The organism is Actinoplanes cyaneus, assembly GCF_016862095.1.
Classification (GTDB): Bacteria; Actinomycetota; Actinomycetes; order Mycobacteriales; family Micromonosporaceae; genus Actinoplanes; species Actinoplanes cyaneus.
The window spans coordinates 113819-171096 of sequence record NZ_BOMH01000051.1; the positions used below are offsets into that span (position 1 = coordinate 113819).

Below are 57278 nucleotides of genomic sequence, written 5' to 3' on the forward strand. Positions count from 1 at the left end.
GCTGCGAGGCCGGAACGACGGTGACCCGTGCTTCCCATGACGTGCCTTTCGCGTGTGGCGTTCGCCCATTGTGTGGCGCCGACGCCCAGACGTTAGGAGCACCTCTCACAGAAATCAATTCCGGAACCACATTTAAGGTTTCCGCGATCAAAACTTAAAGAAAAAATATGCGAGGGGACGTGACCCCCTGACATCAGCCGAACGGCTGATGTCCCCGGTTCAACGAACTTGGTCGAAATTTCGCTGACCTGCCTTAACTCAACCACAGCCCACGCGCAGAGTAAACGTCCCGCAACACCTCGACACGATCGGTCATGATCCCGTCCACCCCCAGGTCGAGCAGCCTGCGCATTTCCTCGGGATCGTCGATCGTCCACACGTGCACTTCCCGGCCGATTCTGTGGACGTATTCCAGAAAGCGCGGGGTGAGCACCGGAATGACTCCCTGGCGGACCGGGATCTGCACGGCGGCCACCGATTCCGGCAGGCGTACCGGCAGCCCGGTCAGCGACGCGAGCCGCAGCCGGGCCACGCCGCGCATCCCGAGCGAGGTCGCGACCCGCGGGCCGGCCAGCGCGCGGGCCCGGGCCAGCCGGGCGTCGCTGAACGAGGCGAGCAGCACCCGGTCACCGGCACCGGCCCGCTGGATCGCCGTGACGGCCGGTTCGACGACCGCGCCGGACTTCACGTCGATGTTGAACCGCAGGTGTGGCCAGGCGTCGAGCACCTCGTCGAGGCGTGGCACCGCGGACTCGCCGCCGACCCGGATCGTGGAGAGATCAGCCCAGGTCAGGTCGGCGATCGTGTCGGGGCGGCCGGCCAGCCGGTCCAGCCGGGCGTCGTGGATGACGACCGGGATGCCGTCCGCCGTGGCGTGCACGTCCGTCTCGACGTACCGGTAGCCCATCGCGACCGCCCGGGCGAAGGCGGCGGCCGTGTTCTCGTCGCCCTTGGCTGCCCCGCCGCGATGGGCGAAGGCGCGGGGCCGGGGGCCGTCCAGAAACGCAAGATCCACGCGGGAAGTATGCCGGGGCCGGCGCGGTACGAGACGGGCACGATCGGAGGTGGCACGGTTTGACGCGGGCACTCAGGTGCGGATCGGATACTTCGATGGGCGGCCGGCCGCCGGCCGACCCGCAGAGCAACCGTCCGAGGAGCTGACATGCCCGCCTACGATGTGATCGTCGCCGGACTCGGTGGCATGGGCAGCGCCGCCGCCCATCACCTGGCCGAGCGTGGCCTGCGGGTGCTGGGCCTGGAGAGATACGGGCCGGGTCACGACCGCGGCGCCAGTCACGGCGGCTCGCGGATCACCCGGCAGTCGTACTTCGAGGGCTCGCAGTACGTGCCGCTGCTGTTGCGCGCCTACGAGTTGTACGACCGTCTCGCCGCCGACTCCGGACGCGACGTGATCACCCTGACCGGCGGGATCATGGCCGGCCCGCCGGACAGCCGCACGGTCGCCGGGGCTCGCGCCAGCGCCGAGCGGTGGGGCCTGGAGCACGAGCTGCTGGACGCCGCGGAGCTGCGCAAGCGCTTCCCGACCACGGCGCCCCGGCCGGACGAGGTGGCGCTCTACGAGGCCAAGGCCGGTTTCGTGCGCCCCGAGCGCACCGTCCTCGCGCAGCTCGAGCTGGCCGACCGGCACGGCGCCGACCTGCGGTTCCACGAGCCGATGCTGGCCTGGGAGCCGGTCGGTGACGGCGTCCGGGTGATCACCGCGAGCACTGTCTACTCCGCCGGGCAGTTGATCGTCACGCCCGGTCCGTGGGCGCCGGAGCTGCTCGCCGACCTGGGTGTGCCGTTCTCGATCGAACGGCAGGTGCAGCACTGGTTCCAGCCGCGCGGCGGGGTGGACGCCTGGCTGCCGGAGCGGCACCCGATCTACATCTGGGAGGACGAGTCCGGCACGCAGGTCTACGGCTTCCCGGCGATCGACGGGCCGGCCGGCGGCGCCAAGATCGCGTTCTTCCGGAAGGGCAGCGCGACCACGCCGGACACTCTGGACACCGGCGTGCATGCGAGCGAGATCGCGGAGATGGCGGCGGCCGCTGCCCGGGTGCTGCCCGGCCTGCCCGGCGAGCACCTGCGCGGGGAGCCGTGCATGTACACCACCACCCCGGACGAGCATTTCGTGATCAGCCGGCACCCGGCGCACGACGCCGTGACGGTGGGCTGCGGGTTCTCCGGGCACGGGTTCAAGTTCGTACCGGTGGTGGGGGAGATCCTCGCCGATCTGGCGACGACCGGCACGACCGGGCACGACATCGGCCTCTTCGACCCGCGGCGGTTCTCCTGAGTCGGTGCTGCCGGTGCTGCCGGACGGCCCGGACCGGTGTGCTGATCGCGGCGCGCCGTGCGGATCCGCGGGCCGGGCACTCCCATCGGGTGAACGGTCCCGATTCTGCCGCACGTGAACAGCGCCTGCCTGGAATGTCGTCACGGGCTTACGCGGGCGGTGGCTTGCTCGTTCCGGGCGGCACCCTATCGCGGACTTCCACCAGTGAGGTCCGAGATCGGCTCAAACGGAAGAAATAACCACAACTCGGTCACACGGCTCCGAAGACTGTCCTAGCTTTGGCCAGGTCCAAGTCGGGCAAAACGACAGAAATGGAGCATGTCGTGCGTCTCTCTCGTTCGTCGAGACTGGCGCGGGGTGGCCTGGTGGCCTCCGCCGTGCTGTCCATACTCGCCTCGGCGTATTCCACCGGTGCGGCCGCCGCGCCCCGCGCCCCGCACGAGACCCATCCGATCACCGACGGTCGCGGGGACGATCTGGAGCTCAACGGCACCGCCTCGATGATCACCCGGAAGAGCACCGGGAAGCGGGTCATCCAGGTGACCACCGGCGGCTACAAGCAGATCGGGTCGGCGTGGTCCACCGAGCGGGTCGACCTGAACCGCTCGTTCTCGACGTCGTTCAAGGCGTTCCTGCACCACAACCGGCCCAGCGGGGACGGCATCGCGTTCCTGGCCCAGGGGCACGGCCCGCGCGCCCTGGGCGGCTGGGGCGGCGGCCTCGGGTACCGCGGCATCCGCAAGAGCGTCGCGATCGAGTTCGACACGTTCCAGAACTCGGCCGATCCGAACAGCAACCACCTGGCCGTGGTCCTGGGCGGCAACCCGGACCGGCACCACAAGGCGGTTGCCGCCCCGATGCCGCTCTACGGCAAGCCGTTCCGGGCGCGGATCACGTACGACGCGGGCACCAACCGCCTGCGCGTCCACGTGCAGGGGCTGTACCGCACCGCCAAGGAGCGGCTGATGCTCGACGAGAAGGTCGACGTCGCGCACTGGGCCGGTGCCCGCGGCTGGCTCGGCTTCACCGGCGCGACCGGTGACCGGATCTCCCACCAGGACGTCTACGACTGGACCGTCGACGCGCCGAAGGCGTGACGGCACTGCCGGCGCCGGATCCCTCGGCGCCGGCCGCCCCCTCCCGGGTGACCGCCCGGACCCCCGCGACCCGCACCCATGCGCCCGGCCCGCCTAGGCCGCCTCCACCCTGCTCGATCGGAGAACCCATGCCCACGGTCGACCGTGTGCTCCCTGCCGGCACCGAACAGACCATCGTCGAGCCGCCGGTTCGACCCGAGCCCGAATCCGGACCCGAGCCGATCGTGAGCGTCGTCGTTCCGGCGCTCAACGAGGCCCGCAACCTGCCGCACGTGCTGGACCGGCTGCCCCAGGTGGACGAGGTCATCCTGGTCGACGGAGGCTCCACCGACGACACCGTGGCGGTGGCGCGGCGGCTGCGCCCGGACATCCGGGTCGTCACCCAGAACCGCAAGGGCAAAGGCAACGCCCTGGCCTGCGGTTTCGCCGCGTGCACCGGCGACATCATCGTGATGATCGACGCCGACGGGTCGACCGACCCGGCCGAGATCCCCGGCTTCCTCGCGGCGCTGCGCGGCGGCGCCGACTTCGCCAAGGGATCGCGGTTCCGTCCCGGTGGCGGCAGCGCCGACATCACCCGGCTGCGCCGGGCCGGCAATCACCTGCTCAGCGTCCTGGTCAACATCCTGTTCGGTACGCGGTACAGCGACCTCTGCTACGGCTACAACGCGTTCTGGGCGTGCCACCTGGACGTCTTCGACCTGGACAGCACCACGCCCGCGCCCGCGAGCGGCGACGGGCGCCTCTGGGGTGACGGGTTCGAGATCGAGACGCTGCTCAACCTGCGTGCCGCCCGGGCCCGGCTGACCATCCAGGAGGTGTCCAGTTTCGAGCACAACCGGATCCACGGGGTGAGCAACCTGAACGCGTTCACCGACGGCATCCGGGTGCTGCGGACCATCGCCCGGGAGTGGCCGCGTGGACTGCGGCGCGGTGCGCGACAGGTCGCCGGGCGGTCCGCACGATGAGGATCGGCGTCGTCTGCAACGCCTACCATCCCGACGTCGGCGGGGTGGAGACGCACGTCCGGCGCCTCTGCGACGGACTGGTCGCGGCCGGCGACGACGTCGAGGTGCTCACCCAGCACGCCACCCGATCCACGTCGATCGAGGACGGCGTGCTGGTCCGGCGCTTCCCGCTGACCGTGCCGGCCGGCAACTACCGGGTCTCGCTGCCGCTGTGGCGGTGGGCACGCGACCACGCCGTCGAGTACGACGTCCTGCACACCCACAGCTACCACGCACTGGTGTCGCTGGGCGCCGCTCTGGTCCGGCACCCGACCCCGCTGGTCTTCACGCCGCACTACCACGGGACCGGGCACACCCGGTTCCGTGCCGCGCTGCACCCGGTCTACCGGCCGCTCGGCCGGCGGATCATCGGCCGGGCCGGCCGGATCGTCTGCGTCACCGGCGCCGAACGGGACCTGCTGCTGCGCGACTTCCCGGAGGCGCACGGGCGGGTCGTGGTGATCCCGAACGGGACCGACCCGCGCCCGGTCGTCCCCGGCACGCGACCCGGGGTGCGCGGCATCCTCTGCGTCGGCCGGCTCGAGCACTACAAGCGGGTCGACCGGGTGATCCGGGCGATGGCGCCGCTCGGGCCGGCGTACCGCCTGGACGTGGTCGGCGACGGACCGGCCGCCTCCTCGCTCCGGCAGCTCGCCGGCCGCCTCGGGGTGGCCGGCCGGGTCGTCTTCCACGGCCGGCTCGACGACGCCGCGTTCGCCGGCTGCCTGGCCCGGGCGTCCGCGGTGGTCTCCGCCTCGGCACACGAGGCGTTCGGGATGACCGTCGCCGACGCGCTCGCCGCCGGCATCCCGACGGTCGCCTCACCGATCCCCGCCCACCAGGAGCTGGCCGCGATGGCCGGCACCTCGGCGTGGGTGCGGCTGACCGACCCGGAGGACGAGACGGTGCTGGCCGGCGCGCTGCGGGACGCCGCCGCGGCCGGCCGGTCGGCCACCCCGGCGCCGCTTCCCACCTGGGACGACGTGGTCACCGCGACCCGGGAGGTGTACTCGGCGATGACCGGGATGCCGACGATCCCCGCGGAAGCGGGAGGCTTGTGAGCACGGTCATCACCCGGCTGGCGCCGGGACTCGCCGGCTCACGGCCACGCGAGCGTCGCGGACGCGTGGCCGAGGCCGCCCGGTGCGCGATCACCCTGACCGTCGCGGGGGCGGCCGGCGCCGCGGCGATCGTGGTCGCGTACCGGCGGGCCGAGTTCGGCGACAGCGGGCAGTTCGGCTGGTTCTGGGCCGGGATGCTGCTGTTCACACTGTCGGCCGGGTACTGGGCGCTGCGTCGCGGCACCTCGGCGCGACTGCGGCTGGCCGTGCTGATCGGTTACGGCGCCTTCACCTACCTGCCGAAACTGCTGCGGCACCCGAGCGGCCCGCTCTACCACGACGAGTATGCGCACTGGGGTCAGAGCCACGACATCCTCGTCGACGGCCGGCTCTTCGAGCTGAACCCGATCGTCCGGGTCATCGGCGATTACCCCGGCCTGCACGCCTGCGTGGCGTCGCTGGCCGCGCTCACCGGGCTGAGCATCTGGCAGTCCGCGCTGTTCGTGCTGACCACCGCGCACGTGCTGCTGACGCTCGGCGTCGCGGTGCTGGCCGGGCAGCTGCGGCCGGACCCGCGGATCGCCGCGGCGGCCGCCATCGGGTACAGCCTGAACAGCTCGTTCCTCTTCTTCGACACCCAGTTCGGCTACGAGTCGCTGTCCCTGCCGATCATGGTGTGGGCGCTCGTCGCGACCCTGCGCGCGCTGCGGGCGACCACCGTGCCGGCCCGGCTCGGCTGGTCCGCGCTCACCCTGCTGCTGGCCGCGGCGACCACCGCCACGCACCACCTCACCGCGCTCTGGCTGACCGGCATCGTCGGCCTGCTGGCGCTGGTCTGCACGATCCACTCGATCCCCGCGCGGGAGCTGATCACCCCGGCCCGGGCCGCGTGGGCGCTCACCTCGGGCACCGCGCTGATCGTGGCCGCCTGGCTCGCCGTCGTCGCCCCCCGCACCGGCGACTACCTCGACCCGTACCTGGGCCGGGCGTTGAACCAGTTCAGCGGGCTGGCCGGCGGCGAGGAGGGCGGCCGGGAGCTGTTCAGCAAGTCGGTGCTGCCCTGGTGGGAGCAGTCCGCGGCGTACGTCGCCCCGGTCGTCGCGCTGATCGCCATGGTCGCCGCTGTCGGCCTGTGGTGGCGCCTGCGCTACACCGACGAGCCGGTCGCCCGTGCCGGGACCACCGCGATGCTGCTGGTCGGCGCGCTCTACTTCCCGGCGACGGCGTTGATCCTCACCCCGGCCGGGGCCGAGGGGGCGCGCCGCTCGTGGGCGTTCAGCTACCTGGGCCTGGCGATCGCGGCGGCGCCGGTGGTCGTGGCGTTGCTGGACCGGGTGCGACGGCTGCAACCGCGGTTGTCGACGGCCGGGCGGACCGCTGCCGGGGCCGGGCTGGCCGGGATCTGCGCGCTGCTGCTGGTCGGCAACAACGCGGCCGGCATGAACCCGTCCTACCGGTTCCCCGGGCCGCCGGTCTACGGCTCGGACACCCGGGCCGCCACGCCGGAGGTGCTGGCCGCCGCGCACTGGCTGCTCGACACCCAGGGACACGGGATCCGCCTGGTGGCCGACCGTTACTCGGGGCTGATCCTGGGTTCCTACGGTGAGCAGCGGCCGACGACAGGATCGGAGAGCTTTCCCGCGTACGACCTCTACCGCGCCGCGCCCGGGCAGCCGATCGCGCCCGCGCTGCTCGCCCAGCTGCGCGACTGGCGCTTCGAGTTCCTCGTCGTGGACCGCCGGATGGCCGAGCAGGTGCCGGACATCAACATCTACTTCGAGACGAACGAGCCGCTGCGCCACGACGGCGTGCCCGCTTTCGACCGGGCGCAACTGACCAAGTTCGACACGATGCCGTGGCTGATCAAGCTCTATGACGGCCCGCACCTGGCGATCTACCGGTTCGACTTCGGCAGCCTGGGCCAGCCGGTCCACGAGGGAACCCGATGATGACGACGATTCTCCGGCCGCTCGTGATCGCGTACGCGAGCCTCGCCGTTCTGCTCCCCGCGGCGAGCCTGCCCTGGCCGTTGCTGCTGGCGGCCTGCCTGCTGGCGCTGCTTGCGATCGGTGAGCTCTGGGTCCGCGCGGTCATCGGACGCCCCGCGGAATCCGGCGTCCCGGCCGTCAGAGCCGGCCTGACCGTGCTCGCCGGCCTGCTCACCCTCCCCGCGGTGGCGCTGCTGCTGCATCCGCTCGGCGCCGCTGTCGCGCCGGTCCCGCTGATCGCCGGGTGCGCGCTGCTGGCCACCGTGCTGGCGGCGGCCGGTCTGCTCCGGCTCCACCTCGGCCGCCCGGTGGCCGGCGAGCCCTGCGACGAGCCGGGCGTCCCGGCCCAGCGCGCCGCCGGGCGGACGGCGGACCTCTCCGGGGCCCGCCGCCGGGCCACCGCCCGCACCGCCGCGGCGATCCTGCTCCCGATCGGGCTGTCCGCGCTGGTGGGAGTGGCAGCGATCCGCACGGTGGAGACCAGCTCGCACCCGGTTCTGCCCGGGTACCTGACGGTCGCGCTGAACGGCTGGGCGGCCGGCATCACCCACCCGGTCACCGTCCCGGCCCGCGGCCTGGCCGTCCCGGTCCGGATCACCAACTCCGGCCTGCCGACCCGCACCGATTGGCTGCGCCTGCGGGTCGGCGGCGCTGTCGTCGCCACCCGGCGGGTGACGATGATGACCGGGAAGGTCTACGCGCTCAGCGTCCGGGTCCCGGCCCTGCCGCCGGACGGCTGCCTGCGTCCGATCGGGATCAGCGTGGGCGAGGCGAGCACCGTCTTCTACGCCAAGGCGCAGGGCGGCGCTTCCGGGCGGGCGCGGAACGACCGGGGGCGTACCGCGTGCTGATCACCGCGTCGCGCCGGGTCATGAACGACTCGCTGGCCCGCAACAGCCTGCTGATCATGGCGACCACCGTCGTCAACGGCGGCCTCGGCTACGTCTACTGGATGCTCGCCGCCCGGGCCATCCCGCAGCCGCTCGTCGGCAACGCCACCGCGCTGATCTCGGCGGCCACCGCGCTCAGCATGATCGCCAACCTCGGCGCCGGCCACATGTTCATCCAGCGGCTGCCCGGCAGTGCCCCGGACCTCTGGGCCCGGATCGTCAGCGGTGGCCTGCTCGCCGGCTGCGCCGCGACCGCCGCCGCGGCCGCCGCGGGGACGGTGCTGGTCCCGATGGCCGCCGCCAACTTCGGCTTCCTGCAGCGCCCGGCCGGGGCGGCCGCGCTGGTCTGCGCGGCGACCGCGATCACGGCCACCACGCTGCTCGACAACGTGTACGTGGCCCACCGCGCGGGGCATGGCATGTTCGTACGCAATCTGGCCCTCGCCCTGGGGAAGATCGGCGCTCTCGCCGCGATCCTGGCCGCGGGGGCGCACTCGGCCGGCGTCGTGGTCGTCTCGTGGACCCTGCCGACGCTGCTGGTCAGCGTCGTGACGGTGGCCGCCGGGCTGGGCCGGTTGCGGCCCGGCGCGCGACTGCGCCTGACCGGGCTCGGCTCGGAGCTGCCGCACCTGCGAACGGCCCTGACCGGTCACCACCTGATCAACCTGACCCAGGCCGGGCCGGCCGCGCTGCTGCCGGTGCTGGTCACGGCGCGGCTCGGGCCGGGCGCCAACGCCCACTTCTACCTGGCCTGGATGACCGCGTCGATGCTGTTCATGGTCTCGCCGGCGGTCGCCTCGGCGCTCTACGCCGAGCGCACCAACGCGGCCCGGGTCGGCCTGCGCCGCGCCGCGATCGTCGTGCTGGCCATGGTGGGGGCGCCGGCCGCGCTGCTGCTGACCGAAGGTGATCAGATCCTGGCCCTGTTCAGCGCGGCCTACGCGGCCGAGGGCGGGATGCTCCTGAAGATCCTGGTGCTGGCCGCCGTCCCGGACGCGATCACCAACCTGGCCGTCGCGCACTGGCGGTCGCACGGCGAGTTCCGCCTGTGCCGCCGGCTCAACGTGGCGCGCGCCGTCACCTGTCTCACGCTCTCCTGGCTGCTGCTGCCCGGCGCCGGGGTGACCGGCGCGGGGATCGCCTGGATGGCCGGGCAGGCGGTCTCGGCGCTGCTCGTCGGCGCGGTCGCGCTCAGTCTGAGGAGGGCCGTCGGCTCATGAGGATCCTGCACCTGTCCAACCTCTACACCCCGGTGATCGGCGGGCTGGAGCGCAGCATCGCGACCAGCAGCGAGGAGCTGGTCCGCCGCGGCCACGACGTCACGGTGCTCACCCTCGCGACGCCGGGCACGGCACGATCGGAAACCATCAACGGGGTACGTGTCCAGCGTGTCCGCAGCGTCGCGAACACGCTCGTGCCGGGCCTGAACGAGGACCCGCGCAAGCCGTTCCATCCGACCGTGCCCGACCCGCTGACCACCGCCGGCATCGCGCGGCTGCTGCGCGCCGAGCACTTCGACGTGGTGCACAGCCACGACTGGCTGATGTACAGCTACCTGCCGCTGCGACGGACGTCGTTCGGCCGGCCGCACGTGCACACCGCGCACGACTTCGGGCTCGCCTGTGTCCGCAAGACGCTGGCGCGCAACGGCCGCCCGTGCTCCGGCCCGGGGCTGACCCGCTGCGTGAGCTGCGCCTCCGCCCAGTACGGCGGCCCCCGCTCGCTGGTCCTCACCACCGGCCTGCACGCGCACCGGCATCGCGGCATCGACACGCTCACCGCGATCTCCACCTCGGTGGCGCGGTCGCTGGCCCAGGCGAACCTGCCCGCCGGCCTGCCCGTCACGGTCATCTCCAGCCTGGTGCCGGACGGGCTCGACACGCTGGCCCGGGAGACGCCCCGGCCGGAGTGGCTGCCGGGCGGCGACTACCTGCTCTTCGTCGGCGCGCTCGGGCCGCACAAGGGGATCGGGGTGCTCTTCGACGCGTACCGCAGGCTGACCGATGGCTGGGCCGGCCCCGGCCCCGCCCCGGCCCTGGTCTGCCTCGGCACCCGCCGCGACGACACCCCGCCGCCACCGCCCGGCACCCTGATCCGCCACGACGTCCCGCACGCGCAGGTCATGGCCGCCTTCCACGGCGCCGCGGCCGGCGTGGTCCCGTCCCTGAACGAGGGCATGGGCCAGGTCGCGGTCGAGGCGATGCTGGCCGGCGCGCCGCTGGTCGCGTCGGCCGCCGGCGGGCTCACCGACGTGGTCCGCGACGGCGAGAGCGGCCTGCTGGTGCCGCCCGGCGACGTGGACGCGCTGCACGCCGCGCTGCTGCGGGTGCTCACCGACCACGACCTCGCCGCCCGGCTGCGCGCCGCCGGCCGGCACCGCGGGCTCGACTTCACCGCGGCCCGCGTCGTCCCCCGGATCGAGGAGGTCTACCGTGCCTGCATCGCGACGTCCTAGGGTGGTGGTCGCCGGCTCCGGGTGGCACTTCCTCTCCGGGATCAGCTACTACACCTGCCGGCTCAGCAACGCGCTCCAGGAGCGTTTCGACGTCAGCGCCATCCTCATGCGGCGGCTGCTGCCGGCCCGGCTCTACCCCGGGCGCGAGCGCGTCGGGCAGCGGCTCAGCGATCTGCGGTACGACGCGGGCGTCCCGGTCTTCGACGGCGTCGACTGGTGGGCAGTGCCGAGCCTGGCCCGGGCCGTCGCGTTCCTGCGCGCGCAGCGGCCGGACGTGCTGGTGCTGCAGTGGTGGACCGGGGCGGTGCTGCACTCGTACCTGGTGCTCGCCCTGGCGGCGCGGCGGCTCGGGATCCCGGTGGTGATCGAGTTCCACGAGGTGCAGGACACCGGGGAACTGCGGCACCGGTGGGCCGCCCGGTACGTGCGAGCGGCGATCCGGCCCCTGCTCGCGCGGACCTCCGGGGTGGTGGTGCACTCGGCGTTCGACCGGGAGGCGCTGTCCACCGCGTACGACCTGGGGCGGGTGCCGGCCGAGATCGCCCTGCACGGGCCGTTCGACCACCACGCCGTCCAGGCGCCACGGACCCGCACGGACGGTGTCCGGCGGCTGCTCTACTTCGGGACGATCCGCCCGTACAAGGGGCTCGAAGATCTGATCGAGGCCTTCGGGACGCTCGGCCCGGAACACCACCTGACCGTGGTGGGGGAGACGTGGGAGGGCTGGACGTTGCCGGCCGAGCTGATCGAGCGGTCGCCGGCCCGGGACCGGATCACCTTCGTCAACCGGTACGTGCCGGACGCCGAGGTCGACGAGTACTTCGCGGGAGCCGACCTGGTGGTGCTGCCGTACCGGCGCAGCTCGGCGAGCGGCCCTCTGCACATCGCGATGAGCCACGGCCTGCCCGTCGTCGTGACGTCCGTCGGCGGCCTCGTCGAGGCGGCCGGTCCGTACGCGGGAACGGTCTTCGTCCCTCCCGCGGACCCGGCCGCGCTCGCCGCCGGAATCGGCAGTGCCGTCGGCCTGATCGGCCGGCGGCACGCGGACCCGTCATCCTGGGAACGCACGACGGACGCCTACGCCCGCCTGTTCCACCGGATCGGCATCGGTCAGGACATCGCCACGTCGTCGAACCAGACGGTGCCCTTGTTGTCGCCCGACTTGAGGTGAAGCTGCACCGCGGCGGCACCCGCCGGGGCGGTCGTGTCCACCGTCAGCCGCGTCCAGCCGGTGGTGCCGGTCGGCAGCGGCTTCGACTGCGTCTGCCCCAGCCACTTGTCGTTGGCGTCGAACCAGCTCAGCGCGATCTCGGTGCTGCCGGTCAGGTTCTGGCCCCGGGCCCACGCCTCGGCGTGCCACTTCAGGCCGGCCTGCACCGGGGTGACCGGGGCGAGCCGGAGCGACGGCAGGCCCGCGCCGGTCCGGCTGGTGCCGGTGAAGCGCACCGACCCGGCTCCGCCGTGCGCCACCCCGGTGACGCGCTCCGCGGTGCCGTGCTCGGCCAGGTACGGCCCCCACGGCGAGTTGCCGGCGGTCGCCTCGAAACCCAGGTCGAGCACGCTGTTGGTGAGAGGCTGACCGGCCCAGTACGTCCGCACCACGGCGGCCGCCGCCTTCGCCGAGCCGTCCGCCCGGTACAGGCCGAACTTGTACTGCGCGGGGATCTTGGAGACCGCCGAGTTGCTCGGGATAGCGCCGGTGCTGAAATCGGAGAGCGTCCACGGGGCGACCGAGCCGACCCCGGCGACCTTCGCCGCCGCGAACACCCGCGCCAGGTACGCGGCCTGCGCGCCCTCGCTGCCGGTCGCCGTGCTCAGCCCGGTCTCGCCGATCACGATCGGGAACGAGCCGGCCGCGGCCTGCGCCTTGCGGATCTCGGCGAGGGCCCGCTCCGAGTCGCCGTAGAAGTGGAAGTCCAGGTAGTCGAGCGGGGTCGCGGCGAGCACCGTGCGGATCTGCGCCAGCCCGGCCGCGCCGGTCGTGCCGGACACCGACGCGGTCAGCGGCATCGTCGGCACCGCCGCCCGGATCGCCGGGACGATCTTCCGGATCCAGGTCACGCCGCCGGCGTTGGTCGGGTCGAACTCGTTCTGCACCTCGACCGAGAGGACCCGGGGATCGTTCGCGTACGGCGTGAGCACCGCCTTCGCCCACGCCGAGCTGCCGGCGGTGTCGGTGTAGCCCGCCCACCAGTCGAACAGGGTCAGCTTCACGGTCAGGCCCTCGCCGTCCGCGATGCTGATGAACTTGCTCAGCTTGGCCGCGTAGTCGGCCTTCGGAGCCGGGTAGCCGAACGCGGTCGGGAAGACGATCACCCGCACGTTGTCGGCGCCCAGCTCCTTCGCCCGGGTCAGGTCCGCCTCGATCTTGACCGGGTCGAAGTTGGTCCACATGGCCGACCAGCCGGCGTTCGACGGGTAGTAGTTGATCGTCTTGGCGGCCCGCACCGCGGTCAGCCGGCTCGCGAGGGTCGGCACGGCCGACTTGGTCACGGCGGTGGTCGGCTTGGCCGGGGCGGCCACGACCTTGGCCGGTGTCGCCACGACGGCGGGCTTCTTGGCCGGGGTGGCCACGACCGCGGGCTTCTTGGCCGGGGCAGCCGCGATCGCCGGCTTCTTGGCCGGGGCGGGCTTGGCCGCGGCGGAGGCCGCACCGGCCGGTGCGAGAACCGAGAAAAGGAGTGAAGAGGCAAGGATGGCGGCGCGCCGACCGGCGAGAGACATGGGGGGAGCCCTTCACAGCGTTAGCTTTCTGGTGACCCCTCCCATCGGCGCGTCAATGCGATGCCCTCAGGTATCCGTCGATGCAGTGCGGTTGCTCCACGGTGCGATTCGGGAGCGGACGATTCATTTCCCCCGCCCCGGTCGATGATCAGCCGGCGCTGTGCGGCGGCTCCGCGCTCGGGTAATGCCGCGGCGTGTACACGATGGTCTGACTGTTCCCCCTGGTCACGGCCCTGGTCTGGGACGAGCCGACGATCAGCAGGCAGCGCATGTCGACGCCGGCCGGATCCAGCTCGCCCAGCGTGGTGACCCGCACCGATTCCTCTGGGCCGCCGACGTCCCGGCCGACGATGACCGGGGTGGTCGCCGCGCGGTGCTCCAGCAGCACCTCGCGGGCGCGCACCAGCTGCTCCTTACGGGTCTGCGAGGCCGGGTTGTAGATCGCGACGACCAGGTCCGCGGCGGCGGCGCCGGCCAGCCGGGCCTCGATGACCGACCACGGCTTGAGCCGGTCGGAGAGCGACATGACGCAGAAGTCGTGGCCCAGCGGCGCGCCCGCCCGGCTCGCCACGGCCTGGGCGGCGGTCAGGCCCGGGACGATCCGGATCGGGACGTCCTTCCACTGCGGATCCTCGGCCACCTCCAGCACCGCGGCGGCCATCGCGAACACCCCCGGGTCACCGGAGGAGACGACGACCACGCGGCGCCCGCGCTTCGCCAGGTCCAGCGCGAACGCGGCGCGCTCCGCCTCGACCCTGTTGTCCGAGGCGTGCCGCACCTGGCCCGGGCCGGCCGGCACCCGATCCACATACGTCGTGTAGCCGACCAGGTCGTCGGCTCCGGCCAGTGCCTCCCGCGCCTCCGGGGTCAGCCAGCCGGGCGCGCCCGGCCCGAGCCCGACGACGGTCACCCCGCCGGCCCGCTCCTCCGGCCCGATCTCCTGCCCGGCCGTCCCCGCCGCCCCCACGGCCGTGCGCGCCGGCTCGCCCTCGACGAAGGCCGTCGCCGCCGGGCTCGGCAGCAGCGCCAGCGAGAAGTACGGCACCGTCTCCGGATCGATCTCGGACAACCGGCCGACCCGCTCGGCGGCCATCGTGGCCCGCTCCACATAGAACGCGTCGTCCAGCCGCCCCGACGTCGCCAACGCGTCGCGCACCCCGCCGAACGTCCGGCCGAGCTTCATCACCGCTGCCGAGTCGGTGCCCGCGAGCCGGCGCGCCAGCTCCTCCGGCGGCAGCGTGCCGGGCAGCACGGTGAGCACCTCGTCGCGCTCCATCAGCGGGCGGCCCAGCACCGCGGAGGCCGCGCTCACCGACGTCACGCCGGGAACGACGGTCGTCACGTAGCGGTGTGCGAGCCGCTTGTGCATGTGCATGTAGGAGCCGTAGAAGAACGGGTCGCCCTCGGCCAGCACCACCACGTCGCGACCGGCGTCCAGATGTGCGGCGAGCCGGGCCGCGGCCTGCTCGTAGAACTCGTCGATCGCGCCCTGGTAGCCGCCCGGGTGGTCGGTGGTCTCGGTGGTCACCGGGTAGATCAGGGCCTCCTCGATCTGGCCCTCCCGCAGGTAGCCGGCCGCGATCGCGCGGGCGTTGCTCCGCCCGTGCCGCGCCGCGTGGTACGCCACCACGTCGGCGTTCTCGATCAGCCTCGCTGCCTTGACCGTGACCAGCTCCGGGTCGCCGGGCCCGAGCCCGACCCCGTAGAGCCGCCCGGCAACCACGTCGTTCGTCATCGTCCTGGATCCGCTTTCGGGTTCTATTCGTTTTCCGAGGCCAGCGCGTTCACGGCCGCGGCGGTCATCGCGCTGCCGCCACGCCGGCCGCGCACGATCAGGTATTCCAGATCGGACTCGGCGAGAGCCTCCTTGGACTCCGCCGCCCCGATGAACCCGACCGGGATGCCCAGCACCGCGGCCGGCCGGGGCGCACCGGCCTGGATCATCTCCAGCAGCCGGAACAGCGCGGTCGGCGCGTTACCGATGGCGACCACCGCCCCGCCGAGCCGATCACCCCAGAGGTCCATGGCGGCGGCGCTGCGCGTGTTGCCGATCCGCGCGGCGATCTCCGGCACGCTCGGATCCCGCAGGGTGCAGATCACGTCGTTGCCGGCGGGCAGCCGCTTGCGGGTCACGCCGGACGCCACCATCTCCGCGTCGCACAGGATCGGCGCCCCGTCGAGCAACGCCTTGCGCGCCGCCGTGGCGACCCCTGGGCTGAAACGGACATCCCGCACCAGGTCCACCATGCCGCAGGCGTGGATCATCCGGACCACCACGCGGGCCACGTCCGCCGGCAGCCCGCCCAGATCGGCTTCCGCCCGGATCGTGGCGAACGACCGCCGGTAGATCTCCGCGCCGTCGTGCTCGTACTCATACGCCATCAGGCCCTCCTCGCCCCCGCCACCAGCTCACCAAGACCTGTCGCCTCCGCCGCCGGCGGCTCACCGGAGCCTGTCGCCGCCGCCGGCCCACCGGAACCTGTCGCCGCCGCCGGCTCACCAGGGCCTGTCGTCTCCGCTGCCGTCAGCTTGCCAAGGCCTGTCGTTGCCGCCGGCTCGTCAAGGGCGGTCGTCTCCGCCGCCGCGCCCAGGGCCGGGTCGCCGAGCGGCGCGCCCGCGGCGGTGCGGCGGGTCACCTCGAAGCCGGCCGGGGTCGCCTCGACCCGGACGTGGGACACGGCCGGGCTCCCGCACGCGCGGTCGCAACCCACCCAGTGCACCGGCAGGCCGTCCTTCACGAAACGGGTCGCGGCGTCGGCCTCGGCCCGCACGTCGGCCAGGGACTTCGCGCACCCGGGACGGCCGGCGCACGCGCTGACCCCGGTCCATCGCGAGGTGGCCGTCACCACCAGGCCGGCGGCGGCCATCCGCTCGACCCGGCCCTCGGCCGCGGCTCGGGTCAGGCCGGGCACCAGGACGCCACGCCACGGCGTGACGACGAGACGCTCCGCGTCCTCCAAGGCCCTCAGCTGTACGCCCTCGAGCCGCCCGAGTGGCACCAGAGCCCCAGCCGCGAACTGACCATTTCCGGTCACGACGCCCACCAGGCCGCCAGGCTCGACCCCCTCGGCTGCGGCCGCCGTCGTGACGCTCCCGGCTGTGACGCCTGCGGCTGTGGCGTCTCCCGTCGTGACGCTGTCCGTCATGACGCTGCTCGCCCTGACGTTTCCCGCTGTGAGGCCCGCTGCTGTGACGGCCGCCGCTGTGAGGCCGAGCTCGGCGGCGACCCGGGCCGACACCCGGGCCGGCCCGCCGGTCAGCTCGCGCAGCCGCCAGGCAGCCCCGGAGGCGTCGGCCGGCCGCTGCGCCGAGCGCTCCGCCAGGAACGCGTGCGCCGCGACGACCAGCGCCTCCACCACCCGCTCCGCACCCACCCGCAGGCCGGTGTCGTGGCCGCCGAACCGCAGCGCGAACCCACGTCCCGCCGGCAACGCGGCGACATCGGCGGCGAGGGGCACGGGACCGATCGCGAACAGGAACTTGCCGGGCAGCGCGGCCAGCGCGGGGTCGGCGCAGATCGCGGCGTCCAGCTCGCCCACCGCTCGGCGGATCCGATCGTCGGCGAGCGGCGGCGCGGCAATGTTGCGTACCGCATCGTGGGTTGACGAGGGCAGCAGCCCGGCGTCGCGCAAGCGGGCCGCCAAGGTCTCCGCCTGCTCTGCCTTCAAGGCCCTGAGCTGCAGGTTCGCTCGTGAGGTCAGCTCCAGCCGGCCGTCGCCGAACTCCTCGGCGAGCTCGCGCAGCGAGCGCAGCTGGGCGCCGCTCAGCAGACCACCGGGCAGCCGGACCCGCGCCAGCAGCCCGTCGGCCGCGGCGTGGAGCCGCAGCGCGCCGGGGCAGGCGTCGGTGTCCGACTGACGAAGGCGAGTCACGGCCCGGATACTACGGGCGGCCTCCGACAGGACCGCAGCCTCGGGTCGGCAGCATCACAACTTCGTCAGCGGCATCACACGGCCCGTCAGCGGCGTCACGAAATCGGTCCGGCATCGGAACCCGGTCACGTCCGGGCGTCCAGTAGCGTGTGGCGGAACAAGTGAATGTCAGCGGTGACGCTGCGGAGGAAGCCGGTGCGAGTCCGGCGCGGTCCCGCCACTGTCACCGGGCTCAGCCGACCAGTGCTCAGCCCGGGAGCCAGGAACTCCGGTCGCCGTGATTTCTCTACTACCCGGGGCGCGGACCCCGAGGGGAGCGCACGCGTGTTTCTGCTGCTGTCGACGTCCGACACGGACCTGCTCAGCGCCCGGGCCAGCGGCTCGGCCTGGCGGCTCGGCAACCCGGCCCGCACCGGGGTCGACGACCTGCCGGCCCTGCTCGACGGGATCGAGCTGGTCGTCGTCCGCATCCTCGGCGGCCGCCGTGCGTGGGAGGAGGGGCTCGACGCGCTGCTCGGCGGGGAGATCCCGGTGGTGGTGCTCGGCGGCGAGATGGCGCCGGACGCCGACCTCATGAAGCTCTCCACGGTCCCGGCCGGCATCGCTGCCGACGCGCACCTCTACCTCGCCCAGGGCGGCGCGGAGAACCTGACGAGCCTGCACGACTTCCTCTCCGACACGGTGCTGCTCACCGGCAACGGCTTCGCGCCGCCGGTCGAGAGCCCGCAGTGGGGGATCCTTCCGCGGGACGCGAAGGAGGCGGAGACGACCGTCGCCGTCCTCTACTACCGCGCGCACCACATGGCCGGGAACACCGCGTTCGTCGAGGCGCTCTGCCAGGCGATCGAGGCGAAGGGCGCCCGCGCTCTGCCGATCTTCACGGCCTCGCTGCGCACCGCGTCGCCGGAGCTGCTCGCCGAGCTGCGCAAGGCGGATGCCCTGGTGGTGACCGTGCTCGCGGCCGGCGGCACCCGCCCCGCGACCGCGAGCGCCGGCGGCGACGACGAGGCGTGGGATGTCGGTGTGCTGGCCGACCTCGACGTGCCGATCCTGCAGGGCCTGTGCCTGACCAGCTCGCGCGCGACCTGGGAGGCCAGCGACGACGGCCTGTCCCCGCTGGACGCGGCGACCCAGGTGGCGATCCCGGAGTTCGACGGGCGGATCATCACGGTCCCGTTCTCGTTCAAGGAGATCGACCAGGACGGCCTCTCGGTCTACGTGGCCGACCCCGAGCGCGCGTCCCGGGTGGCCGGCATCGCCACCGCTCACGCGCGCCTGCGGCACGTCCCGCCGGCCGACCGCAGGATCGCGCTGATGCTCTCGGCCTACCCCACCAAGCACGCCCGGATCGGCAACGCGGTCGGCCTGGACACGCCCGCCTCGACGGTCGCCCTGCTCGCGGCGATGGCCGAGCGTGGCTACCGGATCGGTGACTTCGGGTCCTACGACGGCGACTCCCTGATCCACACCCTGATCGCGGCCGGTGGGCAGGACCCGGACTGGCTCACCGAGGAGCAGCTGGCCGGTAACCCGGTGCGGATTCCGGGCGCGCGCTACCAGGCCTGGTTCGACACCCTCCCCGAGGATTTCCGGGAGGGCGTCGTCCAGCACTGGGGCCCGCCGCCCGGCGAGCTCTACACCGACAACGGCGACATCGTGCTGGCCGCCCTCCGTGACGAGAACATCGTCGTGATGGTGCAGCCCCCGCGCGGTTTCGGGGCGAACCCGGTGGCGATCTACCACGATCCGGACCTGCCGCCGAGCCACCACTACCTGGCCGCCTACCGCTGGGTGGCCGATGAGTTCGGCGCGCACGCGGTGGTGCACGTCGGCAAGCACGGCAACCTGGAGTGGCTGCCCGGCAAGAACGTGGGCATGTCCGCCTCCGACGGCACCGACGCGGCGCTCGGCGACCTGCCGCTGATCTACCCCTTCCTGGTCAACGACCCGGGCGAGGGCACGCAGGCCAAGCGCCGGGCGCACGCCACGCTGGTCGATCACCTGATCCCGCCGATGGCGCGCGCCGAGTCCTACGGCGACATCGCCCGCCTGGAGCAGCTGCTGGACGAGCACGCCAACATCGCCACGCTCGACCCGGCGAAGCTGCCGGCGATCCGCGCGCAGATCTGGACGCTGATCCAGGCCGCGAAGATGGACCACGACCTCGGCCTGTCCAACCGGCCGGACGACGAGCAGTTCGACGATTTCATCATGCACATCGACGGCTGGCTGTGTGAGATCAAGGACGTGCAGATCCGCGACGGGCTGCACGTGCTCGGCGCCGCTCCGGAAGGCACCGCCAGGGTCAACCTGGTGCTCGCGATGCTCCGCGCCCGTCAGATGTGGGCCGGTCAGGTGGCCGCGCTGCCCGGTCTGCGGGAGGCGCTGGGCCTCGCCGAGGAAGCGTCGACCGCCGAGACCGACGCGATCGAGGAGCAGGCCCGCGCGCTGGTCACCGCCATGGAGGAGGCCGGCTGGCCGACGACGGTCCCGGCCGATCTGCTGACCGCCGGCTCCGCGCCGGGCGGCATCCCGGATCTCGCCGCCAGGCCTGAGGTCGTGCGGGTGCTGGAGTTCGCGGCGCGCGAGGTGGTGCCGCGGCTCGCGCGGACCACCGACGAGCTCACCAACGTGCTGCACGCGCTCGACGGCGGTTACGTGCCGGCCGGCCCGAGCGGCTCCCCGCTCCGTGGCCTGATCAACGTGCTCCCCACCGGCCGCAACTTCTACTCCGTCGACCCGAAGGCGATCCCGAGCTCCCTCGCGTGGGAGACCGGTCAGGCGATGGCCGACTCGCTGCTGGCGCGCTACCGCAAGGACTACGGCGACTGGCCGAAATCGGTCGGCCTCTCCGCGTGGGGGACCAGCGCCATGCGCACCGCCGGGGACGACATCGCCGAGGTGCTGGCGCTCATCGGCGTACGCCCGATCTGGGATCCTGCCTCTCGCCGGGTCACCGGCCTGGAGCCGATCACCCGCGAGGAGCTGGGCCGGCCCCGGATCGACGTGACGATTCGCATCTCCGGCTTCTTCCGGGACGCGTTCCCGCACGTCGTGGCGATGCTCGACGACGCCTTCCGGATGGTCGCCGACCTCGACGAACCCGACAACTACGTGCGGGAGCACGCGCGGCGGGACCAGGACGAGCACGGCGACTGGCGGCGGGCCACCATGCGGATCTTCGGTTCACGCCCCGGGGCGTACGGAGCCGGGATCCTGCCCCTGATCGACAGCCGGAACTGGCGGGACGACGCCGACCTGGCCGAGGTGTACGCGGTGTGGGGCGGCTTCGCCTACGGCCGTGACCTCGACGGGGTGCCGGCACGGGGGGACATGGAGAACGCGTACCGGCGCATCGACGTCGCCGCGAAGAACATCGACACCCGCGAGCACGACATCGCCGACTCCGACGACTACTTCCAGTACCACGGCGGCATGATCGCGACGGTGCGCGCGCTGACCGGGAAGGCGCCCGCGGCGTACATCGGTGACTCGACGAACCCGGACGCGACGCGGACCCGCAGCCTGACCGAGGAGACCGCGCGCATCTTCCGGGCCCGGGTGGTGAACCCGCGCTGGATCGCCGCGATGCGCCGGCACGGCTACAAGGGCGCGTTCGAGCTGGCCGCGACCGTCGACTACCTCTTCGGGTACGACGCGACCGCCGGTGTCGTCGCCGACTGGATGTACGAGCAGCTCGCCACGACGTACGCGCTCGACGCGGAGAACCAGGAGTTCATGAAACGGTCGAACCCGTGGGCGCTGCACGGCATCACCGAGCGCCTGCTGGAGGCGGCCGAGCGCAAGCTCTGGGACTCCCCGTCGCCTGACACGCTGGCCGCGCTCCAGCAGCTCTACCTCGAGACCGAGGGCGATCTGGAGGACGGGCCGGCCTAGGCGTGCTTCGCGGTGCGGCCGGGGCTGCGGCCGCACCGCGAAACGCCGCCTAACCCCAGTTCATCGGGGCCTGCTGCTTCGTGGTCACGTTGATCCGGTTGAAGAAGTTGGTGGTGGCGATCCACAACACGATCGCCCCCAGCTGCTCCTCGGTGAAGTGCTTCGCGGCCTCGTCCCAGATCGCGTCCGGCACCGGGTCGGGGCTGTCCGCGAGCCGGGTCGCGTACTCGCTGAGCGCGAGCGCGGCCCGCTCCGGCTCGGTGAAGTAGGGCGTCTCGCGCCACACCGGCACCGCGAACAGCCGATCGTCGGTCTCGCCGGCCTTGCGTAGCCCCTTCGCACCCGAGTCGACGCAGGGCCCGCACCCGTTGATTTGGCTGGCCCGCAGGTGCACCAGCTCCAGCACGACGCTCGGCACCCCGGCCGAGTACGCCGACTTGTAGAGCAGATTGACCGCCTTGACCACGTCGTCCTGCGGCCCGGTCCGGTTGGTGAGGCGTGCTCCCATGACATTCTCCTGTCACATCCGTGCGACTTGCTCCGTCGACCACGTGACGCGTGGGATCGCGAGAATGTGACAGGAGAAGCGACATGAGTGACGATCTGCTGGCCACCGAGTTCGAGGCCAACCGGGGACGGCTGCGTGCGGTGGCGCACCGGATGCTGGGCTCCGGCGCCGAGGCGGACGACGCCGTGCAGGAGACGTGGCTGCGCCTGAACCGGACCGGCGGCGACACGATCGACAACCTGCCGGCCTGGCTGACCACCGTCGTCGGGCGGGTCTGCCTCGACATGCTGCGCTCCCGTGCCACCCGCCGCGAGGAGCCACCGGTCGAGCTGCCCGGCGGGGCCGACCCGGAACGAGAAGTGCTCCTGGCGGACTCGGTCGGAGTGGCGCTGCTGGTCGTTCTGGAGACGTTGACCCCCGCCGAGCGACTCGCGTTCGTGCTGCACGACCTGTTCGCGGTCTCCTTCGACGAGATCGCGCCGGTGGTGGGGCGCAGCCCGGCGGCCACACGGCAGCTCGCCAGCCGTGCACGGCGGCGCGTGCACGGCGGCTCACCGGCCGGCGCGGCGGACTTCGCCCGTCAGCGGGAGATCGTCGACGCGTTCCTGGCCGCGGCGCGCGGCGACGACTTCGAGGGCCTGCTCAGGCTGCTCGACCCGGACGTCGCCCTGCGGATGGGCGATGGTGCGGCGCGGCTGGGCGACGGCACGCCGGCCGAGCAGGCGGCACGGTTCTTCGCCGGGCGTGCGCACGGCGCGATGCCGGCGACGATCGACGGCATCGCCGGTGCGCTGGTGAACACGCCGTGGGGTGCGCGGATCGCGCTCGCCTTCACGGTGGCCGGCGACCGCATCATCGCCATCGACGCCATCGTGGACCCGGACGAGTCCGTCACCATCGACCTGCTCAACTGACCCGGCCGCCGCCGGACCCCGGACCCCGCCGGGCGGTCATGGTCCGGCTGGCTCTCACGGTCGTTGTTCGTGCCTCATGACGACCGTGAAAGCCAGCCGGGAGACGGTCACTCGGCGGGGCGGCGGAGCAGGTAGGTGTCCATGATCCAGCCGTGCCGATCGCGGGCCTCCGAGCGGGTCCGGACGATCTCGTCGCCCACGTCCGCGATCCGGCCCGAGGCGAGCAGCTCGTCCTCGGTGCCGACATAGGCGCCCCAGAAGATGTCCGCGTCGGGATACTTCGTGAACGCCTGCTGCGCGTCGAGCATCACCACCACGTCGTCGACGCCTTCGGGCCAGCCCTCGGCGAGACGCCGCCCGGTGGTGATCTGGAACGGCTGACCCACCCGGTTCAGCCCGACCCGATGCTTCGCGGCGAGCGCGGAGACGCTGCTGATGCCGGGGATGACCTCGTACGCGAAAGTCGTTTCTCCTCTGTCGAGGATCTCCTCCAGGATGGCGATCGTGGAGTCGTAGAGTGACGGATCACCCCAGACCAGGAAGGAGCCGGTCTCGTCGTCCTTGAGATGCTGGCTGATCAGGTCCTCGATCACCTGGGAGCGGCGGGTGCGCCAGTCGGCGATCGTCCCGGTGTAGTCCGCCGGGGTGCGGTCGCGGTCGGGGTCGCGGCCCTCGACGATCCGCTTGTGCGGGTGTGAGTACGCCCGGATGATCCGCTCGCGCAGGTCGATCAGGCTCTGCTTGGTCTCGCCCTTGTCGAGCAGGAAGAACACGTTCGTCCGGCCGATCGCCTTGGCCGCCTGCAGGGTCAGATGGTCCGGGTCGCCAGCACCGATCCCGATCACGTAGATCTTCCGCACGCCCTGAGTCTGCCGCACCGGGCTCCACTCACTTCCCGCGGCTGCCCTGAGTCTGCGGCACCGGCCTTGATCCACTTCCCGCGGTCGCGCGGTGAGTGGCCGCCGGGCTGTCCGCGTTGAGCGGCTCACCCTCCCCCGTCGAAGGGCGAGCCGCTCGCGACGGGTCAGGGGACCGAAGGTCGTTTGACGTAGGTCCACTCGGCGCCGTCGGGTGACACCCAGGCGCTGTACTCGTTGTTGTTGGTCGGAACAGTGAAGCCGCCCGGAATGGCGTGTGCGCGAGACCCGAGCGGCGGGCCGACCCGAGTGAACGTGCGTCCTTGGTCGGAGCTGCGGTAGGTCCCGTGCACGCCCATGGCGAGCAGGGTGCGGTCGTCGATCGCCAGCAGGGTCAGCAAGGGACCATCGAGATCGAGCGTGGCCCGAGCTTCCCAGGTGCGCCCGCTGTCGGTGCTGACCTGCAGCGACATGCCGCCACCCCGGACCTCCCGAGCCACGTGCACGGTCCGGCCGTCGGCCGTGGCCAGCACCGGTGACCCGCCGCCGGCGGACTGCGGCAGTGGCCGTTCGTCCCAGGTCCGGCCGCCGTCCTGGCTGACCTGGAGCCCCGTTGTCGTCATCGTCCAGATTCCGGCCGCGGGAGGGGTCGGCAGAATCGTCCGCCTGGGTCCGTGGCCGCTGAGCTCGAGGGTCGCCACATCGCCGGTGGCCGGGTCGACGGCCAGGAGTCCCTTCATCGTCTGGAGGACCGGCCAGCCCGAGGGCAGGGCATCGACCGCTCGCACGTTCGCCCGCTGCCAGGTCATCCCGGCGTCGGTACTGGCCCAGAACAACGGATCGGGGAGTTTGCTCGAGTCGAAAGCAGTCCCTCTCGGGATGCGTGGGCCGGCTCCCACCAGGACCGTGGTGCCGCTCGCCATCGTGAGGCCCGGGCCCTTCTGCCCGGGCGGTGCCGCCGGCATCGGCACCTTACGCCAGGTGCGCCCGCGGTCGGCGGTGGTAGCCAGCATCTGGCGGCAGGGTGTGACGGCACAGTCCTGATAGTGCAGGTACAGGTGGTCGAGATCACCAGCCGCCATTTCGGGATACATCCCGGTCAGCGGCTTGTCCCGCACGGTGACGTCCCAGGCGCCATGCGTCTCTGTGTACGTCGGCTGCGGTTTCGGTTCGTCGCCGGCTTTCGGGATCGTGGTGTGCCAGGGCTGAACGGTCGGTGTGGGCGAGGGCTTCGGCGACGGGTGATCGCCGGTGAGCGCGATCGCCGTCGTCCCGCTCCCGAGCGCCACGGCCAGGGCGGCGAACCCGGCGCTGAGCCAGGTGCGGAGCCGGCGATGACGGGCCGACCGGGCGACGACGTCGGCGAAATCGGGCTTGGCGGCGGCGGCCACCGCGGTGGTGAAGCCGCGGAAGTCGATGGGGTCCGGCTCAGACATGGCTGTTCTTCCTCTCCGTGTCGCGGAGGAACTCGGCCAGCGCCCGGCGTCCCCGGAAGAGCCGGATCTTCACGTTGTCGGCCGTGATGCCGAGGACCGCGGCGACCTCCGTGACGGGGAGGTCGGCGATGTGGTGCAGGACGACCGTCTCGCGGATGGCTCGGGGCAGTCGCTGCAATGCGGTGACCAGGGCGACGTGGTCGGGGGAGAGCGCCGGGGCAGCATCGGCGCTGGTCAGCCGGCCGGAGCGGGCGATGCGGTCGAACAGCGCTCGCCGGCGGTGCCGGGAACGGGCGATGTTGGAGGCGACCTTGAACAGCCAGGCCTCCGGGTTGGTCGCGGCGCGCACGGCGGCCGGTTTGGCGACCGCTCGGGCGAACGCTTCTTGCACGGCGTCCTGCGCCTCGGCGAAATCGCCGGTCATGCCGTAGATCTGGGCGACGAGGCGGCCCGCTGAGGCCGCGTACAGGTCGCGAAGATCGAGATCGGGGTTCAAGGGCTCTCCTGCCGGAATGGGGTCACCCGTACGACTCCCGGCGAGCGGGCCAGGTTACACACGAGTTTTCAATCCGGAAGGATCGGGACGGAGGGATGCAGCTCGCGGCCCAGCATGTCGGCGCGGCGCAGGGCGAGCGCGCCGAATCGGTCACGCACCCGGTCGACGGCCGCGTCCAAGCCGTCCTCCCGGGGCGGCGTGAACGGCAGCTCCAGCTGGACCGCGCCGTCGCCGTCCAGGTTGCTGACCGCGACGCCGACCAGTGTCAGGCCGCGCTGGTCGATCAGCGGGCGGGCCTCGCGCAGCAACTCCACTGCCGCACGCAGGATCGCGCCGGTCTGCATCGTCGCCTTCAGCAGGCTGCGTGAGCGGGTCACCCGCTGGAAGTCGTCGAAACGCAGCCGCACCGTGATGGTCCGCCCCGCCCGGTGTGCCCCGCGCATCCGGTGCGTGACCCGGTCGACGAGCGCCGCCAGCACCGCCTCCACCTCGTCGAACGTGCGCTGCCCGCGGCCGAGCGCGCACTGCGCCCCGATCGAGCCGCGCCGCCCGCCGGTCGTGACCCGGCGCGGATCGTGATTGTGCGCGAGCGCGTGCAGGTGCCGCCCGGCGTGTGGGCCGAGCATCGCGACGAGTGCGGCCTCGCCGACCCGGGCGACGTGGCCGACGGTGTGGATCTGGCGCTCGCGCAGGCGGGCCGCGGTCTTCGGCCCGACGCCCCACAGCTTCTCCACCGGCAGGGGGTGCAGGAACTCCAGCTCGGCGCCGGGTGGCACGACGAGCAGACCATCCGGCTTGCCGGCCCCGCTCGCGACCTTGGCCAGGAACTTGGTGCGCGCGACCCCGACCGTGATGGGCAGCCCGACCCGCGCCCGCACCTGCGCTCGCAGCCGCCGGGCGATCTCCTCGGCCGTCCCACTGATCCGCCGCAGCCCGTCCACCTCGAGGAATGCCTCGTCGATCGAGATCGGCTCGACGATCGGCGTGGTGTCCCGGAACACGTCGAAGACGGCTTTGCTGGCCGTCGAGTAGGCGCTCATCCTCGGCGGCACCACGATGGCGTGCGGGCAGAGCGCCCGTGCCTGGGAGAGGCTCATCGGGGTGCGCACGCCGAAGGCCTTCGCCTCATACGACGCGGCGAGCACCACGCCGCCGCCGACCAGGACGGGCCGGCCGCGCAGCGCGGGGTCGTCGCGCTGCTCGACCGACGCGTAGAACGAGTCCAGGTCAGCGTGGAGGATCACGCCGACGAGCCTAGTACATATGTTCGAAGAGCGGTGCCCGGCGCGGCGGCCCGCCGTATTGGAGGCGGCCGGGGGCCAGATGCTCTCCCCGTTGCTCGACCTGCGAAGATGCGTATCGGCCAGGCCTGGGGTATCGGTGGTCACACCGCGCGCCTGACGGGAATCGCGGAGCGGGATTCCCGGTTTCCAGACTTGAGTCACCTACGCTCAAGTAAGGAACGAGGAACCACCCATGTTGCTCACCACCCCGACCGTGCGCGACCTCGAGCGTCTGACCGCCCGGGTCTTCGAGAGCTCCAGCCGGACCGCCGGCGCCCGCCTCGACGCCTACCGGGACAACGACACCTTCTTCATCGACATCGACCTGCCCGGCGTCGACGCGGCGTCGATCGACATCACCGTCGACGGCAAGGTCCTGACCGTCCGCGCCGAGCGCACCCGCGCCGAGCGCGAAGGTGTCCGTTACGTGGTCGCCGAGCGCCCGGTCGGCGCGTTCAGCCGCCAGGTCCAGCTCTCCGACAAGCTGGACACCGACCGGCTGGAGGCGCAGTACGACAAGGGCGTGCTCACGCTCAGCATCCCGGTCTTGGAGGAGCGCAAGCCCCGCAAGATCGAGGTCACCGCGGCTCAGGCCTAGTGGTCGAACTGGATCCAGTTCACGTTCATGAACTCGCTGTCGTCAGGCGCGGTGAACGTGACGTAGACCGTGTGCGTGCCCGTCACCGGCGTCAACGCCGCGATATCGGTACGCCAGGTCTGCCACCCGCCGGTGTTGCTCACCGACAGCTCGCCGACAGGATCGGCGTCCGGGGTGTCCAGCCGGAGCTGCACCCGGCCGGACACCCCGGCGGCGGACGCGACCCGGAACTTCGCCTTCGTCGCCGGCACGTCACCGAAGACGAAACTGTCGAACCGCAGGTGATCGCCGCGGCTGATCCATCCGACGTTCTGGCCGCCGCCGGTGTCCTCGGTGTCCTGCGCCTGGATGCCGGCCAACTCGTTTGCCGACTCGGCCTGCAGCACCTGGTACTTCACCGGGGTCGGAGCCGGTGTGGTCGGCGTCGGCTCGGCCGGCGCTGACGACGGCGCCGTAGAGGGCGTCACCGGCTGCTGCTCGGCGGCCGCGGCCGGGGTCTGCGACGGCGAGTCCTGCCAGCGGCCCAGGCCGTAACCGACGAGCAGCAGGGCGAGGCCTCCCGCGCCGATCAATGCCCGGTTACGGTTCGTCCAGCTGCGGGTGCGATAGACGGTCGGAGTTGGCTGAGTCACCCGGCAAGGGTAATCAGACGGGATCCGCCGGAGCCAAAGCCTCGATCATCTCGGTGCCCAACTGTGCCGCTACCTGCGGATCTGCGTCCGGGCCGCCGATTCTCGGGTCCCAGTTCGGCTCGTAGAAAAGCTCGGTGGCGCCGGCCTCGGCGTACCGCTGGGCGCCGGCACGGATGTCCGCCCACGAACCGGACAGCGGGATCGCCGGATTCCGGTCGCCCGGCTGGACCACGGCTCGCACCACGATCCGTACGTCATCGGGATCCTTCCCGGCCTCGGCGGCCGCCTCCCGGACGGTCCGCGCGCCGCGCTCGATGTCGGCCAGACTCGCGCGGCTGCTGCTGACCCACCCGGCAGTCAGCCGGCCCGCCCTGCGCAGCGCGACCTCCGCGGTCCCACCCAGCAGGATCGGCGGGCCACCGGCCTGCGCCGGTCGCGGAAGCATGCGGCTCGGCGGCACGCGATAGTACGTACCGGCGAACTCGGCCACCTCGTCGGTGAAAAGGGTGCGCAGAGCGGCCAGATACTCCTCCGTGCGGCGGCCGCGCGGATTCGGATCCGCGCCGGTGGCGACGAACTCGGGCTCCGACCAGCCGGTGCCCAGCCCCAGGTCGAAGCGGCCGCCGGTGAGCAGATCCAGCGTGCCGGCCTGCTTGGCGAGCACGGCCGGCGCGACGTAGGGCAGGTTGAGCACCGAGACGCCCAGCCGGATCCGGGAGGTGGCAGCCCCGGCCCAGGCCAGCGCGACGATCGGGTCGAGCACGCTCTGATAGCTCGGCGCCAGGTCCTGCTCTTCGCCGACGAGCAGGCGCTGGAACGCCCAGAGCCCGTGATAGCCGAGCGCTTCGGCGCGCTGGGCGATCGACGTCAGAGTTTCCGGCCGCGCCCATGCGCCCGACACCGGGCAACCGAAACTGATCAGCATGGGAGAAGGGTAGGCCCTGTCCCGTGGCTCACCTGGTGCTGCGCCCTGGCCCGGGCCGCTCCGGCCTGCGTACGCCTGATGGGCGGGTAGGTTGATGGCGTGACGACACTCGCCGATGCCTGGGAGCTGAGCCGGAACGAGACCGGCCTGGCCATCGTGTCCACCGCGCGGGCCGACCGAACCGTGCAGTCCAGCCTGGTCAACACTGGTCTGGTCGGCCACCCGGAGGATGGGGAGCCGGTGCTGGCGTTCGTGACCTACGGCCCGGTGAAGCTGCGCAACCTGCGGGAACGGCCGGATCTCGCCGTCGCGTTCCGCAGCGGATGGCGGTACGCGACAGTCGAGGGGCGGGCGCAGCTGGCCGGGCCGGACGATCCCCAGCCGTGGCTGGACCCGGAGCGCCTGCGTCTGCTGCTCCGCGAGATCTTCGCCGCGGCCGGCGGGACGCACGACGACTGGGACGCCTACGACCGGGCGATGGTCGCCGAGCGCCGCACCGCGGTCCTGATCCGCCCGACCCGGATCTACCCATAGGGCTCGGCCCGTTGCTGCCTCCTGGCTTGCCGGCGGCTCCTTCCAGGCCGCTCCGCAGTTCGCCGGCGAGCATGACCGGTCGCACTACGATGCCGCGCATGCGGTTACGGGGAATCGAAGCTCGCACCCGGCTGATCGCCCTCACCGCTGTAGCCGGGTGTGTGCTGCTGGCGGGAGCCTGTTCCGGATGTCGCCCGGCGTCGAGCTCACGCCGGGGCTGAACGTGACCGAAGAGGATCATGCCAAGGCGGTGGCTCGTCATCGTGACCTTGCGGAGCGGTTCGCGAGCAGGCCCTAGGCGGTTTTCGCGGCCGCTGCCAGGCGTGCTCTGGGCCACGCCGCAGCCCCGGGCCGCACTGCGAAACATCGCCTAGGATCCGGGCGTGACATCGATGACGGAGACTGCAGGGTGGGGCCAGGGCCCGGTCGTGCGGCGGATGTCGATGCTGCTCGGCGTGTGGGCGGTCGGCTCGATCGTTCTGTTCCTGTTGGGGATGCGGGATCTGTTCACCTTCGGGGATGCGGCTCCGGCACATTCGGCGCGCGGCGGTGCCTTCCTGTTGGGGTGCGCGTTCCTGCTGGTTGCGGCTCCTCTGGCGGCGACGGTGATCGGCGCGCTCGGCGGGCAGACGATCTACGCGGGGGTGTGTGCCGTGCTGGCGCTCGGCGGGCTGGTCCTCGGTGGCCTGCTGGCGGTCAAAGGGCTGCAGGAAACGGGAGCGATCACGAAGCCGGCAGCCGTGGTGCCTACGCAGACGACTTCGCACTGTGTCGAGTTCAGCGGCGGCGACACCCGCTGTCCCGGTGGATGATGGACGGCATGGCCGAGGACCAGGACCGTCGGAAGGCGCCGCGAGAAGCGGGCGCGGGGCAGGCCGAGGCGAAAGCGCCGGCGCAAGCAAGCGCGGGAGAAGCCGAAGTGAAAGCGCCGCGGAAAGCGAGCGCGGGAGAGGCCGAGGTGAAAGCGCCGCGGAAAGCGAGCGCGGGGCAGGCCAAGGTGCGGAAGGCGAGCGTGGGGCCGGTCAAGGACGAGCGTGACGGGGTGGCGCTGACCAATCTGGACCAGGAGCTCTTCCCCGGCGCCGGGGCGACCAAGCGGGACCTGGTCGACTACCTCGACGTGATGTCCGGGCGGCTGATCGCGGTGCTCCAGGGGCGGCCGCTCTCGGTGATCCGGGTGCTGCGCGGTCAGGACCAGTTCATGCAGAAGAATCTGCCGAAGTACACGCCGGACTGGGTGCCGCGGACGTCGGTCTGGGCGGAAGCCTCGCATCGTGAGGTGGTCTACGCGCTCGGGAACGATCGGCGGACGCTGCTGTGGTTCGGTAATCAGCGGGCCGTCGAATATCACCCGGCGCTGGCCCTCGCCGAGACACCGCACCGGCAGACGCATCTGATCATGGACCTGGATCCGCCGGAGGGTGGCGGGTTCGCCCTCGCGGTGCGGGCGGCGCGGCTGGTCCGTCAGGCGCTGGCCGACGCCGGGATGAGCGGGGCCGTGAAGACCAGCGGCTCCAAAGGCGTGCACGTCTTCGTGCCGCTGGCCGGTGACCCCGCACCGGAGGACGTCGCCGCTGCTCAGCGGGCTGTCGCGGCGCGCGCCGAGCGGATCGGCCCGGAGCTGGCCACCACCGCGTTCATCCGGGAGGACCGGCACGGGAAGGTGTTCCTCGACGCGACCCGGGCGGGCGGGGCGACCGTGGCGGCGGCCTACAGCCCGCGGATCCGGCCGGGCGTGCCGGTGTCGTTCCCGGTGGCCTGGGATGATCTCGACGACGTGACCCCGGCCGATTTCACCATCCACACCGCGCCCGGGCTGGTGAAGGACGGCGACCCCTGGGCGGACGCGATGCCGGCGGCTCAGGAGTTGGACGCGGGGCTGATCGCGGAGGGGCACACCATCCCGGTGGCCCGGGTCCAGGCGATGCACGAGGGAAAACGGCGAGCCAGAGCCAAGCGAGCCGCGGAAGCCGACTGAACTGACCGGCCCGCGAAGAGCCCGGCCTGCGACGGAGGCCGGCCCCGCGAAGGGCCCGCCCTGCGACGGAGGCCGGCCCCGCGGCGAGCGCGGCCCCGGAAAGCTGACTCAGGAGGCCAGGGCGCTCCAGAACGGCACTGTCGGCCGCACCGGCCGCTTCGCCGGCTCGCCGAGGCCGAACTCCCGGTTCAGCCAGTCCAGCAGGTCCGCGCCGTAGCACAGCACATCCGTCTGATAGATCGACAGCACGGGATGCCCCGGGATGGCGGCCGGCAGGTACCGGTGCGCGTAGAGCGGAATCATCCGGGGCGCGATCAGCAACCCCGCGCGTGCCGTCGACACGCGATCGCCGAACGGCGGACCCCACCCCTCGTACCAGAAATCGTTTTCCGCCACGTCGAAGAGAACGCCCTCGACCGGCGCGGTCAGCGCCGCCCGGAGCGCGGACCGGTCACCACCGCGCCAGTCGGGCCAGCCGATGCCGGTGGGCAGCCCCGCCGCGAGGAACTCGCGATGATCGGGCGCGAAGGTGAAGCCGAACTCGGCCTCGAGGTCGGTGAGTTCAGAATCGGTCAGGCCGGGCGCGATCGGGAAGCGGCCGGAGGCGGCGAGCAGTTCCGCGGCGGTCACTCGATTACCTTAACCAGCGGGACCGTATACATCGAACGGTGTAGCTCGTACGCGGGAGGAGTCCATCCGGGTGACAGCGTATGCACGACGCGCCGGGAACCCTTCGGCTCCTAGCGTCCTGAGCATGAACTTCATCTATCTCGGAGCCGCCGCCACCCTGGTCGGGGTTCCCGCCGGCCTCGCCATGACCGACGCCAACTCGCAGACTGTGATGACCGTCTCTCTGGCGACGTTTCTCGCGGGCCTGGTCCTCGCGGCCCGCCGATGGCCGCGCAGCGTGCTGATCATTTCGGCGCTGACCGTCTCGGCCTGGCGCTGCGCCGAGCTCATCGGGGCCGGCTGGGTCTGGCCCGCCACCGCCGCCGCGGTCGCCACCGTTCTTGCCGGTCGCGTGCGCACCGCAGTGCTCACCAGCGGGTTCGTGCTGACCTACGGCCTGCTCTGGGACTTCTCGACGGCCCGGCACGGGACCGACTGGGTCTTCGCGCACCTGGGCGGCGAGATGCTGTGGGTGAGCGCGGCCCTGGCCGTGGCGATCGCGTGGCGGAACAACCGGCGCTGGCAGGAGCTCCAGCTCGGTCGCCGGCGTGTCGAGGAGCGCGTCGAGATCGCCCGGGACCTGCACGACGTCGTCTCGCACACGCTCGCGGTGGTCGGCGTGCACCTGAACGTGGCGCTCGACGCGTTCGACGACGACCCGGACGAGGCGCGTGCCTCGCTGCGGCTCGCGCAGCAGGTGCGCGGCCGGGCGATGACCGACCTGAAGTCCCTGGTCGGCGTGCTGCGCGAGGGCGAGCTGCCGAGCCTGACCAGCCTGGAGCGGCTCTGCGAGCAGGTCGGCGCGGCGGGGCTGCCGGTGACGCTGAACGAGTTCGGCGACCCGGTGGAGGTGCCGGCGCCGGTCGGGACAGCGGTCTTCCGGGTGGTGCAGGAGGCGCTGACGAACACGGTCCGGCATGCCGGGGCGACGCGGGCGACGGTCACCGTCCGGTACGCGCCGGACAGCGTGCTGGTCGACGTCCGTGACGACGGCCGGGGCGCCGGGCAGGTCGTCGACGGGCACGGGATCGCCGGGATGCGGGAGCGGGTGGCCGCGCTCGGCGGGGCGCTCACGGCGGCCCCGGCGGAGCAGGGTTTCGTGGTGCGGGCCAGCCTGCCGATCGCCAAGGGATGACATGCCGATCACCGTGCTCCTCGCCGACGACCAGCAGCTCGTCCGGGCCGGGTTCCGCAGTCTGCTGCGCCGGGCCAGGGACATCGAGGTGGTCGGCGAGGCGTCCACCGGCGACGAGGCGATCCGCACCGCCCGCGCCCTGCGGCCGGACGTGATCCTGATGGACATCCGGATGCCGGGGCTGGACGGCATCACCGCCGCCCGGCGGGTCCTGGAGGAGAACCCGGACACCCGGATCATCATCCTCACCACGTTCGAGACCGACGAGTACGTCTTCGCGGCCCTCGCCGCCGGCGCCAGCGGTTTCCTGACCAAGGAGATCGACCCGGACGGCCTGCGCACCGCGGTCCGGGTGGTGGCGGCCGGCGACGCCCTGCTCTCCCCGAGCGTGACCCGGCGGGTGGTCGGGCAGTTCACCGGCCGTCCGGCCCGGGCGTCGCGGAACGACCGGCTCGCCGTCCTCACCGAGCGCGAGCGTGAGGTCGTGAAGCTGGTCGCGTCCGGCCTCTCCAACGACGACATCGCCGCTGCGCTGGTGATCAGCCCGCTGACCGCGAAGACGCACATCACCCGGGCGATCACCAAACTCGGCGTCCGCGATCGGGTCCAGCTGGTGATCGTGGCCTACCAGGACGGCCTCGTATAACCGCTTTGCACCCGCACTCCTCCTCATGCTGCCACCGCGCGGCCCGATGCTCGGGGAGATCACAATCCGAGAGCGGGAGGCGTCGAGTGACTCTCAACAACGCGCAGGGCCGGGCGGACATCCGTCCGTGGCTGCGGGTCTGCCTCGCCGTCGCCTCGGTGCTCACCGTTCTCGCCGTGCTGATCGGCGCTGGAGTAGGCGGTCCCGACGTGGCCAAAGACATCTCCACCTGGGCGCTGACCGTCCTGCCGCTCGTGGCGGCGGGCGCCTGCCTGTGGCGCAGCCGGCGCTATTCCGGCCGGCATCGCTGGGGCTGGGCCGTTCTCGGCGCCGGTCTGCTGAGCTGGGGCGCCGGTCAGGCGTACACCCTGGCGCGGTACTTCCCGCACGGCGGTGACCTGGCCGTCCCGTCCTGGGCGGACGCCGGGTACCTGGGCATGCTGCTCCTGCTCCCGATCGGCCTGCTGATCCTGCCGAGCGGGTCGCAGCCGCTGGCCAACCGGGCGCGTGGCGTCCTCGACGGGCTGCTGGTCGCCACCTCGCTGGTGATCGTCAGCTGGGTGTTGGTGGTCGACCCGCGGATCGGCACGAGTCACCAGGGGGCCGGCTTCTACCTCAAGCTGCTCTACCCGCTCGGCGACATCGTGATCGCCACCATGATCGGCTACATGCTGCCGCGGCGGCGGGCGCGTTTCCGCTGCTCCGCCGACCTGCTGTTCTTCGGGTTCGGGGTGGCGGGCTTCGCGGCCTCGGACATCGGATACGCGTACCTCGGCATGATCGACGACTACCGTGCCGGTTCGTTCGTCGACCTGGGCTGGATGATCGGTTTCGGTCTGGTCATCGTCGGGGCCGCCCGTCCCAAGGACGCCGAGCCGCTGACGAGCGAGTTCAGCTCACGGATCCGCATGGGCGGCGTGATGGCGCCGTACGTCGCGGTCGGCGCGGCCCTCCTGGTCAGCGCGATGTTCCACCTGGTCAGCGGTCACAGCACGCCGTTCGTGGCGTGGAGCCGGTCGCTGCTGATCGCGCTGCTGATCGGCCGGCAGGTGCTCACGCTGCTGGAGAACCGTGACCTGAACCGTGGCCTGGAGACCCGCGTCGAGGAGCGGACCGCCGAGCTGCACGCCCGTGAGCAGCAGTTCCACGCGCTGATCCGGCACAGCTCGGATGTCGTGACGGTGATCGACGCGAACGGCTCGGTGATCTTCCAGAGCGAGTCGATGCTGCGGGTGTTCGGCTACCCCTCGGAGGTGTTCGTCGGCCGGCACTACACCGAGCTGCTGGCGCCCGAGGTGACGGTCCGGCTGGCCCAGGCGATGCGCCAGGTCGCTGTCCGGCCGTTCGCCTCGGTGACGCTGGAGATCGTGCACACCCACCAGGACGGCCGGAAGCGCCCGTCCGAGATGATCGTCACGAACCTGGTCGACGACCCGCACGTGGGCGGCTTCGTGCTGAACACGCGGGACATCAGCGAGCGCAAGGAGCTGCAGGAGCAGCTGATCCACGAGGCGTACCACGACTCGCTCACGCAGCTCGCCAACCGCGCGCTGTTCCGCGACCGGGCCGCCGCCGCGCTGGAGCGGACTGTCGCCCTGACCGTGCTGCACCTGGACCTGGACGGCTTCAAGCGGGTCAACGACAGCCTCGGTCACCTCGCCGGCGACCAGCTGCTGGTCGAGGTCGCCGACCGGATCAAGGGTTGTGTGCGGGCCGAGGACGTGGTGGCCCGCTTCGGCGCCGACGAGTTCGCGGTGCTGATCGAGACCGCGTCGGCCGAGGAGGGCGAGTTCGTGGCCCGCCGCATCCTGGAGGACCTGGACCTGCCGGTCGAGGTCGGCGCGCGCAACATCCACGTGCGGGCCAGCATCGGCCTGGCCCAGGCGTCGCTGCTCGACGAGGACGACGAGGACCGCGCCGAGCAGCTGCTGCGCAACGCCGACCTGGCCATGCACCACGCGAAGGCGGCCGGCGGCAGCGGCTGCACCAGCTACCGCGCGCAGATGCGCGACGGGCTCATCGAGCGCCTCGAGCTGGAGAACGACCTGCGTGCCGCCTTGGAGAACCAGGAGCTGCGCCTGCACTACCAGCCCACCGTCGACCTGGACACCAGCCAGGTGGTCGGCTTCGAGGCGCTGGTCCGCTGGCCGCACCCGACCCGCGGCATGATCAACCCGCTGGACTTCATCCCGATCGCCGAGGCGACCGGCCTGATCGTGCCGCTCGGCCTCTGGGTCCTGCGCGAGGCCTGCCGCCAGGCGGTCGAGTGGAGCAACGCGGCCGGCGGCCGCCCGCTGAAGATGTCGGTCAACGTGTCGGTCCGCCAGTTCGACCAGCCCGACTTCACCGAGACGGTGGCGGCGGTGCTCGCCGAGACCGGCATGCCGGCCGACCGCCTCTGCCTGGAGATGACCGAGTCCGTGCTGATGACCGACACCGAGGCGAACCTGGAGCAGCTCGTCCGCCTCAAGGCGCTCGGCCTCACGCTGGCCATCGACGACTTCGGCACCGGTTACTCGTCGCTGGCCTACCTGCGCCGCTTCCCGGTCGACACGCTGAAGATCGACCGCTCGTTCGTCGAGCGCCTCGGCATGCTCGCCGGCGACACCGCCCTGACCGACACGATCGTGCGCCTCGGCAAGAGCCTCGGCATGTCCACGGTCGCCGAGGGCATCGAGGAGTTCGGCCAGCTGGCGGCCCTGCGCGAGATGGGCTGCGGCTTCGCCCAGGGCTACTACTTCTCCCGCCCGGTCCCCGCCGCCGACGCCGGTCGCCTGTTCCTGGAGGGTGCCGCGATGATGGAGACACCCGCCTGACAAACCCCGAAGATCAAAGTCATTCTCCGGTACGAAGATGAGCCGCCCGCCCGGAAGCTCCGCACTGGTTCCGCCCGTGAACCTCCGCAAGGTCGGCCGACGGCCCAGCCCGCCCCGCGCCCCAGGTCCCGGCTGGTCCTCATGGGCGTTATGAAGCATGAATAACGCCCATGAGGACCAGCCGGAAACCGTGAGCCGCGCTGCTTCGGTGGGCGGGCCGGGCGCGGCGTCGGCTGGCACTCACCGTGGTCATGAGGCACGAATGACCACGGTGAGTGCCAGCCACCAACCGGGAGTCGTGCCGCCCAGGTGAGTGGGCCGGGGGTCCGCGCGGTCAGGAGCGGATGAACCGGGTCGCCGCGTCGGCGAGCGCGGCCTGGAGCGTCCCCGCGTCGGGAGCGGCCGAGTAGGCGCGCAGAGCCGCGTTCACCGCGCTCTGCCACCCCTGCGAGCAGGCCGACCCGTGCGCGCACGACGGCACCTGCACAGCCGACTTCCAGTCGGTCATCGCGGACTGCTGGTACGGCGAGAAGCCGGCCGCCGGCACGTCGGTGCGGGCCGGGATCGACCCCTTGGCCTCGTTGAACACCTGCTGCCCGGCCGCCGAGCTGACCGTTTTCAGCCAGCATTCGGTCCCGCCGATGTTGGTGGCTCCGGTCGACAGCGTGAACGAGTCGGCGAGCCACTGGAAGGTGTTCCCGTTGCCGGGGAACGTGAACCACCCGTACCCGGGGAAGCCCTTGGCGGTGAGATCGGCGGCGGCCCAGTCGCCCATCAGCTGGTACCCGGCCTTGCCGTCGATCAGGAGCCGTTCGGCCTGCGGCCAGTCGAGCGAGTCCCGGTCCGGGTTGCCGTAGTCGAGCAGGGTCGCGAAGTCACCGATGGCCTTGGTGACCGGCGCGCCCTTCCAGTCGGTCGCCCCGGTGAAGAGCCCGGCGAACCGGTCCGCGCCCAGGTCGGTGATCAGCACCGACTCCAGCAGCATCAGCTGCGTCCAGTCGCGGCCGAGCGCGAGGGGCGCCTCCACCCCGGCGGCCTTGAGCTTGGCCAGGTCGCCGAGGAAGGCCGGCAGATCCTTCGGCGGGGTGGTGATCCCGGCGCCGGCCAGCACGGACGGGTTGGTCCAGACGACGTTCGCGCGGTGGATGTCGGCCGGCACCGAGTAGATCTTGTCGCGCACGGTCAGGTCGTCGATCAGCCGGGCCGGCAGCACGTCGCGCAGGCCCCAGTCGGCGTAGTACGCCGTCAGATCCTCGACCTGGCCCGCGTCGATGTAGTCGAGCAGCTCCGCACCGGCGTGCGCCTGGAACGTGTCCGGCGGGTCGTGGCGGACCATCCGCTCGGTCAGCGCCTGCTTCGCGTTGACCCCGGCGCCGCCGGCCACCGCCCCGTTCTCGAAGCGCTGACCGGGACAGTCCGTGCCGAAGCGGGCGACCAATGCGTCCAGCCCCGCCTTCTCCCCGCCCTCGGCCCACCAGCTGAAGACCTCGACGGTGCTCGGCGGTGGCGGGTCGTCGTGACCGGAACCGCAGGCGGAGGCGGCCAGCAGCGTGGCTGCTGCGAGAACGGCCACCATGCGCATGCCGCCCAGAGTATTACCGAGCGGTGGAAAGCGCCGCACCGGAGGAGACCGGATCCGGCAGTTCCCGGCGCCCCCGGAACGGGCCGAGCAGAATGATCAGACCGGTCGACGCATAGGTCACCGTCATCACGACCATCGCGACCCGGCTGCCGTACGCCGTGGCCAGCACCCCGCCGAGCACCGCCCCGGCCGGGATAGTGCCGTAGTTGACGAACTGCATCGCGGTCAGCACCCGCCCGAGCAGGCCGGACGGCACGTACGCCTGCCGGAAACTCCCCGCGATCACGTTGCCGGCCACGACGAACGCGGCGACCAGGGCGCTCCCGACGGCGAACGCGATCAGCCCCGCGCCCGGGGAGGTGAACGGCAGCAGTAGCGACGCGCACCCGCCCGCCGCCTTGACGGTCCGCAGCGCCCGGGCCGCGCCGAAACGCCGTACGAGAAAGGGCACGGCAGTTGCGGCGGCGACGCCGCCCAGACCCGAGGCGGAGAGCAACAGCCCCACCGTGCCGGTGCCGACGCCGACCTCGCGCACCAGGAAGACGACGGTGATCGCACCGTACCCGTTGAGGGCGAGGTTGCTGATCGCGCCGTGCGTCATGAGGTTGCGCAGGTAACGGTCGCGCCCGAGCCAGCGCAGGCCGGCCCGGATCTCCCGGGTGATGCTCTGCCGGGCCGCGCGGGCGACCGGCCGCTCGGGGCGCCGGATCGCGGCCAGGCTCAGGAACGAGACCGCGAAGCTGGCCGCGTCGATGGCCAGGCCGGTGACCGCGCCGGCCGCCGCGGCCAGGGCGCCGCCCAGTGCCGGGCCGGCGATCTGCGCGGCCGAGTCGCTGCCGTTGGCCAGCGCGTTCGCCCGGATCAGCTGATCCGGGCCGAACATGGCGGGGAGGTAACCGGTGTACGCGATCTCGAAGAACACCGTCGCGACCCCGGTCAGCAGGGCGACGGCCAGCAGGTGGACGACGGTGAGCCGGCCGAGCCAGGCGGTCAGCGGGACGCTCGCGACCAGCACCGCGCTCACCGCGTCGCAGGCCAGCAGCACCGGACGTTTCGCGAGCCGGTCCACCCAGGCGCCGGCGGGCAGCCCGATCAGCAGCCAGGGCAGCCACGCCGCGGCGGTGAGCAGGCTGACCGTGAGCGCGTCAGCGTGCAGCTCCTGCACGGCGATCAGCGGCGTGACCACGGCGGCGACCGCGCTGCCCACCCGGCTGACGGTCAGGCCACCCCAGAGCTTGCGGAAGTCGTTGTCCTCGAGGAGCGACGACATCACGGCCTCGCCGGGAATCCGCGGCCCAGCACGAAGACCGGCTCGCGATCCTCGCGCTCGGGCCTGCCCCGGTACTTCGCGAACAGCGCGTTGATCTCCTCGCCCAGCTCGGCCAGCTCCTCGGGGGAGAGGCGCATCCAGGCGTCGGTGGCGAACGCGCTGGTGCCCCACGGCTCGTCGCGGGAGGCGGGACTGCCCACCCAGGATCGGATCAGGTCGAGCTGCCGCTGCAGGCCGATCGCGTCGGCGGCGTCGGCAGCCTCCGGCGTGAAGTCGGCCGGGTTCCACGAGATGCGGGGATCGGCCATCCGCCACCAGTGCTCCTTGCGGTTGCGGGCCAGCTCGGGCGCGGGCTCGATGAGCCCGGCCTCGGCGAGCACCCGCAGGTGGTGGCTCACGTTGGCGACCGCCTGCCCGGTGGCGCGGGCCAGCGCGCTGGGCATCGACGGGCCGTCGACGCGCAGCGCGTCGAGCAGTCGGCGGCGCAGGGGGTGGGCGACGGCTCGCAGCGCGGCCTCGTCCTTGATCTCAGCCATGCCCCGAGCCTGCCATGGTTAAGAGTTGTTGCGCAACACCTCTTTACTATATGCCGGAGCGGCTTATCACGAGCACAGACACCTGACAGGGCTCGCACAAGCCTCGATGTTTCGCTGTTCAGCACCATCTCAGGAAGGCGGCACACCGTGACGGAGCAGGAACGGGACAACGCGGCATACGTGCGTGAGGTCCACGACAAGGGCCTGGCGTTCGACCTCGGCACGATGAACCGGCGGCGGATGCTGACGCTGATCGGCGGTGCCGGAGCGGCCGCCGTGGTCACCGGCACGCTGATCGGCACGGCCGGACCGGCCGCCGCGGCGGAACTGGCGGAGATCGAGACCGAGACCGCGGGGCCGTACCCGGCGGACGGCTCCAACGGCGTCGACGTGCGCACCGAGTCTGGCATCGTGCGCAGCGACATCCGGTCGTCGTTCGGCACGTCGGCGACCGTGGCCGACGGCGTCCCGCTGGAGTTCTCGATCACCGTGGTGGACCTCGCGGGCGCGCCGGTCGCCGGGGCGGCGGTCTACGCCTGGCACTGCGACCGGGACGGGAACTACTCCCTCTACTCCACCGGGATCACCGGCGAGAACTACCTGCGCGGCATCCAGGAGACCGGCACGACCGGCACGGCCACCTTCACCAGCATCTTCCCGGCCTGTTACTCGGGGCGCTGGCCGCACATCCACTTCGAGGTCTACTCGTCGCTCGCGAACGCGACCAGCGGGGACGGCCCGATCGTGAAGACCTCACAGATCGCGATCCCGGAGGACATCGCCGACCTGGTGTACGCGACCGACGGCTACAGCAAGAGCGTCACGAACCTGAGCCAGGTCAGCCTGGCCACCGACAACGTGTTCGGGGACGACTCGGCGGCCCGGGAACTGGCGACCGTCACCGGGAGCGTCGCGGCCGGCTTCACGGCGTCGCTGACCGCCGCCGTCGACCCGGCCGGGACCGAGCAGAGCGGTGGTGGCGGCACGCCGCCGGCCGGAGGGCCGCCTGTCGCGCCGAGCGCGACCGCGACGGCAACCGCGGCCACCACCGAGCAGAAGACCCGGCACTGGTGGAACCCGTTCAGCTGGTGACGGTGCGGAAACCGGGACGCGGGCCGGCCCCCACGCGAACCCGCGTCCCGGTCCCTCCACTCAGACCTCGGCAGTGAGCTCGAAGACCTGCGTGGTGGGGTGGCCGGCGCGCTCGTGCACGCGCATCACGGCCTCCTTGCTCGGGCCGGTGCTGAGGCAGAAGACCTTGCCGGCCTCCGGGTCGAGCCAGGCGCGCTCGAAGTGCACCCCCTCCTCGCCCTCGATCTTGAGATCCGCCTCGTGCGCCGCGTTCAGCTGCTCCGCGGTGACGCCGACGAATCCGTCGTGGACGTCCATGAACTTGGCCATCGCATTTCCCCTCGATGTGCGGCGTGGTGCCTGACCAGTACAGCGTGCGGCGGACGGCGCCGTCGGACATCGGTCATAACACCTAGGAAGGCGGGGTCCGGCTCCTAAAGTTCCGCTGTGACTCTCAGCAGTCCCGTCCTGATCGGACGCCACGACCTGCTCGACCTCGCCGACCGGCGACTGACCGAAGCCGCCCAGTGCCGCGGCGAGTTGCTGCTCCTCGCCGGTGAGGCCGGCATCGGCAAGACCCGCCTGCTCCGGGAGATCACCCGGCGGGCCACCGGGGCGGGCTTCGCGGTGATCGCCGCGGCCACCGCGCCCGGTGCCGCCGAAGTGGCCGCCGGTCTGCTCACCGACCTCGGCGCCGGCCTGCGGCGGGACCCGGCGACCGCGGGGACCGGCGAGCGGATCATGGAGCGGCTGCGCGAGGGGGCGGAGGGCGACCCGGACCGGCACCGGCGGCTGCTCGTCGCCGACCTGACCGAGATGATCGAGCGGGTCGCCGCGTGCCCGCGTCCGATGCTGATCACCCTGGAGGATCTGCACTGGGCCGACGACCTGACCCTGGACGTGCTCGCCCGCCTGGCGCTGCGGGCCCACACGCTGCCGATCCTGCTGATCGGGACGTTCCGCAGCGACGAGCTGTACCCGCGGGTGCCGATGCGGATGTGGCGCACCCGCCTGCTCACCCAGCGCAACGCCGAGGAGATCCGGCTGCCGCGGCTGGGACGCGAGGACACCGCGGCGCTCGCGGCGGCGATCACCGGCGCGGTCCCGGCGCGGATCTCCGCGGTGTTCGACCGCAGCGACGGGATCCCGCTGCACGTCGAGGAGTTCCTGGCCGCGCCCGACGGGGTGCCGGACACCCTGGCGGACGCCGTGCTGCTGCGCGCCGAGCAGCTCGGCCCACAGGCCCGGGAACTGGCCGGGGCCGCCTCGGTGCTCGGGCGCTCGTTCGACCTGGACCTGCTGGTGGCGATCACCGGACTCGCCCCGGCGATGATCGACGCGGCGCTGCGTGAGCTCGGCGAACGGTTCTTCCTGCAGCCTCGCGGGGACGGCCTGGCCTACGACTTCCGGCACGCGCTGATCCGGGACGCGCTCTACACCGACCTCGATCCGCTGCGGCGTCGTGAGCTGCACGGCAAGGCTGCCGAGGCGGCCGCGGCGGCCGGGTTCGCGGCCGCGTTCGTCAGCGATCAGTTCGAGCGGGCACAACGACCGCGAGAGGCTTTCCCGTACGCCGTGAGCGCGGCCGCCGAAGCCGTCGCGCTCTCCGCGCACCAGGAGGCGGCCGACCTCTACCGGCGGGCGCTGCGCACCGCGGAACCCGGGACCGACCGGGCGCCGCTGCTGGCCGCGTTCGCCGCGGAACTCGCCGCGATCGACGACAACGCCGGCGCCGACCGGGCGTACTCGCAGGCCCACGACCTGCTCCTCGCGGCCGGGGACCCGGATGCGGCGGCGGCGCTGCTGCCGGGGTGGGTCGCGGTGCGGCATCTGCTCGGCGACCGGCTCGAGCAGCGGGTCGCCGCCCTCCGCGCCGGGATCCCGCTCGCCACCGGCGTGACACTCGCCAGTCTGCATGCCGCGCTGGCGGCGGCGTACATGCTGGACCGGCGGCTCGCCGAGGCGCTGGCGGACGGATCCGAGGCCCGGCGGCTCTACGGCGAGACCCCGGACCTGGACCTGGACGCCACGGTCGGGTCCGTGCTGCTCTTCCTGGGACGGCTCGACGAGGGCGGTGAGCTGCTGGAAGACGTGATCGCGCGGGCCACGGCGGCGAACCTCGAACGGCAGGCGGCCCGGGCGTACCGGATGCTCGGCTCGTCGATGTCGGTGCTCGTCGAATACGAGCGGGCGCACCGCTGGCTGACCGCCGGCATCGCCTACGCCGAGCGGGTCGAGCGCTTCAACGACCGGCACTACATGGCCGCGCACCTCGCGCACGTCAGCTGGGCGACCGGGGACTTCGCCGGGGCGTCCGCACAGGCGCGGGCCGCGCTCGCCGACGGGCGGGGCGGGATCACGACCCGGATCACGGCATTGCACGTACTGGGATATGCGGCCCTCGTCAGTGACCCGGAAGCGGCGAGAGCCGCCCTGACCGAGGCCGCCGAGCTCGGCGGAGCCATGCGTGAGCTGCAGCGCGTCTCGCCGGCCTGGTGGGGTCTCGCCGAGCTGGCGCTGCTCGCCGGGGACGCCGGCGCGGCGATCACCTGGTGCGAGAAGGGCTGGGCGGCGTCGGCCGAGATCAAGGACGCTTCCTACCTTTTCCCGTACGTCGTGACGGGCGCCCGTGCGTACCTCGCCGGCAGCGGGCCCACGCGGGCGCGGGAATGGGTGACCCGGGTGTCGGAGCTGCTCCGGGAGCGGGCGATCCCGGGCACGCTGGGCGCCATCGACCACGCCTGGGGGATCATCCACCTCGCCGAGGGGCAGACCGGCAGAGCGCGCCCGCTGCTGGCCGCGGCGGCGTCGTTCTGGACCGGGCGGCGGCGCTTCTGGGAGGGCACCGCGGTGCTGCTCGACCAGGCGCGATGTGCCCACCGGTCGCGCCGGCCCGGGGAAGCGGCGGGATTCGTGGCGGCGGCCCGGGACGCCTTCGGGGCGCTGCCCGCGGCGTGGCTCGCCGGGACACCGTCGGCCCGGGCGGACTCCTCACCGCTCACGGCGCGGGAACTCGAGGTGGCCCGGCTCGTCGCGTCCGGGCGGACCGATCGGGAGATCGCGGGAACGCTGGTGATCTCGCCGCGGACGGTGGCGGCGCACGTGGAACACATCCGGACCAAGCTGGGGGTGGGGCGGCGTACGCAGATCGCCGGGTGGCTCGCAACGGTTGAGCCTTCGAGCTAATTCCATCGTGGTAAGTCAAAAGGGCCATAGCTCACGGTCTATCCGGCTCGGCACAATCTGCGCATGAGTGCACCGGGGAACTCCGTCGTCCTGCTCGTCCTGCTCAGCCTCTTCCTGAGCTGTGCCGGGTACGCGCTGGGGCGGCTGCACGAGCGGCGGATGAGCGGGGAGGAGCGGGAAGAGGCGTACCGCGACGGCTACGACCATGCCGCCCGCAGCGTGTTCAGCCTCGCCGCCCGGGTGGCCGGGCCACGGCGGCGGGCGGCCGTGCGGGCCTCGGCCGTGGTCGGCGAGTCCCCGGCGGTGACCGGTGAGGGTGAACCCCGAACGGGTGAAGCCGCGTCCGCTCCCGCTCCGAACGTGGCGGCGCCCGAACCCGAGCCGGAGAGCGTCAGCGTCGCCCCGGTGCCGCCGCCCGTCGGATTCCCGGCGCCGGCGCCGCACGTGGTGCCCGGGCTGCCGGCGCCCGCGGCGCAGGGTGGGGTGCACTATTCGTCGCTGCCGGATCCGTACTGGTCGGGCGAGACCGAGCCGATCGCCGCCCCGGCGCCGCCCGCTGTTCCCGAGCCGTGCGCTGTTGCCGAGCCGCGCGCTGTTGCGGAGCCCCGCGCTGTTCCCGAGCCGCGGGCTGTTGCGGAGCCGTGCGCTGTTGCCGAGCCACCCGCTGGTCCGGCGCCCCGGCCGCGGCATTCGGCGGAACCGGAGAGCGCGGGGCGGCACACCGTGCCCGACGAGCTCGTGCGGGCCGCGACCTACAAGCTCGCCCCGGATCGGGTGGCGCGGGCGAAGGTGCTGCCGCCCAGCGACCCGGCCGATCCCCCGGTGCCGCGGCCGCGCGGCCAGTGAAGGCAGGCGTGGCCGATGCCCGGGTGGTCCGCCCACCTGTCGTGGCCGGTCTGACTCAGGGCTGCCGGCCCAGTCGCAGGAGAACTTCCGCCAGTGGGCCGGCGCCCGGCGGGACCGCACGGGCCGGGGCGAAGGCCGCGCCCGGACTCAGCCGTGCCTCCCCGTCGGGGACCGCGCGGGCGATCGGGAGAGCGGCGGCCAGCACATCGTCGGGGAGGTCGAACGGGAGCGACAGCGTCGTGGCGACGTCCCAGCCGTGCACCACGTAATCGACCAGGTGGAAGGAGAGCGCCAGCCGGCCGGGGAACGTGCGGTCCGCGCTCAGCTCCGGCAGCTGGACTTCTCGGGCGAGAGCGCCGGGCGCGGCGAACGCCTCCACGACGGTGGCCGCGGCTTCGGCGTACTCCTCCCGGAAGTCGTCTCCGGGACGAACCGGCTCCCAGACGGCCGGGTCGCGGCCGTGACCGTGCACCGCGGCGGCGAACCCCCGGTGCTGGGCGGTCATGTGCGCGAGCAGGTCGCCGAGGTCCCAGCCGGCGCACGGGGTCGGGCGGGTCAGGTCGGCGACGGTGGCCTGGTCGACGAGTCCGACCGTGGCACGGACCGCGGCCGCGTGGACGTTCCCAGAAATAGTATGCATACGCTTATCATGGGCTCATGTATATGATTGGTCAAGGGTGCGGGCATGACAGGCTGCTCGGATGGCTAGGGATGATCTCGGCGCGCTGGCGGCCCGGCTCGGGCGGCGGCTGATCGCCATGGAGCAGCCGATTCTGGCTCGGCACGGGGTGTCGATGTGGGCCTATGTCGTGCTGAACGGCCTCGCCGGCGGTGAGGTGCGGACCCAGGCGGCGCTCGCCACGAGCATCGGGGCCGACAAGACGCGACTCATTCCGGTCCTCGACGACCTGCAGGACCGTGGGCTGATCACCCGCGAGCCGGATCCCGGCGACCGGCGGGCGCGCCTGCTCGGGCTGACCGGCAGCGGTCGCGAGCTGCACCGGGCCGTGCAGGCGGAGATCCGGGACGCCGAGGACCGGCTGATGGCGGAGTTGCCCGCGAGCGACCGGGACGCCTTCCTCCGGACGCTGTCAGCGCTGGCCGGCTGACTGGGCGACCGCTTCCTGGAGTCCCCGGGCGGCCAGCCGGTCGGCGCGCTCGTTCTCCGGGTGGCCGGCGTGACCCTTCACCCAGTGCCACCGGACCTCGTGCCGGCGGACAGCCTCGTCGAGACGCTGCCAGAGGTCCACGTTCTTGACCGGCTGGCGGCCCGAGGTCTGCCAGCCGTTGGCGCGCCAGCGCGGGATCCACTTCGTGATCCCGTCCCGCACATAGACGCTGTCGGTGTAGATGTCGACGACCAGCGGCGCCCGCTTCAGCGTCTCCAGGGCCCGGATCGGCGCCATCAGCTCCATCCGGTTGTTCGTCGTCGACGTGGCCTCGCCGCCGCACAGATCCTTCTCCGAGCTGCCCCAGCGCAGGACCGCGCCCCAGCCGCCGGGACCGGGATTCGGCGCACAGGCCCCGTCGGTGTAGATCTCGACGACGCGGCTCTGCTCACCCATGCCGCGAACCCTACCGAAAGCGCCACCCCGCACAGCACCCGCAACCGCCTGCCCGACGACCGCCCGCGCCTGCCCGCGCCCGACGCGCCCGGGCCCGCGCCCGCGCACCCGACGCGCATGTCCGCGCCGCGTGTCCGCGCGCGACGCGCTCACCCGTACGGCAAGCGTGATCGCCTCCCTCACGGGCGCAGCCGCCCGAATACACCACCGGCGCGACCACGCACGCACCACCAGCCGGAACCCGGCGCGGCCCGGAGTGAGGGAGACCATCCACGGACCGCCCGGGGCGGGCCCCGCCCGGGACAGCCGTATCGTGGCCGGAGGCGGATCGAATGGGCGGAGCTCATGGTGGGTGGCGACGTGGCCGCGGTTGAGGTAGGAGACGTCGTGGTGCGCTACGGCGACACGACAGCCGTCAAGGGGGTGTCGCTGCGCGCCCCACGCGGGCGGGTGCTCGCCCTGCTCGGGCACAACGGCGCCGGCAAGACGAGCCTGCTGCAGGTCTGCGAGGGGTTCCGGAAACCGGACGGCGGCACGGTCCGCGTCCTGGGCCTGGACCCGGTCGCCGAGCACGACGCGCTGATGCCCCGCCTGGGCATCATGCTGCAGTCCGGCGGTGTCTACCCGTGGGCCGCGGCCGGGGAGATCCTGCGCCTGTTCGCGTCGTTCGCCGCGCACCCGCTCGACCCGGACATGCTGCTCGACCGGCTCGGCCTGCGGAAGGTGGAGAAGACCCGGTTCCGTCGTCTCTCCGGCGGCGAGCAGCAGCGCCTGAGCCTCGCGGTGGCCCTGGTCGGCCGCCCCGAGCTGGTCTTCCTGGACGAGCCGACCGCCGGCATGGACACCGAGGCCCGCCACACCACCTGGCAGCTGATCGAGGAATTGCGCTCCGACGGCGTCTCCGTCCTGCTCACCACGCACCTGCTCGACGAGGCCGAGCGCCTGGCCGACGACGTGGTGATCATGCGGTCCGGCGAGGTCGCGGCGACCGGAACGCCGGCCGAGCTGACCGCGGCGGCCGGCATCGACCTGCTGGAGGTCCGCGCCGACCCGGGCCTGGAGCTGGCCCCGCTGAAGGCGCGGCACGAGGTCACCGAGACCTCCCCGGGGGAGTATGCGATCACCGGCGCGCTCGACACCCACGCCCTGGCCGACGTGCTGGCCTGGTTCGCCGCCGCGGACGCGCACGTCACCGCGGTGAGCAGCCGCCGCCGCACGCTCGAGGACGTCTACCTTTCCCTGACCCGCCAGCACGGCGTTGCCGTAGGAGCCATCAAATGAGCGCCGGAACCTTCACCCCGGCACCCGGGCGCGCCCCGATGCGCACGATCATCGGCCGGCAGATCCGCATGGAGTTGCTGCTCACGGCCCGTCGCGGTGAGGCGGTGGTGCTGGCGATGGGCGTTCCGCTGCTGGTCCTGCTCGGCGCCGGCCTGACCCACGCGACGAACCTGCCGACCGACGACCGGCTCGGGTTCGTCGTCCCTGGCGTGCTCGCGCTGACCGTGATGTCGACGGCGTTCACCGGTCAGGCGATCACCACCGGCTACGAGCGCAGCTACGGCGTGCTCAAACGCCTCGGCGCCTCGCCGCTGACCCGGCCCGGGCTGCTGCTCGCCAAGACGGCGGCGATCCTGGTGCAGATCGTCCTGCAGGTGATCTTCCTGGGGCTGGTCGCGGTGCTCGTCGGGTGGCGCCCGCAGTTCGGCGACATCCTCCCGGCGGCCGGGGTGACAGTGCTGGCCGCCGCGGGGTACAGCGGGCTGGCCCTGCTCCTGGCCAGCGTCCTGAAGCCGGAGACGACGACCGGCGCGGCCACGCTGATCTACGTGGTGATGCTCGCGGTCGGCGGGATCATGTTCGCCGCGCCGGATCTGGGGACGGCCGGCTGGTTCCTGCTGCCGCTGGCCGCGCACGCGCAGGCGCTGCGCGACACGCTGATGAACGGGACGGGCATTCCCCTGTCGATCTGGCTGGCGCTCGGCACGTGGGCGGTCGTCTGGCTGACCCTGGCGGCCCGCAAGTTCCGCTGGGAGTAAAGGCCCGGCGTGTCCATCGATCGGTGGACAACCGATGACGGTCGCGCGGTCGTCCCGGGCGAGCATGCCCGGGCGGCACGATTCCCGGTATGGAAGCCATCGAGGTAACCGCACTTCGCAAGACATACAAGGACAAGGAAGCGGTACGCGGGATCGACCTGACCGTGGCCCGCGGTGAGATCTTCGCGATGCTTGGGCCGAACGGCGCGGGCAAGACCACGAGCGTCGAGATCCTGGAAGGGCATCGGCGGCGTGACGGCGGGGACGTCCGGGTGCTCGGCGAGGACCCGGGAACGGCCGGGCAGGCCTGGCGCAGCCGGATCGGCATCGTGCTGCAGAACACCGACGACGCGGCCGACCTGACCGTGGCCGAGATGGTGCGGCACGTGGGCGGGTTCTACCCCGGGCCGCGGGCGGTCGACGAGGTGGTCGAGCTGGTCGGCCTGACCGCCAAGCGGAACGCCAAGATCCGCACGCTCTCCGGTGGTCAGCGCCGGCGGGTGGACGTGGCGCTGGGCATCGTCGGGCGGCCCGAGCTGCTCTTCCTGGACGAGCCGACGACCGGGTTCGACCCGGAGGCGCGCCGCCAGTTCTGGGACCTGATCCGGACCCTCGCGGGCGAGGGCACCACGATCCTGCTGACCACGCACTACCTGGACGAGGCCGAAGCGCTCGCGGACCGGCTCGCGGTGCTCGCGGACGGGCGGATCGTCGCCGAGGGCACCCCGGCGACGCTCGGCGGGCGGGCCGCGGCCGGCTCCAAGGTCTCGTGGCAGGAGAACGGGCACCTCCGTACCGAGCAGCCGGCCGACCCGAGCGAGTTGCTCCGCAAGCTGGCCACGGACGGCACCGATCTGCGCACCCTCACGGTCACCCGGCCGACCCTCGAAGACATCTACCTGACCCTGATCGGAGCGCAGCGATGACCGTCACCACCAGCGCGAACGTGAGCACGGCGGCGATGAGCCTGAGCCGCGGCCGGATCGAGGTGCTGCAGTTCTTCCGGGACCGGACGGCGATGGTGTTCACGTTCCTGTTCCCGGCGATGCTCCTGCTGCTGTTCGGGACGATCTTCGGGGACTCCTACGACGAGACGGGGGTCAGCGCGAGTCAGGTCTACGCGGCGAGCATGCTGGCCTACGGCGTCCTGACCACCGGTTTCGTGACGATGGGCTCGGGGCTGGCGCTCGACCGGGAGGACGGCACCCTCAAACGCCTCCACGGCACGCCGTTGCCCGTCACGGCGTACCTGATGGGCAAGGCGATCCTGGTTTTGACGTTGAGCATCGCCGAGGCGGCGCTGATCATCCTGGTCGGCGTGCTGGTCTTCGACATGCCGCTGCCGGACGCGAGCCACTGGCTCACCTTCGCCTGGCTGATGCTCCTCTCGGTGCTCACCTGCTCGCTGCTGGGCGTGGCGGTCAGCGCGATCGTCAAGCGTGCCCGCAGCGCCGGCGCGATCCTGAACGTGCCGGTCGTGGCGCTGCAGTTCATCTCCGGCATCTTCATCCACCCGATCACCCAGCTGCCGTCCTGGCTGATCACCGTGGCGTCGCTCTTCCCGGTCAAATGGATGGGCCAGGGCTTCCGGTACGTCTTCCTCCCGGACTCCATGAAATCCATGGAAGCCGCGGGGGCCTGGGAGCTCGGCCGGACGGCGTTGGTGCTCGGCGTGTGGTGTGTGATCGGATTGGTGCTGTGCCTGGCGACCTTCCGGTGGAGCGACAAGGATCGATGACCGACTCGGAGGCCGACTACGTCGCGTATTCACGCTGGTGGGACGTCTACTTCTTCGTGGTCGCGGCCGCCAACGCGGTCGCGCTGTTCGGATCGGGCGAGTCGGCCGCCCGGGAGCTGATCGCGGCCGGCGCGATCGCGGGGATGATGATCGTGCACGCCACGATCGGCTGGCGGGCGGTACGTGGCCCCGAAGGCCCGCTTCCGATCACCGTGCTCGCCGGGCAGATGGCGCTGTTCCTGGTGGCCGCGTCGACCGTGCCGATGGCGTCCTGGCTGCTGTTCGCGGTGGTCCCGCTGACCTTCCAGCTCGCCCCGGTGCGGCTCGCGATCGGTGCGGTTCTGCTGGTCACGCTGGTCCCGACGGTGGTCGACGTGGTCACCGGCCAGGGTGACGCCAAGCGCGACCTGATGATCTCGTTGATCTCCGCGGCGTCCGGGATCTGGCTCGGCCTGTGGATCATCCGAGTGATCGAGCAGAGCAAGGGGCGGGCGGCCCTGATCGCCGAGCTGGAGGCGACCCGCGCCCAGCTGGCCCGCCTCTCCCACGAGGCCGGCGTCACCGCCGAGCGCACCCGCCTCGCCGGCGAGATCCACGACACCTTGGCACAGGGCTTCACCAGCATCATCACGCTCATCCAGGCGTCCGATCCGGAGCTGCGCGACGAGCGCCTGGCCCTCGCGGTCCGCACCGCGAAGGAGAACCTGGCCGAGAGCCGGGCCATCGTCGCTGCCCTGTCACCCTCCGCTCTGGCTTCGGGACTGCTCGACTCGGTACGTCGTCAAGCGTCCCGTTTCACCGAGGAGACCGGTGTCCAGGCCGGGTTCCGGGTCACCGGTGAGTCGCGTGACCTGCCGACACCCGCCGAGGTGGTGCTGCTCCGGGCCACTCAGGAGGCGCTGACCAACGTACGGCGGCACGCTCGCGCGAACGAGGTGGCGGTGCTGCTCGCGTACGCTCCCGGGTCGGTGCGGATCGCCGTGCGCGACGACGGGTGTGGCTTCGACCCGGCCGGCCCTGGCGGGTTCGGGCTGCGGGGGATGCGTCAACGGGCCGAGCAGGTCGGCGGCACGCTGACCGTCCGCAGTGACCCGGACACCGGCACGACGATCGAACTGGAGGTTCCCGCGTGATCCGGATTCTGCTCGTCGACGATCATCCGGTGGTACGAATGGGGTTGCGCGGCATGCTCGACGCCGAACCCGACCTGACCGTCATCGGCGAGGCGTCCGACGGCGCGGAAGGAGCCGAGATCGCCCTGCGGGAACGGCCCGACATCGTGCTCATGGACCTGCGGATGCCCGGCGGGGACGGTGTCGAGGCGACCGGGCGGATCCTCGCGGCGGACCGGGACATCAAGGTCATGGTGCTGACGACGTACGAGTCGGACCGCGACATCCTGCGTGCCATCGAGGCCGGGGCCAGCGGGTACCTGCTCAAGGACGCGTCCCCGGCCGAACTCGCCGACGCCGTGCGGGCCGCCGCGCGCGGTGAGACGGTGCTCGCGCCCAGCGTGGCGTCGACCCTGGTCCGTCAGGTGCGCAGTCCCGCCCCGCCGGCGTTGTCGGCGCGCGAGACCGAGGTGCTGAAGCTGGTCGCGGCGGGGCTGACCAACGCGGAGATCGGCAGGCGCCTGTTCATCTCGGAGGCGACCGTCAAGACCCACCTCCTGCGCGTCTTCAACAAGCTCGACGTCGCCGACCGCACCGCCGCCGTCACCACCGCCATGCGCCACGACCTCCTCTGACCCCACGTCCCGGCCGGCGGCTTTGCGTCACGCGGCCCTGGACCACGCGGGCAGGGGAGTTGACGCCGGGGCCGGGGCGCCAGATGGCGTCGGGCGCGAAATGGTCCGAGATCGTTCCGGCGCGAGTGGTTTCCGGGGCGCGGGGTGGCATCCAGGCCGGGCATGCGGCGCGGTCGCGGTTCCCGGCTGGTGCTCATGGTCGTTATTCGTTCCTCATAACGACCATGAGCACCAGCCGAAGCCTTGCGCCGCGCGGCGGGGTGACCAGCGACGGCCTCGCGTGTGCTCGGGGTCGGCCCGCTCACGGACGTCCGCCCCTGCGGGCGGGTGCTCGGGTTGTGCTCTGACCGGGACTACCCGCGGAGGTCGCCCTTCCGGGTTTCGCGTTCTGGGCCGGCCACGGCCCTGCGAAGCCCGCAAGGGTCCCCGCGGGAGCGACGATCCGGACCACAGCGGAGATGGGCAATGAAGACTTTGATCGTGAATTGCGGCGGCCGGGACGTGCCCGCGGGAAACCGCCAATAGCCGGATATGCGCTCGGGCGGGCGTCCATAATTACCGGGATTCGTCTGTTGTCGCAGCTCAAGGACGTTCACCTGCCGGGCAGTCACCCCGTCGGCGCGCGCCCTCGGAGTGCTCGCCGGCACCTAGCCGTCCGACTCCGTCGAGGTCAGGTGATCGCTTACCGGTTTGTTGACCGGAAAAAGGCGTTCCGCCAAAAAGAGCCCGTTATGCCGGTTAGATTACGGGTGGCTCCGCCTCACGTGGCTCGACAGTCCCGTGTTTGCGCTGCTGAGGGCCGGTTTCGCCGGCGCCCCGACCGCCCCAAGGTGCGGTATCGAACAGGCAGCCTCGTCGGGTGACGAGGAAGCAAAGCCAGGGGCCTCCCCGCTGGAGGTTGCCCAGCCGCCGAAGGAGACAGGAAGAGAATGCGTCACCGACCAATCCCAACGGCGCCGTACGAGCGAGTGCCGTTCACTTTCTGGGGACGAGCACGGGTCCGGACAGTCCTGGCGACCGTCGCAGCTTCCGCCGCCGGCCTCGTCCCGGCGATGCTCGTTCCGGCCGCCCCCGCCTACGCCGCCAACAACTCCTCCGTCGCGGACATCACCGTCGCCGACGCGGGCAACTGGGAGGGTGGCAGGGTCACCTTCACGGTCAAGTACACCGGTGAGGCCCCGGGTGACTTCACGTTCGCCGGGGCGGACGGGTCGGCGGACGGTGAGAGCAACCCCGCTGGGGTGGACTTCGACAGTGACCCGAGTCTGACCTCCGTCACCTTCCCGGGCACCTCCACGGGTGGCGTCAACACCGCGACCGTGAGCTTCACGACGGCCGCCGACGCCGACGTCGCGGACGAGGACTTCAGCCTCGTCGTCACGGACACCAACGGCGGCACGAAGAACGCGACCGGCAGCATCTGGGCCGCCTCCGCCTACCCGGCCTACACGCTGACCGGGCCGACGGACGCGACGGCGGAGACCGCTGTCAGCTCCGGCGGCGGCACCTCGCAGCAGAAGATCACGGTCACCGCGACGCTCGCCACCGCGATGCCGCACCCGGTCACCATCCCGGTGGCCACCGCCGTGGCCTCCGCGCGGTCCGGCACCCCAACCCTGCAGGCGCGGTCCACCGGTGACACGCTCCGCGACTACACGGCGTTGCCGGCCGGGGCCTCGATTACGATCCCGGCCTACGCCTACACCGGCACCACCTCCGTCGACCTCTACGACGACGCGCTCGACGAGGTGGACACCCAGTACTTCTACGTGCAGCAGGCGAGCACTCCGCTCGGCGCCGCGACCAACGCGACGCCGCTCGAGGTGGCCATCACCGACGACGACTCGGCCCCGTCGGTGAAGATCGGCAATGCGCCCGCGGCGACCGAGGCCGGCGTGCTCAAGTTCCCGCTGACCCTCTCCGCTCCGTCGGAGAAGACGGTGACCGTGGACTGGGAGTCCGTGGACGGCACCCAGCTCGCCGACTCGAACCCGGCCACGCTGGCCGACACCGACTACACCCAGGTGACCGCGGGAACCGGCGCGGGCCGGGTGAGCGTCGCGCAGTACACGACGACCGCCACGGGCAGCCTCACCACGCTGGGCGACTCCGACTTCGAGGGGCCGGAGAACGTCCGGGCACGTCTGGTCGACACCACCGCCGGCGCCACGCTGGACCCGGCGGCGTCGAGCGCGACGGGCGTCATCAACGACGACGACGCGTCGACGGCCGGTCCGGTGGTCACCCTCACGCCCACCACGGTTGCGGAGGGCGACTCGGGGGAGAACGTCCGCAAGATCGCGGTGACGGTCACCAGCGCCACGTACCCGACCCCGGTCAAGATCGACTGGAAGACGAAGGACGGCACCGCGAAGGCGGGGACCGACTACCGGGCCGGCGAGGGCAGCTTCACCATCCCGGCCAACACCGCCACGGGGACCTGGACCAAGGACATCCCGCTCACCGTTCTCGGTGACAAGGTCCTGGAAGGCACCGAGGGCCTGTCCATCACGTTGTCGAGCACGACCTCCACGATCCGGAACGCCGGCGACATCGCGATCAGCCTCTCCGAGAGCGGCGAGGCGGACGCGAAGCCGACCTTCAACGTGGGGGACGCCTCGGTCACCGAAGGCAACAGCGGCACCACGATGGCGAAGGTCCCGATCTCGCTGAGCGGCCCCGCGCCGACGGACACCGTGTTCACCACGATCTTCACGGCGGACACCGCGGTGACCGGTGGCAGCCTGGCCGGCGACAACGACTACACCGAGCCCACCGTTGCCACCGCGACGATCAAGGCGGGGGAGACGACCGGGGAGTTCAACATCCCGATCACCGGTGACACGGTCTACGAACGTGACCAGATGTTCAGCGTCGCGTTCACCACGGCCAGCACGGACGTGACGGCGACCAACACGCCGTACGTCAAGCACGTCGCGAAGATCACCGTCGGTAACGACGACGCCCAGCCGACGCTCACCTTCACCCCGGCCACCGTGACCGAGGGGCAGGCCCTCGCGGTCACCGGCAAGATCGTCGGGGTCTCCGAGTACCCGTACACCCTGGGCCTCACCGTGGGCGGCACCGAGAAGGACCCGGCCGTCAACGGCACGGACTTCAATCCGCCGGCCAACTTCGCGTCGAACAACACGATCACCGTCGGTCGCGGGGTGACCGGTCCGCTGGTCGACATCAACGGCGCCTACTCCTGGACGTTCTCGGCTCTGGACGACCAGATCGACGAACCGACCGAGGGCTTCACCGTCACGGCGAACGAGACCACCGGCGTGCCGACCGGCTTCACTCCGGCCATCGGCACCTACAAGATCGCCGACGACCCGCTGGACTCGCCGCCGGCGGTCGCCATCGGTGACGTCACGGTCAACGAGAAGGACGGCAACGCCGAGGTGCCGGTCGACCTGACCTTCACCGGCGACGCCACGTCGAGCGTGCAGACCCTGACGATCCCGTACTACACGACGGACGGCACGGCCAAGGCCGGCCGGGACTACACGGCGGTCCCCAAGGGTGTTCTGTCGGTGCCGCCGGGCACCATGCACACCACCATCAAGGTGCCGGTCATCAACGACCCGGAGATGGAGTCCGACGAGACGTTCAACGTCCGGCTCGGCGCTCCGCAGCCGCTGGGCGTGCAGGTGCTCGGCGGGGACTCCACCGTCACGATCAAGTCGGACGACACGACGGCGCCGGTGGTGCCGACCCTGACGGTGACCGGCCCGGCGAAGGGCGCCGGCTCGGTGGTCCTCTCCGGCAAGGCCGCTCCGGGCGCCGAGGTCTGGCTCTTCGGTGCGGCACTGCCCGAGACCGACAAGAAGGACCTGAAGAAGCTCGTCTCGGTCAAGGCCGACACGGCGGGCAACTACCGGTTCACGCGGTCGGTCAGCACGGGGTGGGCGTTCTACACGGCGACCAACGCCGGCACCACCTCGGTCCGGGTCGTCAAGCTGACCCAGTCGCCGTCGCTCACCGTGTCGACCAGCAAGGGCAAGCTCACCGCCACGGTCGGCGGCAACCCGAAGGCCTCCGGCCAGACGGTCACCGTCCAGCGCAAGAGCGGCACCAAGTGGGTGACGGTCGCCTCCGGCAAGACCACCGCGAGCGGCTACAAGGGCACCTGGAGCTTCAAGTCGGGCACGAAGCTGACGCTGCGCGCCCTGGTCTCCGGCAACACCGGCCTGGGCATCAACGCCGGCTACTCCGCCACGAAGACCATCACCATCAAGTAAGCACCACCTGACCCGAAACAACGGGGGCGGCCTGCAGAGGCCGCCCCCGTTCCCTTGTGTGCGGCGTCAGTCCACTTCGGCGACGGCCGAGGCGAACTGCGCCGAGTACAACCGCGCGTACGCCCCCTCCGCCGCGATCAGCTGGCCGTGCGTCCCCTGCTCCACGATCGTCCCGTTCTCCATGACCAGGATCAGGTCCGCGTCCCGGATGGTGCTGAGCCGGTGCGCGATCACGAAGCTGGTCCGCCCGGTCCGCAGCGTGTTCATGGCCCGCTGGATCAGTACCTCGGTCCGGGTGTCGACGGAGCTGGTCGCCTCGTCGAGGATCAGGATGCTCGGCTCGGCGAGGAACGCCCGCGCGATCGTGATCAGCTGTTTCTGGCCGGCGCTGACGTTCGACCCCTCGTCGTCGATCTTCGTGTCGTAACCGTCGGGGAGCATGCGCACGAATCCGTCGACGTGTGCCGCCTCGGCTGCCCGGACGACGGCTTCCTGATCGTGGGAGTCCGCCCCGTACGCGAGGTTCTCCGCGATCGTCCCCCCGAACAGCCACGTGTCCTGGAGCACCATCCCGATCTGCTCGCGCAGTTGCTCCCTCGGCATCGTGGCGATGTCCACCCCGTCGAGCGTGATCCGCCCGCCGGTCACGTCGTAGAACCGCATCAGCAGGTTGACGAGCGTCGTCTTGCCGGCCCCCGTCGGCCCGACAATGGCGACGGTCTGCCCCGGCTCGA

Annotated in this window: 50 protein-coding genes and 2 riboswitches (2 of these 52 running past the window's edge); of the genes, 29 read left to right on the plus strand and 21 right to left on the minus strand. The window is 72.1% G+C overall.

The genetic code is table 11. The features are described 5' to 3' along the window. Positions 1–38, minus strand: the beginning of a protein-coding gene (locus Acy02nite_RS47810; protein ID WP_203749252.1) for a hypothetical protein. Its footprint begins 1432 nt before the window's first position; 38 of the gene's 1470 nt are visible here — the first part of the coding sequence; the start codon lies at positions 36–38; its stop codon lies beyond the left edge, outside the window. A 215-nt stretch (positions 39–253) separates the two neighbouring features. Beyond that, positions 254–1015, minus strand: a complete 762-nt coding sequence (locus Acy02nite_RS32785; RefSeq protein ID WP_203749255.1) for a glycerophosphodiester phosphodiesterase family protein — start codon at positions 1013–1015, stop codon at positions 254–256. 147 nt (positions 1016–1162) lie between these two features. Between Acy02nite_RS32785 and solA the strand changes: the two genes are divergently transcribed. From solA to Acy02nite_RS32830, 9 genes are all read left to right on the plus strand, one after another. Beyond that, positions 1163–2299, plus strand: a complete 1137-nt coding sequence (solA, locus tag Acy02nite_RS32790; protein WP_203749258.1) for an N-methyl-L-tryptophan oxidase — start codon at positions 1163–1165, stop codon at positions 2297–2299. A gap of 323 nt (positions 2300–2622) precedes the next feature. Continuing rightward, positions 2623–3396 carry an L-type lectin-domain containing protein gene (locus Acy02nite_RS32795; protein WP_203749261.1) on the plus strand — a complete coding sequence of 258 codons (774 nt, stop codon included), beginning with the start codon at positions 2623–2625 and terminating at the stop codon, positions 3394–3396. Between the two features lie 128 nt (positions 3397–3524). Then, entirely contained in the window at positions 3525–4364 is an 840-nt protein-coding gene (locus tag Acy02nite_RS32800; protein ID WP_203749263.1) for a glycosyltransferase family 2 protein, read from the plus strand. Then, positions 4361–5464 (plus strand): glycosyltransferase family 4 protein, encoded by a 1104-nt coding sequence (locus Acy02nite_RS32805; RefSeq protein ID WP_203749266.1) that lies wholly within the window; start codon positions 4361–4363, stop codon positions 5462–5464. Before Acy02nite_RS32800 ends, Acy02nite_RS32805 begins: the two co-directional genes overlap by 4 nt. Continuing rightward, a complete protein-coding gene (locus tag Acy02nite_RS32810) occupies positions 5461–7413 on the plus strand; it encodes a glycosyltransferase family protein (protein WP_203749269.1) in 1953 nt (650 codons plus the stop codon). The genes Acy02nite_RS32805 and Acy02nite_RS32810 overlap by 4 nt, the downstream gene beginning before the upstream one ends. Beyond that, the gene (locus tag Acy02nite_RS32815; RefSeq protein WP_203749273.1) at positions 7413–8303 is read left to right on the plus strand and encodes a hypothetical protein; all 891 of its coding nucleotides are present in this window, start codon (positions 7413–7415) and stop codon (positions 8301–8303) included. The genes Acy02nite_RS32810 and Acy02nite_RS32815 overlap by 1 nt, the downstream gene beginning before the upstream one ends. Beyond that, the gene (locus Acy02nite_RS32820) at positions 8297–9562 is read left to right on the plus strand and encodes a lipopolysaccharide biosynthesis protein (RefSeq protein WP_203749275.1); all 1266 of its coding nucleotides are present in this window, start codon (positions 8297–8299) and stop codon (positions 9560–9562) included. The genes Acy02nite_RS32815 and Acy02nite_RS32820 overlap by 7 nt, the downstream gene beginning before the upstream one ends. Beyond that, positions 9559–10797, plus strand: coding sequence for a glycosyltransferase family 4 protein (locus tag Acy02nite_RS32825; protein ID WP_203749278.1), 1239 nt, complete (start codon positions 9559–9561; stop codon positions 10795–10797). The genes Acy02nite_RS32820 and Acy02nite_RS32825 overlap by 4 nt, the downstream gene beginning before the upstream one ends. Then, positions 10775–11968 (plus strand): glycosyltransferase, encoded by a 1194-nt coding sequence (locus tag Acy02nite_RS32830; RefSeq protein ID WP_203749281.1) that lies wholly within the window; start codon positions 10775–10777, stop codon positions 11966–11968. The genes Acy02nite_RS32825 and Acy02nite_RS32830 overlap by 23 nt, the downstream gene beginning before the upstream one ends. On the opposite strand, the gene Acy02nite_RS32835 is transcribed toward Acy02nite_RS32830, so the two are convergent. From Acy02nite_RS32835 to Acy02nite_RS32850, 4 genes are all read right to left on the minus strand, one after another. Further along, a complete protein-coding gene (locus Acy02nite_RS32835) occupies positions 11908–13521 on the minus strand; it encodes a cellulase family glycosylhydrolase (protein WP_203749284.1) in 1614 nt (537 codons plus the stop codon). The genes Acy02nite_RS32830 and Acy02nite_RS32835 overlap by 61 nt on opposite strands. A gap of 148 nt (positions 13522–13669) precedes the next feature. Continuing rightward, positions 13670–15256 carry a precorrin-2 C(20)-methyltransferase gene (locus tag Acy02nite_RS32840; protein WP_203749287.1) on the minus strand — a complete coding sequence of 529 codons (1587 nt, stop codon included), beginning with the start codon at positions 15254–15256 and terminating at the stop codon, positions 13670–13672. A 23-nt stretch (positions 15257–15279) separates the two neighbouring features. After that, positions 15280–15903: a precorrin-8X methylmutase gene (locus Acy02nite_RS32845; RefSeq protein ID WP_203749290.1), complete on the minus strand. Its 624-nt coding sequence runs from the start codon at positions 15901–15903 to the stop codon at positions 15280–15282. Further along, positions 15903–17393 carry a ferredoxin-like domain-containing protein gene (locus tag Acy02nite_RS32850; protein ID WP_203749292.1) on the minus strand — a complete coding sequence of 497 codons (1491 nt, stop codon included), beginning with the start codon at positions 17391–17393 and terminating at the stop codon, positions 15903–15905. The genes Acy02nite_RS32845 and Acy02nite_RS32850 overlap by 1 nt, the downstream gene beginning before the upstream one ends. Before the next feature lie 155 nt (positions 17394–17548). Beyond that, positions 17549–17684: riboswitch (cobalamin riboswitch) on the plus strand. 33 nt (positions 17685–17717) lie between these two features. On the opposite strand from Acy02nite_RS32850, the gene cobN reads away from it, so the two are divergent. Continuing rightward, positions 17718–21290, plus strand: coding sequence for a cobaltochelatase subunit CobN (gene cobN, locus Acy02nite_RS32855; RefSeq protein WP_203749294.1), 3573 nt, complete (start codon positions 17718–17720; stop codon positions 21288–21290). A gap of 49 nt (positions 21291–21339) precedes the next feature. On the opposite strand, the gene Acy02nite_RS32860 is transcribed toward cobN, so the two are convergent. After that, positions 21340–21798: a carboxymuconolactone decarboxylase family protein gene (locus Acy02nite_RS32860; protein ID WP_203749295.1), complete on the minus strand. Its 459-nt coding sequence runs from the start codon at positions 21796–21798 to the stop codon at positions 21340–21342. Between the two features lie 83 nt (positions 21799–21881). Here Acy02nite_RS32860 and Acy02nite_RS32865 point away from each other — a divergent pair, with 83 nt between their 5' ends. Continuing rightward, positions 21882–22712, plus strand: a complete 831-nt coding sequence (locus tag Acy02nite_RS32865) for a sigma-70 family RNA polymerase sigma factor (protein ID WP_203749296.1) — start codon at positions 21882–21884, stop codon at positions 22710–22712. Between the two features lie 107 nt (positions 22713–22819). Here the strand turns inward: Acy02nite_RS32865 and cobF are convergent, their stop codons facing one another. The 4 genes from cobF to dinB form a co-directional block, all read right to left on the minus strand. After that, positions 22820–23572 carry a precorrin-6A synthase (deacetylating) gene (gene cobF / locus Acy02nite_RS32870; protein ID WP_203749297.1) on the minus strand — a complete coding sequence of 251 codons (753 nt, stop codon included), beginning with the start codon at positions 23570–23572 and terminating at the stop codon, positions 22820–22822. 164 nt (positions 23573–23736) lie between these two features. Further along, complete coding sequence (locus Acy02nite_RS32875) at positions 23737–25005, minus strand: WD40/YVTN/BNR-like repeat-containing protein (protein WP_203749298.1); 1269 nt, start codon at positions 25003–25005, stop codon at positions 23737–23739. Beyond that, positions 24998–25501, minus strand: coding sequence for an RNA polymerase sigma factor (locus Acy02nite_RS32880; RefSeq protein WP_203749300.1), 504 nt, complete (start codon positions 25499–25501; stop codon positions 24998–25000). Before Acy02nite_RS32880 ends, Acy02nite_RS32875 begins: the two co-directional genes overlap by 8 nt. A gap of 68 nt (positions 25502–25569) precedes the next feature. After that, the gene (dinB, locus tag Acy02nite_RS32885; RefSeq protein ID WP_203749312.1) at positions 25570–26745 is read right to left on the minus strand and encodes a DNA polymerase IV; all 1176 of its coding nucleotides are present in this window, start codon (positions 26743–26745) and stop codon (positions 25570–25572) included. 232 nt (positions 26746–26977) lie between these two features. On the opposite strand from dinB, the gene Acy02nite_RS32890 reads away from it, so the two are divergent. After that, a complete protein-coding gene (locus Acy02nite_RS32890; RefSeq protein ID WP_203749315.1) occupies positions 26978–27382 on the plus strand; it encodes an Hsp20/alpha crystallin family protein in 405 nt (134 codons plus the stop codon). Here Acy02nite_RS32890 and Acy02nite_RS32895 read toward each other — a convergent pair. Both Acy02nite_RS32895 and Acy02nite_RS32900 read right to left on the minus strand, forming a co-directional pair. Further along, entirely contained in the window at positions 27379–28014 is a 636-nt protein-coding gene (locus tag Acy02nite_RS32895) for a carbohydrate-binding protein (RefSeq protein ID WP_239175429.1), read from the minus strand. The two genes, Acy02nite_RS32890 and Acy02nite_RS32895, sit on opposite strands and share 4 nt — an antisense overlap. 13 nt (positions 28015–28027) lie before the next feature. Next, positions 28028–28939: a TIGR03619 family F420-dependent LLM class oxidoreductase gene (locus Acy02nite_RS32900; RefSeq protein ID WP_203749319.1), complete on the minus strand. Its 912-nt coding sequence runs from the start codon at positions 28937–28939 to the stop codon at positions 28028–28030. A gap of 99 nt (positions 28940–29038) precedes the next feature. Here Acy02nite_RS32900 and Acy02nite_RS32905 point away from each other — a divergent pair, with 99 nt between their 5' ends. The 3 genes from Acy02nite_RS32905 to Acy02nite_RS32915 all read left to right on the plus strand — a co-directional run bounded on the left by Acy02nite_RS32905 (position 29039) and on the right by Acy02nite_RS32915 (position 31451). Continuing rightward, positions 29039–29473 carry a TIGR03618 family F420-dependent PPOX class oxidoreductase gene (locus Acy02nite_RS32905; RefSeq protein WP_203749332.1) on the plus strand — a complete coding sequence of 145 codons (435 nt, stop codon included), beginning with the start codon at positions 29039–29041 and terminating at the stop codon, positions 29471–29473. Positions 29474–29910: 437 nt separating this feature from the next. After that, positions 29911–30285, plus strand: coding sequence for a hypothetical protein (locus Acy02nite_RS32910; protein ID WP_203749335.1), 375 nt, complete (start codon positions 29911–29913; stop codon positions 30283–30285). 200 nt (positions 30286–30485) lie between these two features. Beyond that, positions 30486–31451 (plus strand): DNA polymerase domain-containing protein, encoded by a 966-nt coding sequence (locus Acy02nite_RS32915; protein WP_203749498.1) that lies wholly within the window; start codon positions 30486–30488, stop codon positions 31449–31451. A 108-nt stretch (positions 31452–31559) separates the two neighbouring features. Here the strand turns inward: Acy02nite_RS32915 and Acy02nite_RS32920 are convergent, their stop codons facing one another. Continuing rightward, a complete protein-coding gene (locus Acy02nite_RS32920) occupies positions 31560–32081 on the minus strand; it encodes a hypothetical protein (protein WP_203749338.1) in 522 nt (173 codons plus the stop codon). Between the two features lie 124 nt (positions 32082–32205). On the opposite strand from Acy02nite_RS32920, the gene Acy02nite_RS32925 reads away from it, so the two are divergent. From Acy02nite_RS32925 to Acy02nite_RS32935, 3 genes are all read left to right on the plus strand, one after another. Further along, on the plus strand, positions 32206–33255 hold the full coding sequence (locus Acy02nite_RS32925; RefSeq protein ID WP_203749341.1) for a sensor histidine kinase: 1050 nt from the start codon (positions 32206–32208) through the stop codon (positions 33253–33255). 1 nt (position 33256) lies between these two features. Continuing rightward, positions 33257–33901, plus strand: coding sequence for a response regulator transcription factor (locus tag Acy02nite_RS32930; RefSeq protein WP_203749344.1), 645 nt, complete (start codon positions 33257–33259; stop codon positions 33899–33901). Between the two features lie 86 nt (positions 33902–33987). Then, positions 33988–36717 (plus strand): putative bifunctional diguanylate cyclase/phosphodiesterase, encoded by a 2730-nt coding sequence (locus tag Acy02nite_RS32935; RefSeq protein ID WP_203749347.1) that lies wholly within the window; start codon positions 33988–33990, stop codon positions 36715–36717. A gap of 334 nt (positions 36718–37051) precedes the next feature. Here Acy02nite_RS32935 and Acy02nite_RS32940 read toward each other — a convergent pair whose 3' ends face one another. From Acy02nite_RS32940 to Acy02nite_RS32950, 3 genes are read right to left on the minus strand one after another with little or no spacing between them, the layout of a single operon-like run. Further along, entirely contained in the window at positions 37052–38299 is a 1248-nt protein-coding gene (locus Acy02nite_RS32940) for an ABC transporter substrate-binding protein (RefSeq protein WP_203749362.1), read from the minus strand. A gap of 13 nt (positions 38300–38312) precedes the next feature. Then, entirely contained in the window at positions 38313–39569 is a 1257-nt protein-coding gene (locus Acy02nite_RS32945) for an MFS transporter (RefSeq protein ID WP_203749365.1), read from the minus strand. Continuing rightward, on the minus strand, positions 39569–40105 hold the full coding sequence (locus tag Acy02nite_RS32950) for an ArsR/SmtB family transcription factor (RefSeq protein ID WP_203749368.1): 537 nt from the start codon (positions 40103–40105) through the stop codon (positions 39569–39571). The genes Acy02nite_RS32945 and Acy02nite_RS32950 overlap by 1 nt, the downstream gene beginning before the upstream one ends. Positions 40106–40252: 147 nt before the next feature. On the opposite strand from Acy02nite_RS32950, the gene Acy02nite_RS32955 reads away from it, so the two are divergent. Further along, a complete protein-coding gene (locus Acy02nite_RS32955) occupies positions 40253–41197 on the plus strand; it encodes a dioxygenase family protein (RefSeq protein ID WP_239175430.1) in 945 nt (314 codons plus the stop codon). A gap of 60 nt (positions 41198–41257) precedes the next feature. Here Acy02nite_RS32955 and Acy02nite_RS32960 read toward each other — a convergent pair whose 3' ends face one another. Further along, positions 41258–41506, minus strand: coding sequence for an SCO4226 family nickel-binding protein (locus tag Acy02nite_RS32960; RefSeq protein ID WP_203749371.1), 249 nt, complete (start codon positions 41504–41506; stop codon positions 41258–41260). A gap of 117 nt (positions 41507–41623) precedes the next feature. Here Acy02nite_RS32960 and Acy02nite_RS32965 point away from each other — a divergent pair, with 117 nt between their 5' ends. Continuing rightward, complete coding sequence (locus Acy02nite_RS32965) at positions 41624–44362, plus strand: ATP-binding protein (protein WP_203749374.1); 2739 nt, start codon at positions 41624–41626, stop codon at positions 44360–44362. A gap of 63 nt (positions 44363–44425) precedes the next feature. Beyond that, the gene (locus Acy02nite_RS32970) at positions 44426–45208 is read left to right on the plus strand and encodes a hypothetical protein (RefSeq protein WP_203749377.1); all 783 of its coding nucleotides are present in this window, start codon (positions 44426–44428) and stop codon (positions 45206–45208) included. 55 nt (positions 45209–45263) lie between these two features. On the opposite strand, the gene Acy02nite_RS32975 is transcribed toward Acy02nite_RS32970, so the two are convergent. Next, complete coding sequence (locus tag Acy02nite_RS32975) at positions 45264–45848, minus strand: TIGR03086 family metal-binding protein (protein ID WP_203749380.1); 585 nt, start codon at positions 45846–45848, stop codon at positions 45264–45266. Positions 45849–45909: 61 nt separating this feature from the next. Here Acy02nite_RS32975 and Acy02nite_RS32980 point away from each other — a divergent pair, with 61 nt between their 5' ends. Further along, positions 45910–46317 carry a MarR family winged helix-turn-helix transcriptional regulator gene (locus Acy02nite_RS32980; RefSeq protein WP_203749382.1) on the plus strand — a complete coding sequence of 136 codons (408 nt, stop codon included), beginning with the start codon at positions 45910–45912 and terminating at the stop codon, positions 46315–46317. On the opposite strand, the gene rnhA is transcribed toward Acy02nite_RS32980, so the two are convergent. Further along, complete coding sequence (rnhA, locus tag Acy02nite_RS32985) at positions 46300–46773, minus strand: ribonuclease HI (protein ID WP_203749400.1); 474 nt, start codon at positions 46771–46773, stop codon at positions 46300–46302. The genes Acy02nite_RS32980 and rnhA overlap by 18 nt on opposite strands. Before the next feature lie 360 nt (positions 46774–47133). Between rnhA and Acy02nite_RS32990 the strand changes: the two genes are divergently transcribed. The 7 genes from Acy02nite_RS32990 (at position 47134) to Acy02nite_RS33020 (ending at position 56544) form a co-directional block, all read left to right on the plus strand. Then, positions 47134–48054: an ABC transporter ATP-binding protein gene (locus tag Acy02nite_RS32990; protein WP_239175431.1), complete on the plus strand. Its 921-nt coding sequence runs from the start codon at positions 47134–47136 to the stop codon at positions 48052–48054. Continuing rightward, positions 48051–48812 carry an ABC transporter permease gene (locus Acy02nite_RS32995; RefSeq protein ID WP_203749406.1) on the plus strand — a complete coding sequence of 254 codons (762 nt, stop codon included), beginning with the start codon at positions 48051–48053 and terminating at the stop codon, positions 48810–48812. Before Acy02nite_RS32990 ends, Acy02nite_RS32995 begins: the two co-directional genes overlap by 4 nt. An 89-nt stretch (positions 48813–48901) precedes the next feature. After that, positions 48902–49738, plus strand: coding sequence for an ABC transporter ATP-binding protein (locus Acy02nite_RS33000; protein WP_203749409.1), 837 nt, complete (start codon positions 48902–48904; stop codon positions 49736–49738). Continuing rightward, positions 49735–50550, plus strand: a complete 816-nt coding sequence (locus Acy02nite_RS33005) for an ABC transporter permease (protein WP_203749412.1) — start codon at positions 49735–49737, stop codon at positions 50548–50550. The genes Acy02nite_RS33000 and Acy02nite_RS33005 overlap by 4 nt, the downstream gene beginning before the upstream one ends. After that, positions 50547–51683 carry a sensor histidine kinase gene (locus Acy02nite_RS33010; protein WP_203749415.1) on the plus strand — a complete coding sequence of 379 codons (1137 nt, stop codon included), beginning with the start codon at positions 50547–50549 and terminating at the stop codon, positions 51681–51683. Before Acy02nite_RS33005 ends, Acy02nite_RS33010 begins: the two co-directional genes overlap by 4 nt. After that, positions 51680–52297 (plus strand): response regulator, encoded by a 618-nt coding sequence (locus Acy02nite_RS33015; protein ID WP_203749418.1) that lies wholly within the window; start codon positions 51680–51682, stop codon positions 52295–52297. The genes Acy02nite_RS33010 and Acy02nite_RS33015 overlap by 4 nt, the downstream gene beginning before the upstream one ends. Positions 52298–53132: 835 nt before the next feature. Then, positions 53133–53211: riboswitch (cyclic di-GMP riboswitch) on the plus strand. Positions 53212–53349: 138 nt separating this feature from the next. Continuing rightward, complete coding sequence (locus Acy02nite_RS33020; RefSeq protein ID WP_203749421.1) at positions 53350–56544, plus strand: Calx-beta domain-containing protein; 3195 nt, start codon at positions 53350–53352, stop codon at positions 56542–56544. Between the two features lie 66 nt (positions 56545–56610). On the opposite strand, the gene Acy02nite_RS33025 is transcribed toward Acy02nite_RS33020, so the two are convergent. Continuing rightward, positions 56611–57278, minus strand: the 3' end of a protein-coding gene (locus Acy02nite_RS33025; protein WP_275407305.1) for an ABC transporter ATP-binding protein. 1309 nt of this gene lie beyond the right edge of the window; 668 of the gene's 1977 nt are visible here — the last part of the coding sequence; the start codon falls outside the window, past its right edge — the gene reads right to left on this strand; its stop codon occupies positions 56611–56613.

What these genes read in the sequence shown, in the direction of transcription:
- Acy02nite_RS32940 (WP_203749362.1), bottom strand. Translation starts at nt 38,299, where the DNA reads ATGCGCATGGTGGCCGTTCTCGCAGCAGCCACGCTGCTGGCCGCCTCC.
- Acy02nite_RS32845 (WP_203749290.1), bottom strand. Translation starts at nt 15,903, where the DNA reads ATGGCGTATGAGTACGAGCACGACGGCGCGGAGATCTACCGGCGGTCG.
- Acy02nite_RS32825 (WP_203749278.1), top strand. Translation starts at nt 9,559, where the DNA reads ATGAGGATCCTGCACCTGTCCAACCTCTACACCCCGGTGATCGGCGGG.
- Acy02nite_RS32980 (WP_203749382.1), top strand. Translation starts at nt 45,910, where the DNA reads ATGGCTAGGGATGATCTCGGCGCGCTGGCGGCCCGGCTCGGGCGGCGG.
- Acy02nite_RS32960 (WP_203749371.1), bottom strand. Translation starts at nt 41,506, where the DNA reads ATGGCCAAGTTCATGGACGTCCACGACGGATTCGTCGGCGTCACCGCG.
- Acy02nite_RS32900 (WP_203749319.1), bottom strand. Translation starts at nt 28,939, where the DNA reads ATGCTGATCAGTTTCGGTTGCCCGGTGTCGGGCGCATGGGCGCGGCCG.
- Acy02nite_RS33000 (WP_203749409.1), top strand. Translation starts at nt 48,902, where the DNA reads ATGGAAGCCATCGAGGTAACCGCACTTCGCAAGACATACAAGGACAAG.
- rnhA (WP_203749400.1), bottom strand. Translation starts at nt 46,773, where the DNA reads ATGGGTGAGCAGAGCCGCGTCGTCGAGATCTACACCGACGGGGCCTGT.
- Acy02nite_RS32925 (WP_203749341.1), top strand. Translation starts at nt 32,206, where the DNA reads ATGAACTTCATCTATCTCGGAGCCGCCGCCACCCTGGTCGGGGTTCCC.
- Acy02nite_RS33005 (WP_203749412.1), top strand. Translation starts at nt 49,735, where the DNA reads ATGACCGTCACCACCAGCGCGAACGTGAGCACGGCGGCGATGAGCCTG.
- Acy02nite_RS33020 (WP_203749421.1), top strand. Translation starts at nt 53,350, where the DNA reads ATGCTCGTTCCGGCCGCCCCCGCCTACGCCGCCAACAACTCCTCCGTC.
- Acy02nite_RS32995 (WP_203749406.1), top strand. Translation starts at nt 48,051, where the DNA reads ATGAGCGCCGGAACCTTCACCCCGGCACCCGGGCGCGCCCCGATGCGC.
- solA (WP_203749258.1), top strand. Translation starts at nt 1,163, where the DNA reads ATGCCCGCCTACGATGTGATCGTCGCCGGACTCGGTGGCATGGGCAGC.
- Acy02nite_RS32970 (WP_203749377.1), top strand. Translation starts at nt 44,426, where the DNA reads ATGAGTGCACCGGGGAACTCCGTCGTCCTGCTCGTCCTGCTCAGCCTC.
- Acy02nite_RS32860 (WP_203749295.1), bottom strand. Translation starts at nt 21,798, where the DNA reads ATGGGAGCACGCCTCACCAACCGGACCGGGCCGCAGGACGACGTGGTC.
- Acy02nite_RS32945 (WP_203749365.1), bottom strand. Translation starts at nt 39,569, where the DNA reads ATGTCGTCGCTCCTCGAGGACAACGACTTCCGCAAGCTCTGGGGTGGC.
- Acy02nite_RS32910 (WP_203749335.1), top strand. Translation starts at nt 29,911, where the DNA reads ATGTCGATGCTGCTCGGCGTGTGGGCGGTCGGCTCGATCGTTCTGTTC.
- Acy02nite_RS32835 (WP_203749284.1), bottom strand. Translation starts at nt 13,521, where the DNA reads ATGTCTCTCGCCGGTCGGCGCGCCGCCATCCTTGCCTCTTCACTCCTT.
- Acy02nite_RS32805 (WP_203749266.1), top strand. Translation starts at nt 4,361, where the DNA reads ATGAGGATCGGCGTCGTCTGCAACGCCTACCATCCCGACGTCGGCGGG.
- Acy02nite_RS32875 (WP_203749298.1), bottom strand. Translation starts at nt 25,005, where the DNA reads ATGTCTGAGCCGGACCCCATCGACTTCCGCGGCTTCACCACCGCGGTG.
- Acy02nite_RS33010 (WP_203749415.1), top strand. Translation starts at nt 50,547, where the DNA reads ATGACCGACTCGGAGGCCGACTACGTCGCGTATTCACGCTGGTGGGAC.
- Acy02nite_RS32840 (WP_203749287.1), bottom strand. Translation starts at nt 15,256, where the DNA reads ATGACGAACGACGTGGTTGCCGGGCGGCTCTACGGGGTCGGGCTCGGG.
- Acy02nite_RS32815 (WP_203749273.1), top strand. Translation starts at nt 7,413, where the DNA reads ATGACGACGATTCTCCGGCCGCTCGTGATCGCGTACGCGAGCCTCGCC.
- Acy02nite_RS32975 (WP_203749380.1), bottom strand. Translation starts at nt 45,848, where the DNA reads ATGCATACTATTTCTGGGAACGTCCACGCGGCCGCGGTCCGTGCCACG.
- Acy02nite_RS32930 (WP_203749344.1), top strand. Translation starts at nt 33,257, where the DNA reads ATGCCGATCACCGTGCTCCTCGCCGACGACCAGCAGCTCGTCCGGGCC.
- Acy02nite_RS32950 (WP_203749368.1), bottom strand. Translation starts at nt 40,105, where the DNA reads ATGGCTGAGATCAAGGACGAGGCCGCGCTGCGAGCCGTCGCCCACCCC.
- Acy02nite_RS32890 (WP_203749315.1), top strand. Translation starts at nt 26,978, where the DNA reads ATGTTGCTCACCACCCCGACCGTGCGCGACCTCGAGCGTCTGACCGCC.
- Acy02nite_RS32865 (WP_203749296.1), top strand. Translation starts at nt 21,882, where the DNA reads ATGAGTGACGATCTGCTGGCCACCGAGTTCGAGGCCAACCGGGGACGG.
- Acy02nite_RS32800 (WP_203749263.1), top strand. Translation starts at nt 3,525, where the DNA reads ATGCCCACGGTCGACCGTGTGCTCCCTGCCGGCACCGAACAGACCATC.